Genomic DNA, 57,671 nt, shown 5'->3' with positions numbered 1-57,671 from the left:
CGGGTCCGGGGAAAATAACGTCGGGCATGGCACCTGTTATGGTTCTGGGCGGCCCAACCCGAAACCGGGCGAGCCGCGAATGGAGAGGGCGCAGCAGCCAGTGCTGGCGCTACGCGACAGACCGCCTATATAGAAGTCGCCACCATTTCCGCAATCAATGAGTCTTCCCAAATCCGTGGCTTCCGACCGTCTCTATCTGGATCACGCCGCCACCACGCCGATCCTGCCCCAGGCAAGGGCAGCGATGGTCGAGGCGATGGAGAACTGGTCCAACCCGTCCAGCCCCCATGGCGACGGCCGCGCCGCCCGCGCCCTGCTGGAGGATGCCCGGCGGCGCATCGGCGCGGCGCTGGGATGGGGCGGGCAGATCATCTTCACCTCCGGCGCGAGCGAAGCCATCGCCATCGCACTGGGCCGCGCCAGCTTTGACCGCATCCTGACCTCTCCCGTCGAACATGATTCGGTCCTGCGCGTCACGCCCCAGGCCGAGCGGCTTCAGGTGGACGCAAATGGCCTTCTCCCTGGTCCTTCCCGCCGTTGCGAGGATGAGGGGCATGAGACCATCCTTGCCATCCAGCATGTCAACAACGAAACCGGGGTCATCCAGCCTCTCGATGCGATAGACCGCAAGGGCGCCGTCCTTTTCGCGGACTGCGCCCAGAGTGCAGGCAAACTCCCCCTCCCGGATGCCGACATGATCGCGATCAGCGCGCATAAATTCGGCGGTCCTCCGGGCACGGGCGCGCTTCTGATCAAGGATCTTGCGCTGATCCGCCCGAGCGGCGGTCAGGAGCAGGGCTATCGCCCCGGCACCGAAAACCTGCCCGCCATCCTCGCCATGGCGGCGGCGCTCGACGCGCGCACGGACTGGCTTTCCAAAGCCGCGATCCTTCGCGCGCGGCTCGACGCCGCCATCGAAGCGGCCGGCGGAGAGATCGTCGCCCGCAATGCCCCGCGCATCCCGACCATCGCCAGCTATCGCATGCCCGGCCTTTCCGCCCGCGCCCAGCTTATCCAGTTCGACCTCGCCGGCATTTCCGTTTCGGCCGGCAGCGCCTGTTCTTCGGGTTCGCTCAAGACCAGCCATGTCCTCCATGCCATGGGCTGGGACGATGCGCGGGCGGGCGAAGTCGTCCGGGTCAGCTTCGGCCCGGATACGAGCGAGAAGGATCTGGATCGCTTCGCCGCGGCCTGGAACCGGATGGCGGGGCGGGCCCGGTGACGATCTATCTCGATTATCAGGCGACGACGCCTCTTGCGCCCGAAGCCTTCGATGCGATGGTCCCCCTGCTCCGCGACCAGTTCGCCAATCCGCACAGCGCCCACAGGCTGGGCCGCGCCGCCACCGCGCAGGTCGATCTTGCCCGCGCGGAAATCCTGAAGCTGCTGCCCGATGGCGGCCGCCTGATCTTCACCTCCGGCGCGACCGAGGCGCTCAACATGGCGATCCAGGGCGCTCCGTCGGGCGGCATCGTCACCATCGCCACCGAACATGCCGCCGTCCTCGACACGGTCGATGCGCTGCGCCGGGCGGGCCGGGACGTCACGATCCTGCCGGTCGGTCCCGACGGGATCGTCGACCTTGAAGAAGCCGCCTGGGCGATCCGTCCCGGCACGGCGCTCGTCGCGGCCATGCTGGTCAATAACGAGATCGGCGTCATCCAGCCTGTTGCGGAGCTGGCCGACCTTGCGCATAGGGCAGGCGCGCTGTTCCTCTGCGACGCCGTGCAGGGCTATGGCCGCGTGCCCATCGCGCCCCGCTGCGACATGATCGCGATCAGCGCCCACAAGATCCATGGGCCGAAAGGCATCGGGGCGCTCTGGCTGCGCGAGGACGTGACTCTCACGCCGATCATCCACGGCGGCGGCCAGGAGGGCGGCCTGCGTTCGGGCACCCTTTCGCCGGCCCTGTGCGCGGGTTTCGGGGCCGCCGCCCGGCTGATGCGCGAACGCGCGGAAAGCGACCGCCTGCATGTGGAAGCGCTCTGGAGCGCCGCCCGTGGCCTCTTCTCCCAATGGACGGTCAACGGCAGCGAGGATTTGCGCTATCATGGCAATCTGAACCTCCGAAGGGCAGGAGTCGACGGCGCGCGGTTGTTGTCGGAATGCCGCGATGTCGCTTTTTCGCTCGGCAGCGCTTGCGCAAGTGGGTCCGGGCGGCCTAGCCATGTGCTGCGCGCACTCGGCCTTTCAGACGCGGAGGCGCGCGGATCGGTGCGGATCGGCTTCGGCCGGTACACGACACTGGCCGAATTGGGGGATGCGGCGGAGGCAATGAACAGGGCAGCCCAAATATGGGCGCCATGAAGCGTCGTGCGAAAGAGCGGAAAACCGTTTTTCGCATCATGCGGCAACAGAGAGCGGGGAACGCATATCATGACCAGGGTCGTCTTCATCAGCGCCGATGGAGAGCATAAGCAGGAGGTCGAAGCGCCGACAGGCGCCGTGTTGCTGGAGGTCGCGCAGGCAGCGGGCCAGCCGCTCGAGGGAACCTGCGAGGGGCAGATGGCCTGCTCCACCTGCCATGTCATCGTCGATGCCGCCGACTTCCCGAAGCTGAAGCGGGCGAGCGAGGATGAGGAGGACATGCTGGACCTTGCCGCCGCCGCGACCCGAACCAGCCGCCTGTCCTGCCAGATCGTGCTGGACGAAAAGCTGGACAGCCTGACGGTCCGCATTCCGGGCGAATCCTATAATATGCAGGGGATGTAGGCTTGTCGAAGCGCCTGATCCTTGCGGCCCTGCTGCTCGCCGCGCCGGCTTTCGCGCAGCAGGAGGCGCCGCGACCTTCGCTCCTGCCGCCAGCGCCCCGCTACATGGTGAGCGAATCCGCTTTGGCATCCGTGCGCAATCCCAAGGAGATAGAGAGCGCGACTGGCGGCCGGCTGGGCGTCGCGCTGGTCGACAGCAAGGGCGCTTTGATGCTGGGCTTCAACCGGGACGAGCGCTTCGCCATGTGTTCGACCTTCAAGGCCCCGCTCGCCGCCGCCGTGCTGACCGGTGCGGAAGGCGGCAAGTTCGGGTTGGAAGGGCAGATCAGCTTCACCAGGTCCGATCTCCTGGACTATGCTCCGGTCGTCAGGAAGAATGTGAAGCGCGGCCGCATGTCGATGGAGGAACTGGCGGCGGCAGCCGTGGAGGTCAGCGACAACAGCGCCGCCAACCTGCTGCTGCCGATGGTCGGCGGGCCGGAGGGCCTGACCCGCTTCATCCGCGCCCATGGCGACATGGTGACGCGGCTCGACCGCAATGAGCCCTCGCTCAACGAAAATGTCGAGGGCGACGAGCGCGACACCACCAGCCCCGCCGCCATGGCCGGCCTGATGGGCCGCCTGATCTTCCGCGACCTCGCGCCGGAAAGCGCCGAAAAGCTGCGCGGCTGGCTCAATGCCAGCACAACCGGCGCCAACCGGATCAAGGCGGGCCTGCCCAAGGGCTGGACATCGGGCAGCAAGACCGGAAGCTGCGGCACCGCCTATAATGACGTGGCGCTGGTAAAGGCCCCGTCGGGCGAGGAATATATCCTCGCCATCTATCTCGACCGCCCGACCATCGACGCCAGGGCCGCCGAAGCCGCCATAGCCGAAACCGCCCGCGCGGCGCTGGATTTCGTCGGGAAGGCGCAGAAGACGGGGCTGGAATAAAGCCGCGACCTTGCTGGGAATACGGCGCTCTTCTGGCGATCCCTCTCCTTGGCCCCTTGCCATAACCGCCACCTTTCGCCATATGCCGCGCCGGGAGTCGGGCGGACGTAGTCGTCGCGAACCTGGTCAGGTCCTGACGGAAGCAGCCACAGTGATTTCGCTGCGGGTCGTTCCGGCTCCCACCTCCAAACAGCATCCGTTCGGACCGGGCCTGACGGCGTCCACTTCTTCTTTCGATGTTGGAACGATGAAGGCTGCCCTTCGGGTCGCCAAGCCCCGTACGAACGGCTAGAAGATTCGCATGTCCGATTCCCCCCAGCCCTATCGCGTGCTCGCGCGCAAATATCGCCCGCGCAATTTCCGGGAACTGATCGGGCAGGACGCGATGGTCCAGACGCTGGGCAATGCGATCCGCCGGGGACGCCTGGCCCATGCCTTCCTGATGACCGGCGTGCGCGGCGTGGGAAAAACCTCCACCGCGCGCCTCATCGCCAAGGGGCTGAACTGCATCGGCCCGGACGGGCAGGGCGGTCCCACCATCGATCCCTGCGGCGTCTGCGAACCCTGCATGGCCATTGCCGAGGGACGCCATATCGACGTGGTCGAAATGGACGCCGCCAGCCATACCGGCGTCGACGATGTGCGGGAAATCATAGAGGCGGTGCGCTACGCCGCCGTTTCGGCCCGCTACAAGATCTATATCATCGACGAAGTTCACATGCTGTCCAAGAACGCCTTCAACGCGCTTCTGAAGACGCTGGAGGAGCCGCCGGCGCATGTGAAATTCCTCTTCGCCACGACGGAAGTGAACAAGGTGCCGGTGACGGTGCTGTCGCGCTGCCAGCGCTTCGACCTGCGCCGCATCCCCGCCGAACTGCTCGCCGCCCATTTCGCCCATGTGGTGGAGGCGGAATCGGTCGCGGCCGAACCCGATGCGCTGGCGCTGATCGCCCAGGCGGCCGAGGGTTCGGCCCGCGACGGCCTGTCCATCCTGGACCAGGCCATAGCGCATGCGGAAATGGGCGAAGGCGCCCCGCTCGTCACCGCCGTGCAGGTTCGCGACATGCTGGGCCTCTCCGACAGGGGCGCCACACGCCGCCTGCTGGGCCTGCTGCTCGAAGGCGACACCGGCGCGCTGCTTGGCGCGGTGCGCGATCAATATGCGCTTGGCGTGGAGCCGCTCTCGCTGATGCGTGGCCTGCTGGAACTGGTCCATGCGGTGACGCTGGTGAAGGCGGGCCGCGACATCGCCAATCCCGGCCAGTCGGCGGAGGAGCGCGAGGCTCTGGCGGATTGGGCCTCGCAACTCGGCTTCGCGCCGCTGCACCGGCTATGGCAATTGCTGCTGAAGGGCCATGAAGAGGTTGCCAGCGCGGCATTGCCGATCGAAAGCTGCGAAATGGCGCTGCTGCGCGTGATGCACGCCGCGACCATGCCCGACCCCGGCGAGATCGCCCGCCTGCTGCGCGAAGGCGCGCCCGCCGCCGCCGCTCCGGGGCAGGCGCCCGCCGCCATACCCTCCGGATCACCTGCCGCGAAACTTCCGGCCAGCTTCGAAGAGCTGATCGAAGCCTTCTGGCAGCGCGGCAAGGGGCAACTTGCGCAGGAAATGCATGATTGCATCGGCCTTGTCCGCTATGCCGCGCCGGAGCTGGACTATGCCCCGACGTCTTCCCTGTCGTCCGATTTCCTTGCCCGCCTGAACCCGGCGCTGCGCGAGGTGACCGGCACGGCCTGGCGCGTCAGCGCCGTCGACGGTCCTGCTGCGCCGACCCTGCTGGAACAGGAAATGCGCAAGGCGGCGGATGCCCGTGCGGAAATCATGGAAACCCCGGTGGTCAAGGCGGCGTTGGCTGCTTTCCCCGATGCCGAGCTTGGCGACGAGCTCGAACAATGGAGTGCAGAGCGATGAAGGATCTGAACGAAATATTGGGCATGGCGAGCCGCGTGCAGGAGGAACTGCAACGCGCCCAGGAAAATCTCGACAAGCTGGAGGTGGAGGGCAGCGCAGGCGGCGGACTGGTCAAGGTCCGCGCCTCGGCCAAGGGGCGCATATTGGGCGTCGCCATCGACGACAGCCTGCTCGCCGTGTCGGAAAAGCAGATGCTGGAGGACCTTATCACCGCCGCGTTCAACGATGCGCGCAAGAAGGCGGATGAAGTGTCCAGCGCCGAAATGGGCAAGATGACCGCCGGCCTGCCGCTGCCGCCCGGCTTCAAACTGCCTTTCTGATCGTGAGCGTGCCGGGGATCAGCCTTTATTCATCATTGCGATCCCATAACGCATGATTGAACCATGCGGCGACCATCCCCATAAAGGCGATGAACCGCATGACTGGGTGGAATGTCACCCCGGAGAGTGAATGACTACGCAATATCCCCTGCTTCCTCTGCGCGACATCGTCGTCTTCCCGCAGATGATCGTGCCGCTGTTCGTGGGCCGCGACAAGAGCGTGGCCGCGCTCGAATCGGCGATGGAAGGCGACAAGGAAATCTTCCTCGTGTCGCAGCTCGACCCGGCGGAGGATGATCCGGGCCAGGATTCGCTCTACGACACCGGCGTCATCGCCGTGGTGCTGCAATTGCTGAAGCTGCCCGACGGCACCGTTCGCGTGCTGGTGGAGGGCAAGCAGCGCGCCCGGCTGGACGGCATCGGACAGGCCGACGGCCATATGGTCGCGGATGTGACGGCGGTCGAGGAAATCGACGCCGAAGGGCCGGAAGCCGCCGCGCTGATGCGTTCGGTGGCGGAGCAGTTCGAAAATTACGCCAAGCTCAACAAGAAGCTGCCGGCGGAAACCCCCGTGCAGTTGCGCGAGATCGAGGATGCGGGACGTCTGGCCGATGCCGTCGCCGCCAACATCAATGTCAAGGTCGCCGACAAGCAGTCGCTGCTGGTCGAAGCCGACCCGGTCAAGCGCCTCGAAATGGTCTTCGCCTTCATGGAGGGCGAACTGGGCGTGCTCCAGGTGGAGAAGAAGATTCGCGGCCGCGTGAAGCGGCAGATGGAGAAAACCCAGCGCGAATATTATCTCAATGAGCAGTTGAAGGCGATCCAGCGCGAACTGGGCAATGGCGATGGCGAAGAAGGCGACGAACTCGCTGAACTCACCGAGAAGATCGCCAAGGCCAAGCTGAGCAAGGAAGCCCGCGCCAAGGCGACGGCGGAGCTGAAGAAGCTCAAGGGCATGCAGCCCATGTCCGCCGAAGCCACGGTGGTGCGCAACTATCTCGACGTGCTGCTGGGCCTGCCCTGGGGCAAGAAGGGCAAGGTCAAGACCGACCTCAAAAAGGCGCAGGCGATCCTCGATGAGGATCATTTCGCGCTGGAGAAGGTCAAGGACCGGATCATCGAATATCTCGCGGTGCAGGCGCGCACCAACAAGCTGAAGGGCCCCATCCTGTGCCTCGTCGGGCCTCCGGGCGTCGGCAAGACCTCGCTCGGCCGTTCGATCGCCAAGGCGACCGGGCGGGAGTTCGTGCGCCAGTCGCTGGGCGGCGTGCGCGACGAAGCGGAAATCCGGGGGCACCGCCGCACCTATATCGGTTCATTGCCGGGCAAGATCGTGACCAACCTCAAGAAGGCCGGGACGATGAACCCGCTCTTCCTGCTGGACGAAATCGACAAGCTGGGACAGGATTTTCGCGGCGACCCCGCCTCCGCGCTGCTGGAGGTGCTGGACCCCGAACAGAACAGCAAGTTCCAGGATCATTATCTGGAGATCGACGTCGACCTTTCAGACGTCATGTTCGTGACCACCGCCAACTCCCTGAATCTGCCGCAACCTTTGCTCGACCGCATGGAGATCATCCGGCTCGAAGGCTATACGCAGGATGAAAAGGTCGAGATCGCCCAGCGGCATCTGTTGCCCAAGCAGATCGACGCCCACGGCCTGAAGGAAGGCGAACTCGACGTTACCGAGGAGGCGGTTCGCGATCTGATCCGCTACTACACCCGCGAAGCCGGCGTCCGCACGCTGGAGCGCGAAGTGGCGCGCCTCGCCCGCAAGGCGCTGCGCAAGATCCTCGAAGGCGCCTATGACAAGGTGACGATCACGCCGGACAATCTGGCCGACTATGCCGGCGTGCGTAAATTCCGCCACGGCGTGGGTGAGGAAGAGCATCAGATCGGCGCGGTGACGGGCTTGGCGTGGACCGAGGTGGGCGGCGAACTGCTGACCATCGAAGCGGTGACCGTGCCCGGCAAGGGCGCGATCAAGACCACCGGCAAGCTGGGCGAGGTCATGAACGAGTCGGTCCAGGCCGCCTTCTCTTATGTGAAGGCGCGCTCGCCCGGCTATGGGATCAAGCCCAGCATTTTCACCCGCAAGGACATCCACATCCACCTTCCCGAAGGCGCGGTGCCCAAGGATGGCCCCTCGGCAGGCATCGGCATGGTGACGACCATCGTGTCGACCCTGACCGGCATTCCGGTGCACAAGGATGTGGCGATGACCGGTGAAGTCACGCTGCGGGGCCGCGTCCTTCCTATCGGCGGCCTCAAGGAAAAGCTGCTTGCGGCGCTGCGCGGCGGCATCAAGACGGTGTTGATCCCCGCGGAAAACGAGAAGGATCTGGCGGAGATTCCGGCCAATATCAAGGAAGGGCTGGAGATCGTTCCCGTGTCCCATGTCGATGAGGTGCTGGCCCGCGCACTGATGAGCAAGCCGGAAGCGATCGCGTGGACCGAGGAGGATGACCTTGCCGCCCAGCCGAACCCGGCGCAGGGGCGGGACGGGGAAGCGTCCATTCGGCACTGAGCTGGGTAATGAAAGCGGCGTCGCACGGCTATTCAGCAAGCTTTTACCATAAAATCTTGCTTGACCGGCCGCCGACGCTGCTTTCCCTTTGACAAGGCCCGAAAGCTGGGCCTTATTGCGCCGCCTACGCCGCGATTCCTAAACTATCCAAACAGCTAGAAGGGGGTTCCCAAGGCATGAACAAGCAGGATCTTATCAGCGCAGTCGCTGAAAGCAGCGGCCTTTCCAAGAGCGACGCCAGCAAGGCCGTCGAGGGTGTTTTCGACGCCATCACCGGAGCCCTGAAGAAGGGGGATGAAGTTCGTCTGGTCGGTTTCGGCACTTTCTCCGTTTCGCAGCGCAAGGCCTCGACCGGCCGCAACCCGCGCACGGGCGAGACGATGACGATCAAGGCTTCGGCCCAGCCCCAGTTCAAGGCCGGCAAGGGCCTGAAGGACTCGGTCAACTAAGGATTTTCAAGGGGCGCTCCCCGGTGGAGCGCCTCGGTCCGTTTTCGAGCCGGCATCGCGGTTGGCGGAATTTTTATCGGAGAGAGACTGCCGGATTTGAGCGCGGCAGCAGGGAGCGGGGCTCTCATGCGCGCTGATCTTCCAGGGCATGAAAGGGGTGGGGGCATCACGCTTCTCACCCCTTTTCTTTTTATTTCGGCATTGCGGCTTTTTCCGCATCAGGCCGCTTGACGGCGCGGGAAGGGCCGCATATGTGGCCCTTCTCTCAAGGGGCACAGCCCCTGTGGCGATCGTAGCTCAGTTGGTTAGAGCGCCGGTTTGTGGTACCGGAGGTCGCGGGTTCGGATCCCGTCGATCGCCCCATTTTCCTTCGATGGATGAATTTGCGTGAGGGGCGCCGGATCGCCTTCGAACCTGGTTTGCGCTCAGCCAGTCGACATGCTCTCCTTCTTTCCCGCGACGGCTCTTCATCATTCAGGGCTTCGCATGAGCGCCACCGCCCTCTATAGCCGCCTTCATGGACGAAGCACGTGACCGGGGCCTGACCCTCAATCCCAAATATGACAAGGACGGCCTAATCACAGCCGTCGTGACCGATGTGGACAGCGGGGAACTGCTGATGGTCGCGCATATGAATGCGGAGGCGCTTCAGCTTACCCGCGATACCGGCCTTGCGCATTTCTGGTCGCGCAGCCGCCAGTCGCTCTGGAAGAAGGGCGAGACGTCCGGCCATATGTTGCAGGTGCGGGATCTTCGCATCGACTGCGACCAGGACGCTGTCTGGGTGAAGGCTCTACCCGCCGGTCCCACCTGTCACACCGGCGCGCGCTCCTGCTTCTTCCGCCGCATCGGCCCGGAAGGCCTGACAGCTGTCGATGCGGCCGACTAGCCTTGCCGCATTGCTGTTGCTCGCGGCGTGCCAGCGTGAGGCTGCGCCCGCACAGGGGCCGCGCGAAACCGGCATGCAGACCAGTTCCGGCCTCGAACGTGCAGCGATCGAAACCGGCGTGATCGCTGATGCGGCCAAGGTGCCTGCCATCGGCCTCTACCAGCGCAATCATGAAGCCGGTCGCGATGCGCTTTGCGTAGTCCCGGCCAAAAATGGCGACTATCGCTTCGGCCTGGAGGCGACCTTCGGGGAGGATCAGAGCTGTGCAGGCAGGGGCTCCGCGCGGCCAGCGGGCGACAAGCTGATCCTCAGCTTCTCTCATAGCGATCATTGCATCGTGGTGGCTCAATATGACGGCGATCAACTATCGCTGCCGGGCGTTGTCGACATGAACTGCGCGACTGTCTGCAAGGGAAGGGGCTCCCTCGAAGGCGTCAGCTTCCCCCGCGTGGCGAGCGACGCCGCGTCGGCTTTCCAGGCCCGCGACAGTGGTGGCGGGCTGCTATGCGAGTCGGACTAGACGCTTCGGACCCTGTCATGCTCCGGCGAACGGCGGAGTGCGGGATGTGTTGGAGGACTTACTCGCAGGCTACCGTCGCCAAGCGCAAGGACCTTTGGCGCAGGTTCAAGGCCAGCAGGAAGACCGCCAAGCCCCCCAAGGCCAATCCCGCGCCGATCCACCCGGTCGATGTCAGGCCGTAGCCGGCCGAGATCGCGAGCCCGCCAAGCCATGGTCCCAGCGCATTGGCGACATTGAAGGCGCCGTTATGCGCCGCCGCCGCCAACGTCTGCGCATCGCCCGCCACGTCCATCAGCCGGGTCTGCAACACGCTACCCAGGCCCCCGCCGCAGCCGATCAGGAAGATCACCAGCGACAGGCTCCAGATATTGCCGGCCATCAGCGGGAACAACGCCAGCGACGCCGCGCTCCACAGCAGCACGCCGATAGCGGTCCGATTCGGCGCCCGATCTGCCGCTGAGGCCGCAACAAGATTGCCGATCGTCAGGCCTATGCCGAAGATCGCCAGCACCACCGGCACCAACTCCTCGGACACATGGGTCACGGAAATCATCGTCGAGGCGACATAGGTGTAAACCGCGAACAGCCCGCCGAAGCCGATAGCGCCGGTCAGCAGCGTCAGCAGCACCTGCGGTTCGCGCAACGCGCCCAGTTCGCGCATCGGGCTGGCTTCCGGATCGCCGGCGTCGCGCGGCGCATAGATCGCCACCAGCGTCACCGTGATCACCGCCAGCAACGCCACGATGCCAAAGCCCCAGCGCCACCCCAGCGCCTGCCCCGTCCAGTTCGCCACCGGCACGCCGACCACGGTGGCGACCGTCAGGCCCGTCATCACCTGCGCCACCGCCAGCGCGCGCCGGTCATTCGGCACCAGGGACGCCGCCACCAGCGCCGCGACGCCGAAATAGGCACCATGGGGCACACCGCTCAGGAAGCGGAACAACAGCATGGTCGTATAGTCGGGCGACAGGGCGCTGAGCGCATTGCCTATCGCGAACCATGCCATCAGCCCGATCAGCAGCTTCCGCCGGGGCAGCCGCGCGCCCAGCACGGCGATCAGCGGTGCGCCCACCACCACGCCCAGCGCATAGGCGCTGATGGCATGGCCCGCCATGGGTTCGCTGATACGCAGATCGCCCGCGAAAAAGGGCAGCAGGCTCATCGCCGCGAATTCAGTCGTGCCGATGGCGAAGGCGCCCATGGAGAGCGCGAGAATGACGAGAGCGGGGTGAACCGCGCGGCTGGCCTGCGCCATCGGTTGCTCCATGTTGCGATGCGATAGGAATGCCGTCCGCACATGATAGAGTTGCGGATTGAAATCAAGTTATGTTCACATGACTTTATTGCAATTACGCCAATAAGTTGCGCAACTCACATGGCCTGTCGGGCTTGGCTGGTGTCCAGCATCCTGCCATTGGTGATGACGACCAGGTCGCCCACCTTGGTCACGCCGAACAGCTTTCTCGCGAACGGCTTTGGCACGCCGATGCAGCCATGGGTGGCATTGCCCCACTGGACGTCGCTGCCGTGGATCGCCACGCCGTCGCTGGTCAGGCGCAGCGTGTATGGCATGGGCGCGTTGTTGTAGGTCCGCGAATAATGATCGGCGTCCTTTTCCGTGATCGGGAACGCGCCAAGCGGACTGGGCTTGTCGTCCGCGCCATAGAGGATGACCGCCGATCCGATCTCATAACCGGCGCGGAATACCGACAATGTCTGCGCCTTGAGGTCAACCGTGATGATGACCCTTCCCGTCGCCGGCGCGCCGCTTTCGTCCCAGACATAATCGCCATGGCGGAAAGGGCCTTCGATGGGGAGCACCCGCCTGACCATCAGGGCGTGCGGATCGACCGCGAGGGGCTGGGCGCGGGTGCGCTCGACGGGTGGGGATGACCTGGCCGGCTTCGGCGCTTCACTCCTTTGAGCGCTTGTCCTGCCCTGCGGAGGGAGATCGCGCCCGCGGCCGAACGACAGGCCCAGCAACAGCATCACCGCCGCCGCACCGCCGCCGATCGCCAGCTTCACCCGCGTCGAAACCCGTCCCGCCATGAACCGTCCGTTATCCCAGATCGTCGTCATCCGCGCGGGGGCGGGGATGACGACCCGTAGCAGCCCAAGCCATTGCAGAAAAAGGTTAAGGCTTCAGCCTTCCCGTTCCACCTCCGCCGCGGCTATGGCGGTAAGGTTCAGGATGCCGCGCGCCGTCACGCCGGGCGTCAGCACATGGATCGGCTGCGCCAGACCGACCAGCATCGGCCCGACCGTGGGCGAACTGGAGGAAGCCGACAGCGCCGTCAGCGTGATGTTCGCAGCGTCGAGATTGGGCATGACCAGCAGGTTGGCCGGCCCCTCGAACCGCGAATCCGGGATCAGCCGCTCGCGCAATCCCTGGCTGAGCGCTGCATCGGCGTGCATCTCGCCATCGACCATCAGTTCCGGCGCGGCCTTCTTCACCAGCTTGAGCGCCTCCCGCATCTTGCGGGCGCTGGGGGAATGGGACGCACCGAAATTGGAATGCGACAGCAGCGCCACGCGCGGCGTCAGCCCGAAATGCTTGAGTTCAGTCGCGCCGAGCAGCGCCATTTCCGCAATCTGGTCGGGCGTGGGATCGGGCACCATATGGGTGTCGGTGATGAACAGCGCGCCCGCGTCCAGGATAAGGCCGGAAAGCGCATAGACCCGGCTGTTGCCCGGGGTGCGGTCGATGATGCGCAGCACATGCTCGACCTCGCCCCAATATTCGCTGTTGCCGCCCACCAGCGCCGCATCGACCCGCCCGGTGCGCAGCAGCATGGCCGCGGTGACGCTGGGCCGGCGATAGACATGGCGCACGACTTCCGCCGAGGAAACGCCGCGCCGCGCGGCGACGGCGCGATACGCCTCGACCAGTTCGCCCATCAGCAGATGGTCCGTTTCGGGATCGACCACCTCGACATCGCGATCCAGCGCGAAGCTGAGGCCGAGGTCGGGCAGTTTCTGGTTCAATATGCGCCGGCGCGCCACGATGATCGGGCGGACGATGCCTTCGTCCAGCGCATCCTGAATGGCGCGCAGCACGCGCTCATCCTCGCCCTCGCCATAGGCGATGCGCCGTTGCGTTCCCCGCGCTGCCTCGAACACCGGCAGCATCAACTGGGCGGAGCGCGTATTCTGCTGCGTGAGCTGTCGCTTATAGGCTTCCAGGTCGAGCTGCCGCTTGGCGACGCCGCTGTCCATGGCCGCCTTTGCCACGGCGCAGGCGATCTCCGCGATCAGGCGCGGGTCGAAGGGGGTGGGGATGATATAGTCCGGCCCGAACACCAGCTTGCGCCCGCCATAGGCCTGGGCGACGCTGTCATGGGCGGGCATGCGGGCGAGATTGGCGATGGCGTCGGCGGCGGCGACCTTCATCGCCTCGTTGATCTCGGTCGCCCGCGCATCCAGCGCGCCCCGGAAGATATAGGGGAAGCACAGGACGTTGTTGACCTGATTGGGATAGTCCGACCGCCCAGTGGCGATGATCGCGTCGGGGCGCGCTTCCCGCGCCACTTCGGGGCGGATTTCCGGCTCCGGATTGGCGAGCGCGAAGATCAGTGGATTGGGGGCCATCAGCGGCAGCCATTCGGGCTTCAGCACACCGGGCGCGGAAAGGCCCAGGAACAGGTTCGCCCCCGGCAGCACGTCGGGCAGGGTCCGCGCATTGGTGGTGCGGGCATAGCGGGCCATGTTCGGCAACATGCCCTCGCGTTCCGAATGGATGACGCCGTCCTTGTCGGTTAGCGTGACATTCTCTTGTCGAAGGCCCATCGACACCAGCAGGTCGACGCAGGCCAGCGCCGCCGCGCCCGCGCCGGAGGTGACGAGCTTGGCATCCGCCAGCGTCTTGCCCTGCAACACCAGTGCATTGCGCACCGCCGCCGCTACCACGATGGCGGTGCCATGCTGGTCGTCGTGGAAGACCGGAATGTTCATCCGCTTCTTCAACTCCGCCTCTATGGCGAAGCATTCCGGCGCCTTGATGTCCTCCAGATTGATGCCGCCGAAGGTCGGTTCCAGCAGGGCGACGGCGTCTACGAATTTCTCGGGATCGGTGGTGTCGACTTCGATGTCGAATACGTCGATGTCTGCGAATTTCTTGAAGAGGACGGCCTTGCCCTCCATCACCGGCTTGGAGGCCAGCGCGCCGATGGAGCCCAGGCCCAGCACTGCCGTTCCGTTGGAGATCACCGCGACCAGATTGCCCCGCGCGGTATAGTCCATCGCCTTTTCGGGATCTGCGGCAATGTCGACGCAGGGCGCGGCGACGCCGGGCGAATAGGCCAGCGCCAGGTCGCGCTGGTTGACCATGCGCTTGGTCGGTTCGATCCTCAGCTTTCCGGGTTGCGGATAGCGGTGATAGTCTAGGGCGGCGCGCCGGGTGTTTTCGTCCATGAAATGGCCCTTAAAGCCGCTTTTCCGCGCGGGCAATGCCCGACCGCTCCCATGGCGGGCTGGGGGCATATAGTCCGACAAGAAAATCAATGAAGGCGGTGATGGCGAGTGGCGGATTATTTTGTGGCAGATGAACGGCATAGAGGCCGACATCCGCCGATCCCTCATGATCCGGCATGATCTGCCGAATATCGCCCCGCTCCAGGGCGTCGCTCACGTCCCAGAGCGAACGCAGGGCGACGCCCACCCCGGAAAGCGCCAGTTCCCGGACCATTTCGCTGCTGTTGGTGCGGACATGGCTGTCGCCTTCGATCAGGACCGGGCCCCTGGGTCCGAGCAGGCGCCAGGGCAATTGTCCCTCCGCCGCCAGCAGGCGGTGCTTGCGAAGATCGGCGGCGGTCTGCGGCATGCCGAAGCGCGTCAGATAATCGGGGGCAGCGCATAGCACGCGCCGGTTGGTCGCCAGCCGATGAGCGGCAAGGCCCTGGCCTGGATCGGCCGTGATGCGGATGGCCAGGTCCGCGCGGGTCGCCAGCAGGTCGGCATAGTCGTCCGACAAATCTATCTGCATCCGGACCTTGGGGTGCGCCTCCAGAAACCGGCCCAGATAGGGTGCGACGTGCATGCGCCCGAAGGATGTCGGCGCGGATACCCGCAGCGTCCCTGTCGCCTCCGCCGAAGCGCCGGAGACGCGCCGCTCCGCCGCGTCCAGCGCGGCCATGATCGCGCGCAGGTCTTCATGCAGCCGTTCGCCGGCCGGAGTCAGCGCCAGCCGCCGCGTGGTCCGGTGGATCAGCCGGGTGCCCAGCCGATCCTCCAGCCGGACCAGCCGCTTCGACACCATGGCGGGCGAGACATGCAATCTTCGTCCCGCCGCCGCCATGCCGCCTTCGTCGACGATCGTCGCGAAAAGATCATAATCCGGGTCCATCATTTGTTTCACCAGAGGAAAATCTGAATTCGAATAATATCATCTACCGCGCATAATGCACCCCGTCTATGGTCCCGTTCAAAGGAGACCATCCATGACCAGCATGACCGATCGCGCGGGCCTCAAGGTCGCGCAGCAACTCGCCACCTTCATCGAGGAGCGCGCGCTTCCCGGCACGGGCATCGATACCGGTGCTTTCTGGCGTGGCGCCGCCGCGATCTTCGCGCAATTCGCGCCGGAAAATGCGGCGCTGCTGGCCAAGCGCGACGCGATTCAGGCACAGATCGACGGCTGGCATCGGGAAAGGGCGGGCCAGCCTGTTGACGCTGCCGCCTATCAGGGCTTCCTGCGCGATATCGGCTATCTCGTCCCCGAACCTGCGCCGTTTCAGATCGGCAGCGAAAATGTCGATGAGGAAATAGGGCGCCTCGCCGGACCGCAACTGGTCGTTCCCATCCTCAACGCCCGTTTCCTGCTGAACGCCGCCAATGCGCGCTGGGGCAGCCTCTACGACGCGCTCTACGGCACCGACGCGATTCCCGGCGCGGCGGCCGGCAAGGGCTATGACGCGCAGCGCGGCGCGCAGGTCATCGCCTGGGCGAAGGCCTTCCTGGACGAAGCGATACCGCTCGCCAACGGCTCCTGGGCCAAGCTTGCCAGCGACGACATCCAGCTTGCCGATCCCGGCCAATATCTCGGACGGAGCGAGAAGGGCCGACTCTTCCGCCATAATGGCCTGCACATCGAAGTCGTCTTCGATCGCGCGCACCCCATCGGCAAGGACGATCCGGCGGGCATAGCCGACGTCATCCTCGAATCCGCGCTCACCACCATCTGCGATCTCGAGGACTCCGTCGCCGCCGTCGATGCGGAGGACAAGGTCGCCGCCTATTCCAACTGGCTCGGCCTGATGCAGGGCGACCTCACCGACACGTTCGAGAAGAACGGCGCCATGATGACCCGCGCCCTCAACCCCGACCGCGGCTATACCGCGCCCGACGGCAGCACCTTCACCCTGCCGGGCCGCAGCCTGCTGTTCGTCCGCAATGTCGGCCATCTGATGACCACGCCCGCCGTCCTGCTCGCCAACGGGCAGGAAGCGCCCGAAGGCATTCTCGACGGCATCGTCACCACGCTGATCGCCCTGCATGACCTGAAGCGTGAAGGCGGCAACAGCCGCACCGGCAGCGCCTATATCGTCAAGCCGAAGATGCACGGCCCCGAAGAAGTCGGCTTCACCAACCGCCTGTTCGACGCCATCGAAGACCTGCTGGGCCTCAACCGCCACACCCTGAAGGTCGGCGTCATGGATGAGGAGCGCCGCACCTCCGCCAATCTGGCCACCTGCATCGAGGCGGTGAGGAATCGCATCGTCTTCATCAACACCGGCTTCCTGGACCGCACCGGGGACGAGATGCACACATCGATGCGCGCCGGCCCGATGATCCGCAAGGGCGAGATGAAGACCAGCGACTGGATCACGGCTTACGAGGACCGCAACGTCCAGATCGGCCTCGCCTGCGGCCTGTCGGGCCGCGCCCAGATCGGCAAGGGCATGTGGGCCGCGCCGGATCGCATGGCCGACATGCTGGACCAGAAGGTCGGCCATCCCAGGAGCGGCGCCAACACGGCCTGGGTTCCGTCCCCCACGGCGGCGACGCTGCACGCGACTCACTATCACCGCATCGACGTCTTCGCCCGCCAGGCGGAACGCAAGGTCGAGGCCATCGCACCCCTCGACAAGCTGCTGGCCATTCCGGTCGCGCAGCCGGGCCGCAACTGGTCGGAAGAGGAAATCGCCCAGGAACTGGACAATAACGCGCAAGGCATCCTTGGCTATGTCGTCCGCTGGATCGATCAGGGCGTCGGCTGCTCCAAGGTTCCCGACATCCATGACATCGGCCTGATGGAGGACCGCGCCACGCTGCGCATCTCCTCGCAGCATATGGCGAACTGGCTGCTTCACGGCGTCTGCACGACGGAGCAGGTCGACGCCGCCTTCACCCGCATGGCCGCTAAGGTCGACGCCCAGAATGCGGGCGACCCGCTCTACCGGCCGATGAGCGGCAACCCGGACAGCCTTGCCTGGCAGGCGGCCCGCGCCCTGGTCTTCGAGGGCGTGGCGCAGCCCAATGGCTACACCGAACCGCTGCTCCACAAATATCGGGCATTGGCCAAGGCGACGGCTTGAGGCTGTGGGATTGAGGCGGATGGCTCATCGCGCCGCCCGTCCTGCCAGCAGCACATAGCCCTTTTCAGAATTTCCTGCCCAGCTATGTTGGGCAGGAGCCGGCGGCGTTCTATCAAGTCATTTCATCCAACCCTGCCTGGTGGGACGCCGATCTGCTCATGGACTTGCCCGCGATCATTGCCGACATCGTCGCTCATGCTGCGAGCCGGGAAGATCGCGGCACGGTCGCCAGCTATATTCCGGAACTGGCCAAGGTCGATCCCGGCCAGTTCGGCATCGCTGTCGCGACCGCCGATGGCCGGTTGATTGAGGGAGGCGACTGCGCCACCGGCTTTTCGATCCAGTCCATCTCCAAGGTGTTCGCCCTGACGCTCGCGCTCGGCAAGATAGGCGATCAGCTTTGGCAGCGGGTAGGGCGGGAACCGTCCGGCAACGCCTTCAATTCCATCGTTCAGCTGGAGCAGGAACAGGGCATACCGCGAAATCCCTTCATCAACGCGGGCGCCGTCGTCGTCGCGGACGTCAATCTGGGCGGTCATCAACCCCGCGTCGCGATTGGAGAAATGCTGCGCTTCGTCCGCTATCTGGCAGGCGACGACGGCATCGCCATCAATGAAACCGTCGCGGCGTCGGAAACGGCGACCGGCTTTCGCAATATGGCGCTGGCCAATTACATGCGCGCCTTCGGCAATATCCGTCATCCGGTCGATCTGGTGCTTGGCACCTATTTTCACCAATGCGCGATCGAGATGAGTTGCCGTCAACTCGCACTTGCGGGCCGCTATCTGATGCTCGACGGCCGGCATCCCGAGGGGGGACGGGTCGTTTCATCCAGCCGGGCCAAGCGGATCAATGAGACCTGTGCGCGGGTGGGCGTAGCACTCTAAAATCTTATGGATATTCGACGAGCGTTCGATCCGGCCTATGCTTTGCAGGCGGAGGCATATCACGCTGGCACGGAGAGAATATTCATCGTGCGCTTGAGGTTGTAGGCGATGGCGGTGAGATGGACTTGGACGGCGGCTTTGGCGAGGCCTCGCCATCGCATTCGGCGCAGGCCGTAACATCGCTTCCATGTCCCGAAGATCTTCTCGATCCGACCGCGCACGCGATGGATCGGTCGATTCCATTCATGGAGCTTGCGCAGCGTTTCGGCTTCATCGCGGCCCCACATCCCGGTGGCGACGATCCGGGGAATGCCGCCCTTTGCGCGCACGGCATCGCGAAAGTGATTGCCGCGGTACGCGCTGTCGGCAAACACCTCGCCAGGGTTCTCGGGCAGCGCGTCGGGACCTGCCTTCCCATCATTGATATTCGCCGATGTGATCGACACTTCCTCGACCAGCGCCGTATCAGCATCGGCGCCGACATGGGCTTTGAACCCATGAACAGCCCGCTTTCCCTTATGCTTTACCCAGCGCGCCTCATCATCATCCTCAGTTGCGGAAGCGATGATGGTGGCGTCGACCAGTGTCCCGGTCTTGACCGTTACCGCCTTTGATTTGAGCTGCATGGTCACGGCTTCAAACAGCGTTCGGTCAAGCTTATGGGCAACCAGCAGCCTGCGAAATCTGACGAACGCGGTACGTTCAGGCGTCGCTTCATTCGCGGAAAATCCGCAGAACCGGCGAAAGGAGGCTCGATCGTCGAGCGCCTCGGCCAGCTTTACATCGGACAGATCGTACCAGATCGACAGCAGCAGCGCCTTGAACATCGCCAGCGGCGGCCAGGCGGGTTCGCCCTTAGCGGCCGGGTAGAGCGGATCAAGGAGCACCGCGATCGGGTTCCAATCGATCAGGGAGGCAAGCGCGTCGAGCGACGAAGTCGTCCGCTCGCGTCCAACAAAACCAAACCGCTCCTGACCAATCGAACGATGCGCCATCCGCTGCTCTCCTTCTTGGAAAGCCCATAGAATCAGCTATCAACGCTTCTGTCTACGCCCACCCGCGCACAGGTCTCGAGATGGTGAGATAGAGCGCTGCAAGATACGGCGTCCGTCGCCCACCTGCCTCCAATCCCGAAGGAAGAGCGTTTAAGAGCACCCTCCCCCATGCCTCAATAATTCCATTGCACCTGTGTACGGATAAGATTGCCTTCCGCACGACCTATACGGCGTTCGTCGGCTTCGGCGCGCTTCATTCGGGCGAAGGCAAGGGTGAATTCCAGCGCTTTCCACGGCTGCCATTCGACGCCCAGTTCCAATTCGTCGGTTTCCAGACGCGGCGCATTCGTGCCCGCCTTCCACCCGCCGCGATAATATTGCCAGCGGCCATAGGGCATCAGCGTACCGATCGAGTCCGTGGGCATGCGGTACATCATCTGGACATAACCGCCGTTCAGCTTCCTGGTCAGGATGGATTGGCTGGCGCGATCATATTCCGGCCCCTTGCCCCAATTCCATTCTGCCTGGATACCGAAGGGCTGCGGGTAGAGCATGGCGTGGATGCCAAGGCGATCGTCATCATAGGCCACGGAACTGACCGAGCCGCTGCGCAGTTCGGGCTGCACGTCATTCATCATTGCAGAGCCGCCGATTTCGAACACCTGCCCGGCCAAGGCTTCACCCAGGCCATCCAGTTCGAAAGGCCAGGTAGCGAAGGCGACCTTCATCAGACCGCGATTCTGTTCCGTCCTGTTGGTGCCTTGCCCATTAAAGGCGCCTATGCCGAATGCGCCGTAATTGCCGAATAGCTTCTGGCCGTCATGCGACAGCCGATCCCAGATCTTCTGCACCGAAGATGGAGTATAATAGCCGACAATGCCAAGGTCTCGCTCGCTCGGCACCGCGCTGTTAATTGCATCGCTGCGATCAAGCGTCAGGCGGTTGGACGAGGACTGCATATTTTCCCAGCCAAAAGGCACCTTCGACTGGCCGAAACGCAGCCGGAAACTCTTCCCCTTGTCAAGGAAGACGTCGGCATAGGCGTCCCGCAATTGAGCGAAGCCCTCCCGCCGCTCGCTCCCCGCCTGGTTGTTCACCGCGGTGGCGAAATCGGATTGAAGATAGAGCGACACGCGATCGGAAATGTCGCCCTGAAGCACCAGCCGCGCACGGCGCAGCGAAAAGCTGCCCCGGTCCGAGATCGAACTGTCATGGACCGATCGAAGGCGGGAAACGCCGGCAGGCGCGCTATCGTCGCCCGACAGGAAGGCATTGTAGCGCATCTGGGTATAGCCCCGAAGCGAGAGCCGTTCGTACCACGCCTTCGACCTGGACTCCGGGGCCGATGCGGGCGCGGCGGCCGGCGGCTGCACGGGTGCACTGGCCAGCGCGGCCGATGGCGTAGCGGCAGAGACAGCAACGGCCGCAGCGGGCTCCGCGGCGGCGGGCGCGGACCTGCTGGCGGCGAGCGCGGATGTCAGCGCCTGCACCTGCGCCTTCAGTTCATCGATCTGGCGTTGCAGTTCCGCATTGCTCTGGGCGTGCGCCACCTCCGGCATCAGCGCCAGCAGGCTTACCATCATAACCCTGCTTTTGAACATCTTCACCCGCACCGACTGACTCCCCCTGTGTCCACTGGGTGCGGCGGCTATGGCATTTCAGCGACAATGGGATGACAGTAATATTTCATTTTGATGACAGGTGGCCGCACCATTGCCGCGCAGGTCCAGGCAGGCTGCTCCCCGCTTCTCGATAGCAGGGCCAGATGACGGGAAAGTGCATGTGCCGCCGTTTTTTGGAGGACCTTTTTCCGACCCTATCTCTCGCGCATGGCTTCCTTGGCCTTGTTGATCGGCTTCATCAGATAATCGAGCACGGTCTTGCGGCCGGTGCGGATTTCGACCGTCGCGACCATGCCGGGCATGATGGCGTGGTCCTTGCCGTCTTTGGTCCGCAGGCTGGAATGCCGGGTGCGGACATAGACGCGGTAGAAGACCTGATCGCGATTGACCTCATCCTGCAGGGTGTCGGGGGAGATGCGGTCGACCGTGCCGTCCAGCGTACCGTAGATGGACGGATCATAGGCGGTGATCTTGACCGTCGCGGGCAACCCCGGACGAATGAAGGCGATGTCGCGCGGGCTGATGCGCGCTTCGATGAGCAGCTTGTCCTCCAGCGGCACGATCTCCATCAGCGAACCGCCGGGCTGGAGCACGCCGCCAATGGTCGTCACCTCCAGATTCTTGACGATCCCCCGCACCGGAGAGGTCAAGATGGTGCGGTTCAACTGATCGCGCCGGCCGCTCATCACCTGATCGACCACTTCCAGTTCGGCCTTCGTCTTCGCATAATCGTCATTGGCCTCGATGATGAACTGGTTGCGCAGGGAATCGAGCTTGGCCTGCAGTTCATTTTCCTGCCGCTGGAGCTGGATGACCTCGACCTTGTTGGCCGCGCCCAGTTCGACCAGTGGCGTGGTCATCTGAAGCTGGCGGCGGACGAGCGCGAGCGATTCCCGCAGGCTGGCCGTGGCGACCTGAAGATTCTGGCGCCGGGAACGGAGCAGTTCCATCTCCCGCTCGACCAGTCCCGGAGTCTGGCGGACCTCCGCGCTGAACCGGGGCTCTCCGCCAGTGATCTCCGCCTCCAGCCGGGCTGCCGCGGCCTCCAGCGAGCGCGCCTTGGCGACGGACTCGCCCAGGGTGGAACTGAACCGCGCGCGGTCGAGCGTCGCCAGCTTCTGGCGCGGCTGGACGATGTCCCCTTCATGGACGAAGATGCCGTCGACGATGCCGCCTTCCAGGCTCTGGATGACCTGGGAACGCGACGGAGGCGTCACCTTGCCGGGACCGACCGCGACTTCGTCCAGCGTGCCGAACCACGCCCAGACCAGAAAGGCCGTCACGCCCAGGGAAATGATGGGAATGACCCTCAGCTTCTCCGCGAAGGCCAGCCAGTCGCTCTCCTTCCCGGCCGCATCGCGCAGCAGGGGGGACGCCGTCTTCGTTTGCGTCGTCATGCCTGTGCCCCTCCCGTGACGCGGGCGCCGGCCCTGGGCCCGGCCAGCGTGGCGATCACCTTGTCCCTGGGGCCGTCCATGACCACCGCACCGCGCTCTATCACGATGATGCGATCGACCAGTCCGAGCAGTCCCGACCGGTTGGTCGTGACGATCAGCGTGCGGTCCCCCAGCCATTGGCTGAGTTCGCGCACCAGATGCCGCTCGCTATTCTCGTCCAGCGGCGCGGATGGCTCGTCCAGCAGCAGGATATTGCCCTTGCGCAGCAAGGTGCGGGCAAGCAGCAGCGTCTGGCGCTGGCCGCCCGAAAGGCCTGCGCCGCCCTCCTGCAACAGGAGGTCGAGACCCTGAGACTGGTTCTGGACGAGCGGCAGGCCACCCGTGACGGCCAGCGCCGCCACTATATCCTCGTCGCTGGCATGGGGAGCGCCGACCAGCAGGTTCTCGCGTATGGTGCCCAGGAACAGTTGCGCGCCCTGCCCCAGATAGCCCGTTTCCCTGCGAATGTCGGCCGGGTTGATCAGCGCCATGCTCGTGCCGTCGAGCAACAGCTTGCCGGAGGTCGGTCGCGCCAGCCCCGAAAGCTGGCGAAGCAATGTCGACTTGCCCGCGCCGATCTTGCCCAGCAGGGCGATCCGTTCCCCCTGCCGGATCGAGAGCCGGTCGATCCTCAATACCGCCGGCGATTCCGCGTCATAGGCATAGAGGAGATTTTCGATCTCATAATTGCCGCGCAACAGGGTGCGGCGGAGGAGCCCCGCTTCGGGATCGTGATCCACGGGCTTTTCCATGATGTCGTTGAGCGCGCCAATGGCGACCTTCGCGCTCTGCCAGCGGGTGAAGACCTGCCCCAGCGGCACGAACAGCACCAGCGCGCGGCTGGTGAGGATGGAACAGGCGATGAGCGCGCCCATGGTCATATCGCCGTCCATCACCCGATAGGCCCCGGCGACGACCACCGCCGTATAGGCAAGCTGCTGCAGGGTCTGGGACCAGTTGGAAAACAGGGCGGCGAAGAAGCGCTGCTCCGCCCCGACGCGGGCGCCGGTCACGGTGAACCGTTCCCATAGGGACTGGAAGCGCGGCTCAGCCTGCGCGGTCTTGATCTCGTCGATGCGCTCTATGGATTCCACGAGCATGGCGTTGCGCAGCGCGGCTTCCCGCATGCCCTCCTTCGCCAGCCGCCCAAGGGGAATTTGCAGGAGAAGCCCCGGCACGACGATGAGGATGAGCGCCGCCACCAGCACGAAGGTCAGCGGCCCCGCCAGCATGGTGAACAGCGCCAGGAAGAGGATGATGAAGGGCAGGTCGACCAGCGCGGACACGGTGGTGGAGGTCAGCAGTTCCCGTATCTGCTCTATGTCGCGCAACTGGGCGATGAAGGCGCCGGTCGACTTGGGCCGCGCATCGTTGCGGATGTCGAGCGCGCGGGCGAATATCCTGGAGGAGATCGCAAGGTCGGCCCGCCGTCCGATCCGGTCCACCACCACCACCCGGGAGGTGCGCAGCAGCAGTTCGAGCAGCAGCGCCATCAGCGTCCCCAGCGCAAGCACCCAAAGCGTGGGGATCGACCGGGCGGGAATGACGCGGTCCCATACCTGCATGGCGAAGAGCGACGTGCCGAAGGTCAGCAGATTGCCGAAAAGCGAGGCGAGCACGATCTCCCCATAGCCGCGCCGGTCGCTGAGCACCGTGTCCCAGAACCAGGACCGCCTGCTTTTGCGGAGGAAGGCGTCGATACGGGCATCACGCGCCCTGGTCGAAAGCGCCTCCACCAAACCGGCGCGGCCCGTCGCCTTCTCCGCAAATTCGGCGCGCGGGATTTCGAGCATGGTCTGGCCCGACAATCCGGGTACCGAAAACAGGACGCTGTCGGCGCCGCGCCGGTGGAGGACGGCAACCACCCCTTCGCGCATTTCGAACAGGGCCGGCAGCATCATGTCCGGCACCTCGTCGGGCCGGACATCGATCAGGTCGAGCTGGATTCCGGACAGCCGGGCCGCCTGCCGCAATTCGTCGCGCGGGTCGCCCTCATGGCCGGACCATGCCAGCCGGCCGGTCAGTTCCGCCTCCGTCAACCCTATCCCTTTCAGGCCGGCAAGCGCGACGATGGCCGCGATCCAATTGCGTCCTGAGCCGATTTCCCGATCAGCCATCGCCATCGTCCTGTGTCATGCTGGAGGGCAGGCCAAGCGATTGCCGAAGCTGGCCGAAGACATTCTCATATTGGACCCGCGCACCCAATATGTCGTATTCCGCCGCGATCCTGGCGCTCGCCGCGCGGTAGATTTCCAGTTCGGCATTCAGCAGTTCAGTGAGGCTGCGCTTGCCGAGCTTATATTCCTCCAGGAAGATCGCGCTGGCATCGACGGCCTGCTGTTCCTGGCGGCGATAGGCCCGGATGCGCAGATAACCGCCCCTGATCTGCTCCCGCGCGGCGAGCGCCCGGCCGCGGATGTCGAGGATCGTCGACTCCTTCGTCGCCTGCGCGGCGCGACGGTCCTCCTCGGCCGCCTTCACGGCATAACGGTTGGACCGGCGAACCAGGTCGCCGGTCACCGTCACCATGGCGGAAAAGGCGTCGTCCCTGTTGTTGTAGGTATAATTGTTACGGCTGTAGCCAAGCTGGATGCCAAGGCGCGGGAAGCGCTCGGCCCGCGCCTGCCCTACCCGCGCCGATGCCGCCTGTTCGGCCTGTTCGACGGCGGCCACGGCAGGCAATGTGGCGAAATCAGGCTCCCCGTCATGGGACGCGAACCGTTCGATCGCCTGCGCCGGATCGTCATAGGCCTCCGGCATGACGCCGATGAGATTGGCCAACGTCACCTTGGCCGCCGTCAGCGACGATCCGGCCTGGATCTGGTCGCCGCGGGCGCTTTCCACCCGCACATCGGCCAGCAACAGGTCGGAACGATCGGAAAGCCCGGCATCCACCCGCAACTGGATCAGCATCTGGAGATGCTCCAGCGACTGGACATGCTTTGCGGTTTCGAGTTCCAGCAGCTCGAACCGCTTCACGTCGAGATAGGCTAGCGCGCCTGTCTCCGCCAACTGGTCGGCCGCCGATTCCAGTTCGAACCGGCGCTGCTTCTCGGTCGAGCGGGCATAGCCGATCTCTCCCTTCGTCCGGCCGAAATCCCAGGCAAGCTGGTTGAGCGTCAGGCTGGGCCCCGCCATATTGTCGTTGAGGCCGGAGCCGCTTTTGCCCGATAGCATATTGGGCCCCAGATTGGCCTGATAGGAAAGCTGCGGCGTCCACAGGCTGCGCGCCGCCCCCAGATCGGCCCGCCCCCGGGCCAATGTGGCGCGGGCGCGGGCGAGATCGGGATGGCGGGCAAGCGTCAGCCCGACCGCATCGGCAAGGCCGATCCTGCTGCCATGGGCTGGAGGGGGATCGGCGACGGGATCGGCGGGCGCGGCGGAACCGGCACCGGCATGGAGCGCTTCCGCCAGGGCAAAGCCAAGGAGCATGAGAATCTTCCCGGCCAAGGGCGGGAAAATCCCTTTCCGCTTCCGCATCAGTGGCCCCTCTCCCACCCCTGCCCTCTGGCAGGTGACGGCATCAAACCACCACCAGCACGGGATCTTCGATGAGCACGGTCGTGGTTCCCAGACTATATTGCTCATAGGCGTGGTTATCGACCAGCGCCTGGCCGACATGGACCGCGCCGGTCATGGTCACGCTGTCGTTATTCTCGCCCGTGATGATGAGTTGCCGGTTCGCATCCGTCGCCTGGATGATGCCGGCCTCCGTCAAGGTGAGGCTGTGTCCGGTATCGCCCACGCCCAGGTCGATCCGTTCCATATTGCGGATATTGGTCGCCGCATCGAGGTTCAGCGACACGCTGCTGTCGCCGCGGACGAGCAGCGCATCAGCGCCCGCCCCGCCGTCGATCAGCGTATCGGCCGCGTCGAACAGCAATATGTCGTTCCCGGTGCCGCCGTCCAATGTGTCGGCGCCGGCCCCACCGCGCAATATGTCGTTGCCGCCGCCGCCCTGGAGAATATCGGCGCCGCCATAGCCGTAGAGATGCTCATTGGCGGCGGTGCCGGTCAATATGTTGACGCCGGCCGTGCCCTCCAAAATGGTCGGATCGCTGCTGCCGCCAAGCAGGGTGTTGAGCAGATTGGCGTCGAGCAGACTGGCCGCATTGTCCGTCCGCGACGCGCCGGCCGTATCGGTCGCCGTGATGCTGATGCCTGACAGCAGGTTCACGTTGAGACCAAGCGGTGAATTGAAATGCACCGCCCTCAGCAATTCGTTGATGGCCATATTGTCGATCGGCCCGCCATCCAGCGCCGTTATCGTCATGGTCGAGGAGATGGTGGAGACGGGCGTCCCCAGCACGGTCACGAACTGGTTGTTGACGTTGACCGCAAGGCCGAGTTCGGTCGCCAGATCCTGCGACACGGTGAAGACCTGCGTGCCGACGGTCAGCAGGGGCGTAAAGTCCAGCACGACGCTTTGCAGGCTGTTCTCCGGATCGATCGCCACGAAGGCCTGGCTGCCGATGTCGAGCAGGCCCAGGGCTTCTGCACTGACAAGCCCCAGCAGGCTGCTGTCCGATGCCAGGACGATGGGCGCGTCGTTGACGTTCGTGATGGTGATCGGCTGGGCGGCCGTGGAGCCCACATTGCCGACCGCATCCACTACGCGCACGTCCACCACATGGCCGCCGGCGCCGAGCGTGCCGGGACCGTAGGACCAGCTGGTGCCGCTGGTCGCCGCCTGCGTCCAGGTAGCGCCGCCATCCAGGCTGACCTCGACCCGCTCCCCGCCGGCCAGCGGTGCGCTCAGCGTGCCTGTGATGGTCGGGGACGTATCGTCGGTGGCCCAGTCGCCCACCACCTGCGTGTCGTCGCGCAGGGCCGTGATCGCGACCGTGGCGGCCGGGGCGACCGTATCGATGGCTATGGCATAGGGCGCCGACGCCAGGCCCGCATTGCCCACGGCATCCGTCACGACAGCGGTGAAGCTGTGCGGTCCATTGCCCAAGGGCGTTGTCGGCGTGAAATTCCAGTTGCCCGATCCATCCGCCGTTGCGGTGCCCAGCAGCGTGCCGCCATCATAGACGGAAACGTTGGCGTTCGCCTCCGCGCCTGTTCCCGAAATGGTCGGCGTCGTGTCGTCCGTCGCCCCTCCCAGAGCCACCGCCCCCAGCACCGAGCCCACATTGTCGCTGACGCCGGTAATCGTCGGCGCGGCCGGGACGGTGAGGTCTATCGTCAGCGCATAAGGCGCCGAGGCAATGCTGGCATTGCCTGCTGCGTCGACGCCAACGGCGGTGAAGCTGTGCGGCCCCTCGCCCAGCGGAGCGGTGGGCGTGAAATCCCAGTTGCCCGAAGCGTCCGCCGTCGCCGTGCCCAGCAGGGTGCTGCCGTCATAGATCGAAACGGTCCCGTTCGCTTCCGCACCGGTTCCGGAAAGGGTCGGCGTCGTGTCGTCGGTCGACCCTCCCGAAATCACGCCGCCTAGGATCGAACCGGCATTGTCGCTGGCCCCGGTGATCGTCGGCACGGGCGGCACGGTCAGGTCTATCGTGACCGCATAGGCCGCCGAAGCGAGGCTGACATTGCCCGCCGCATCGGTCGCCGTGGCGGTGAAGCTGTGCAAGCCCTCGCCCAGCGGCGTGGTCGGCGTGAAGCTCCAATTGCCCGAAGCATCCGCCGTCGCCGTACCCAGCAGGATATTGCCGTCGTAGATCGAGATGCTTGCGTTCGCCTCCGCGCCAGTTCCGGAGAGAGTGGGCGTGGTGTCGTCAGTCGTTCCGCCCGAGATCACGCCGCCAAGGACCGAACCCGCATTGTCGGTCATGCCGGTGATCGTCGGAATGGAGGCGACGGTATCGACGGTCAAGACATAGGCCGCTGAAGCCGCGCTCTCATTCCCCGCCGCATCCGTGGCCGTGACGGTGAAGCTGTGCGAACCCGCACCCAGCGGCGTGGTCGGCGTGAAGCTCCAATTGCCCAAAGCGTCCGCCATCGCCGTGCCGAGCAGGGTGCTGCCGTCATAGACCGAAATAATGGCATTCGCCTCGACCCCGAGTCCCGACAGGGTAGGCGTCGCATCGTCCGTGATCCCGCCATTGGCGACAGGGCCGAGGATCGACCCGGCATCGTCGGCCACCGCCGCTATCGACGGCACCGCAGGCGGCGTGGTGTCGAGGCCGGTATTGACGGTCACTGCACCGGCAAGCGAGCTATTGCCCGCGGCATCGGTCGCAATCGCGTTGACGACCGTTCCATTCGCCAGCGGGGAAGCCAGGGTGATGCTCCAATCGCCCGAGGCGTCCGCGGTCGTGGTCTCATCGAACACGCCATCGCCATCGGTGTCGAGGTCGATGATCGCGCCGGCTTCCGCGATACCCGATAGCGTGGTTCCGTCGGAGGGGGCCAGAATCGGCGCGGCCGGAGCGCTGGTGTCGACGGTCAGCACATAGGCGGCAGACGCCGCGCTGACATTGCCTGCCGCGTCGGTCGCCGTGACGGTGAAGCTGTGCGCCCCCTCGCCCAGCGGCGCGGTGGGCGCGAAGCTCCAGTTGCCCGAACCGTCCGCGCTCGTCGTACCCAGCAAGGTGCTGCCGTCGTAGACGGAGACAATGGCATTCGCCTCCACGCCCGTTCCCGAGAGGGTCGGAACCGTGTCATCCGTGCTGCCGCCATTGGCGATGGGGCCCAGGATCGCGCCGACATCATCGGCTACGCCGCCAATTCCGGGAATGGCTGGAGGAGTCGTATCCAGACCTGTATCGACGGTCACCGTATCGGGGGTGGAGCTGTTGCCTGCCGCATCGGTAGCGATGGCGGTCACCACCGTTCCATTTGCGAGCGGCGATGCCAGCGTAATGCTCCAATCGCCCGATGCGTCCACCGTCGTCGTCTCGTCGGATATGCCGTCACCGTCGGTATCCAGAGCGATGGTCGCTCCAGCCTCCGCAGTGCCCGATATTGTCGTGCCGTCGGTCGGGGCAAGCACAGGCGTTGCCGGAGCACTGGTATCGACGGTCAGGACATAGGCAGCCGATGCCGCGCTGACATTGCCCGCCGCGTCGGTTGCCGTGACGGTCAGGCTATGCGTTCCCTCACCCAGCGGCGCGGTGGGGGTGAAGTTCCAGTTGCCCGAACCGTCCACCGCGGCCGTGCCCAGCAGCGTGCCGCCGTCGTAAACGGAGACGATGGCATTCGCTTCGACGCCGGTTCCGGACAGCGTTGGCGTCATGTCATCCGTGCTGCCGCCATTGGCGACAGCGCCAAGGATCGCGCCGACATCGTCGGCTACGGCGCCAATGGTCGGAATGGCGGGGGGCGTAGTGTCGAGTCCGGTATCGACAGTCACCGTATCGGGCGTGGAGCTGTTGCCCGCCGCATCCGTGGCGATGGCGCTGATCACCGTACCGTTCGCCAGCGGCGAAGCCAAGGTGATGCTCCAGTCGCCCGATGCATCCGCGACCGTCGTCGCATCGGACAGGCCGTCGCCATCCGTGTCGAGATCGATGGTCGCCCCGGCCTCCGCCGAGCCCGAAACCGTCGTCCCGTCGGTAGGCGCGAGCAGCGGCGCAGCCGGGGCGCTGGTGTCGACGGTCAGGACATAGGCGGCGGACGCCGCGCTGACATTGCCCGTCCCATCCGTCGCCGTGACGGTGAAGCTGTGCGTCCCTTCCAACAGTGGCGTGGTGGGCGTGAAGTTCCAGTTGCCGGAGGTGTCTGCAACGACTGTCCCAAGCAAGGCGCCGCCGTCATAGACAGAGACGATGGCGTTCGCCTCTACTCCGCTTCCCGACAGCGTCGGCGTCGTATCATCCGTGCTGCCCCCATTGGCGACAGGGCCGGTCGTCGTGCCGGCATCGTCGACTACAGTGCCCACCACGGGGATCGCAGGCGCAGTGGCGTCGACCACGACCGTCGCAGGGGACGATGTGTTGCCGGACGGATCGGTCGCAACGACCTCCACCGTCGTGCCGTCGGCAATGGGTGTCGCCGGCACATGGCTCCAATTGCCTTGGTCATCGACAGGAACCGTCGTGTCGATAGTGCCGTCGCCATCGCTATCGATGCCGGCAGTCGCGCCGGGCTCCGCCGTTCCGGTCAATTCGGTCCCGTTGCTCGGATCGACGAGCGGAGCGGCGGGGGGCACGGCGTCAATGTCGATGCTGGCAGGCGCGGAGCTGTTTCCCACCGCATCGGTCGCAACGGCCGTCACCGTCGTCCCATCTGGAATCGGCGTCGAAGGCGTATAGTTCCAGTTACCGGACGCATCGGCCGTGGTCGTCGCATCGACGTCGCCGTCGCCATCCAGATCCAGCCCGATCGTGGCCCCTGCCTCAGCCGTACCGCCGAGCGCCGTGCCGTTGCTGGAATTGATCACCGGCGCCGGCGGAGCGGCCGCGTCCACCGTCACGCTGGTCGATGGCGACGCATTGCCCGCAGCATCCACTGCCGTTACCCGCACCGTCACGCCATCGCCGATGGGCGTGGCCGGCGTATAGCTCCACCGGCCGGCATTGTCAGCGGTGGCCGTCGCATCGACCGAGCCGTCGCCATTGACGTCGATGCGCACCGTCGAACCCGCTTCCGCAGAGCCCGACAAGCTACGGCCATTTGTCGGCGCCACGGTCGGCGCTGCGGGGGGGTGCTATCCACAGCCGCCCCGCCATCCGACCCGCCGCCACCACCGCCGCCGCCAGCGGCAGCCGCGACGCCGATGCCGGCTGCCACCGCCCCCAATCCCGCCAGCAGGCCGCCGCTCAGGCCCCCCGCAGCGCCTGCGGGGGCGAAGGAATAGCTCAGGGCTTCGGTGGTCGTGTCGGTGGGCAGATAGCAGGCTTCGCTGCCCAGATCGGTCAGCCACTGCTGCCCATTGCCTGGTTCGAGGAAAATAAGGTCGGCAATGTCTCCCGGCGGACAATTGAAAGAACCCTCCAGCCGGACCGCCGTACCGTCGGCAAAATGCAGGATCAGATCATCCCCTTCACGCAGCATCGCCGTCACCTCGCTGCGCGCAGCCGTCACCTTAATCGCTGAGCCGCCCTGGGCCTGGATCACGGCATTTTGTTGCTGAACGACGTGGGTTTGGGTTGCACCCGTCTGACGAACGGTGATGTCGATGCGCTTGTCCATGGACTACCTCCCTTGCAGAAAAGGTCGAATTCCAAAGACAATAGAAAGTTCCATAACAGTTTAGCAAAAACTTTTAATGTTACTTAATGTTACTTACTGTTATTAATTATTTACAATATCGATCATATGTTTATTTTTTTGCGTTATATTCAAGATATTACATTATATATGTTCATTCTTTATTTATATAAAATCGATATTGAAATATTATAACAATTTTTCCAGTTTATTTACTATAGGTTTTGCAAGATGCTCAGGTAATGGTGATTTTATCTTGGATTTACAGCAATTCGGATTGTAGCCGTCGGCAATGTTGCACTTGAAAACCCGCATGCCCGCCAGCGCAAGGACCGGGCAAAAATGTGGCGGAGCCAAAATCGCACATCTCGCAACAGCTCTGCCAAGGCGGAATGATTGGCGGTTTTTCCCGTAGGCGAAAGACAAAACTTGCTGTAAAACAACGCAAAATCACAAATCGGGCAGCATGGCGGTTTTCCCGTCATGATGCCCAAAAGGAGTTTGGAGGGAGTTTCGCGTGAACAAGCGCTTCGACCATCGCGCGTTCACTCTAGCCGGGGCGGAGACATGCAGCACTCCATCCAGAGAAACGCTCATGAGCGTGGCCAGCTTCACCCAGGACACGACTTTGGCCGAACTGCTCGGCGAGGAATTGGAAGCGCATTCGATCGCGCTGTCGCATCACATGACCGGCGACTGCATCTTGCCGCAGATGGCGGCGGCCTCCGTGGACGTGGCGATCGTCGACGATCATGACGGCTGGAGCCGGACGCTCTCGCTCATACAATCTCTCCGCGCCGCGACGCCGGTGGGCATCATCCTTCTTTCCGAGCGGACGGCCAGGGACGATCGTCTTCTCGCCCTGTCACTGGGAGCCGATCACGTCCTGGCCAAACCGCTCGACATGGCCGAACTGCTGGCCATCCTCCGCAACATGTCGCGTTTTGCGGCAGCCGGACGGCATTCGCCCCGTGTGGATGAGGAAAATGACAGTTGGACGCTCGACCATGTGCACTGGCGCCTCATCGCGCCCAGTGACGAAGGCATAAACCTGTCGACGTCCGAATTCGCCGTGCTCAGCCGGCTGATGGACAATCCCGGCATCGAGCAGCCCCGCGAACAGCTCGCGCAACATCTTCATGCCCGCAGAAGCGCCGGAAACATGCGGGCGCTGGACGTCCTGATCTCCAAGCTGCGCGCCAAGGTCGAGCGCGAAACCGGACGGTCCCTGCCGCTGCGTTCGGCCCGCGGCATCGGATATGTCTTCGTCGGCGCCGTGACGGCATCCAGGGCAGCCCAGCTTCAAGCCCCTGCCGACAGGACAGCAAACGGCTATGTCCTCCGGACCGACGACAGGTGATCGCAATCTTGCGATCCATCTCTGCGCCGGCATGATCGATGCACGACAGGGGCGGCCGTCAGAGCCGCCCCTGTTGCGGCAATGCCTTAGAGCCAATCGACATTCAGCCCTGACGGCCTGCAAATGACGCTTTTCCGTGCTTCCGGTGCTCACCTACTTTGAGTAGGCTGCGCTCCGGGTCACGGAAAACCACCATTTTACCTTCGGTGGCCTTCGGCTCGGCTCGTCATCTTCTGAATGTCCATTGGCTCTAGGGCGCCTTGGCTGCTTCGGCCGCGGCGAGCACCCTCAGGACATTTCCGGACCAGATCTTCTGGACGTCCGCCTCGCTATAGCCCGCCTTGAGCAGGGCGGCGGTGATCCGGGGCAGGTCGACCACATCCTCCAGCCCGACGACGCCGCCGCCGCCATCCCAGTCCAACCCGATGCCGACATGGTCCGGCCCCACCACCTTCAACGCATGGAGCATGTGCGCCATGAAATCGTCGAAGGTCGCCCGGTCCGTCTCCGGATAGAGCCGGTCGATCTCCTGCCGCTTCGCCAGCAGTTCGGCGCGCTTTTCGGGCGACAGCTTGGCATCCTCGCGCAACTGGCCGAACAGCGCCTTCAGCGCTTCCTGCCGCTGCGGGTTGGGCTTGGATGCGCGCAGATAGGCGCCATAGGCGTTCATCTGGATCACCCCGCCCTTTGCGGCCAGCGCCTTCAGATGTTCATCGTCGATGTTGCGCGGATGGTCGTAAATCGCCTTGCACCCGGAATGGGTCAGCAGCACCGGCGACGTGGAAAGCGCCAGCAGATCGTCCAGCACCTGATCGCTGCTGTGCGACGCATCCGGGACGATGCCGAGGCGGTTCATCTCCTTCAGCAGTTCCTTGCCCAGCGGGCTGAGGCCGCCATAGCGCGGCTTCTTCGACGGATCGGTCGAACTGTCCGCGAACTGGTTATGCGCGAAATGAGCGAAGCCCGACACGCGAACGCCCATGTCGTAGAAGGTCTTGAGCAGTGACACGTCCTCGCCCAGCGGGTAGGCGTTTTCGATGGACATGAAGACGACCCGCTTGCCGGACGCCGCAATGGGCGCGGCATCCTTGGCCTCCAGCGCCAGCGTGAAATTCGCCGGGTCCGCCGCGACCATCTCGCGGATCGAGACCCCGCGCAGCAGCGCGAAGTCGCGCGATTTGCGGAACCCTTCCTCCGTCAACGGCCCCTGCGGCGTGTAGATCGCCCAGAAACCGCCGTCGAGGCCGCCCTTCTTCATGCGCGGCAGGTCGACCTGGGTATAGTCGCTATGAACCCCATGCTCCTCCTCGATCGACCAGCCCGGCAGGTCGAGCGAGGCAGGCGTATCGAGATGACTGTCGAGCGTCAGCATTTTCTGGTGAAGCTGATAGACCTTCTTCGGCACCTCCTGCGCCTGCACTGCAATGGGGAGCAGCGCCACCAGCGCCGCCCCCGCCATCATCCTTTTCCGCATCAAATCTCGCCCGAAATGGTGAACTGGAAAGTGCGTGGGGACAATGGCCGGAAGTTGCCATCACCCTGCACCGACGGCGAGATATAGGATAGTGTATCCTTGTCGAAAATATTGTCGACGTTGAAACGCGCCTTGACGCTTTTGAGCGGTCCAACGCTGAATCCGTCGCCAATATCGACATAGGCGCTGAACACGGTGTAGCCCGGCACGCTCGATCCCGGAGTATTAACGAATGTCGACCAGCGCTTGCTGGTATATTTGCCTGAGAAATTAGCCACCAACCAGCTTGCCGGCTCCACTGTCAAGCCGCCGCTGACGATCCATTTGGCGCTGTCGGGCAGAAACTTGCCCGCAATTGGGATGACAGTGGAACCGATGATGTCATCCTTGAACTTGGCATTATTATAGGTGACGTTCAGATTGCCATAGGCCAACCCGTCTAGGAAGGCCGGTTTGTAAGTGCCGGCAAATTCCACACCATAGGAACGTACCCGACCAACATTCTGGAAGAAGGTCTCAGTCGATTGGCCGCCGCCGGGCACGAAGCTGGTGATCGACTGAATACGGTTGTCGAACTTTGTGTAGAAGGCCGCCAACGACGCATAAACCTGTCCCTGGTTGGTACGTATACCCAGTTCCATATTCTTCGATCGTTCGGGCTCGGGTTGCGGCACCAAGGCTGATGTATTGGGGCGGGTCACCGAATAGATGTCGTCCATGCCTTTGGGCAGCGCCATATTTTCGGCATAGGAGGCGAAGACCTGCGTCCGGCCGTCAATTTTGTAGAGCAAGCCCACCATGGGCAAGAACAGATCCTTGTAATGAGCGGTGTTGGCCTGTGGTCCCCATCCCGCAATGCCCCGGGTGTTGAGACCCGTTCCGGTGGTGCGATAATAATCGTCAAAGTCCCTATAGCCGCGCTGGACATAGTCCATCACCAGCCCCTTAAAGCCGAGATCGATGATCAGTCGTTCGTCGGCGACCTTCAGTGTGTCCTTTAGGAATACTTGCAAGATGTCGCGCTTGGATCGGTAGTTCCGGCGCAGATAAACCAGCTCGTTCAGATTGGGTGCACTGTCAGGAGCGCCATCGACCGTGTTATAGCGGGCCTGGGTACGGTGATATTTATCCGTTTCAGCCCAGATTCCCGCTTCCACCGCATTGCTGCCGATTTCCCAATGCAGCTTGCTGGTGATGCCATAGCGATCCCCGCCCACGCCCGAGAGCCCATATTGAACGCCCTTCGGTGCGGTGACGGGCAGGCCAGCGTCGGCCTGATAGCGATAGCGCAAATAGCTGTTGAGCAGGGCTCCGGTTGTCCCTCGAGTCGTGCTGCCATAGGCATCCGGCGATACACCGTAGCCGTCCTTGTCTTCCCAATAGAGAGTCGATTCGGCCCAGACGCCATCAGCTATACCGGCGTGGAATGTCGCACCATAAAGCTTGTCCTTACGAACGTTGATGGCAAGATTATACACGGCGGTATATGCGCTATTAGAATAATAGATGCCGGACGCCGTCGGCCCGAAACCTGTGGTCGTATTCGGCACATTTTCGATATAGGCGTAATCCCTTCCGCACTGCCCCAGCGCGTTGCGCGTTACGCAATTATATTGGCCCCGCGAAATGGTAGGCGAGTCATAGTCGAAGAAGTCGTTCGACACGAATTTGAACCGCGCCCAGCTATCGCCGCCGAGGTCGGCATGGACCTGCGCCTCCCAATGTTCACGGTCGACCGATCCGGGGCCGCGCCACAGGTCGCTGTCCAGCTTCGTGCGGCTGACATAGGCCTTGAACGGTCCCACCCGCCCAGTGCTCGCGCGGATGAAGGTGCGCTTCATGTCGAAGTCGCCGAAGCTTTGGGAAACGAACAGGCCCATCTCGTCCTGCGGCGCGATGCTGTTATATTGGACGACAGGGCCCAATGTCGAATAGCTGGGCAAGCCGACGTCGCCTGCGCCGATGGCGGCTTCCACAACGCCCAGATTCTCATTGTCGACATAGCGGAAAACCGGGCTGCCGCCGAAGGCGTCGCTGCGTCCCGTGGGAATGCCGTCCACCACGAAACCGATCTGATCGAGGTTGAAGGCACGGGTCTGGACGCTGTTGCCGAACTCGTAGAGGCCGAGAGCGCCGTCGGTCTGCACGTTGAAGCCGGGCAGTTGCTCAAGCATCTTCAGGCCCGAAATACCGGAGGGCGCCGACAGCAAGGCCTCGCGCGTGACCGCCACCACATTGCTCACCTTATCCTCACCGATCGCTTCCGATGACTGGGAAATGCGGCGGCCGGTAACGGTGATTGTGCCGGCATCGTCTTCCGCATCGGGCTCCTGCGCCCAGGCATGGGGTGAGACAAGACCGACACAACAGGAAAGCAGCAATGCGGCACGACGGACGGACAAGAACTTTTGCATAAATGGCTCCCTTTCGGCCCTTTTCGGGCAATTATGGGCCGATCAGGCATGCACCGCGCCACGGGGCGCAGTGCGACATCTCTCCACATGACGGACAGGCCGGACGCATCGCTGCGCCCAGCCGATTTCTCAGTTTTCTTGTGAAACGAAATGATGGTGAAAATCCGCCAGGGACAAATGAGTAATTCTCATTCCGCAACGAATTTTCATGCACCGCTGTCCGCCGCATCCCGCCTTGCGCGGGAAAATGCGTCCAGCCCCTTCTAAAGCCTCACCCTGTTCAGGCGCAGCGCATTGCCGACGACGCTGACCGACGACAGAGCCATAGCCGCAGCCGCGATCACAGGGGACAGCAGGATGCCGAACAGAGGATAGAGCAGACCTGCGGCGATCGGCACGCCAGCGGCGTTGTAGATGAAGGCGAAGAACAGGTTCTGGCGGATGTTCGACATGGTCGCCTGACTGAGCGCCCGTGCACGGACTATGCCGGTAAGGTCGCCCTGAAGCAGCGTCACTCCGGCGCTTTCGATCGCCACATCGGTGCCCGACCCCATGGCGATCCCGACATCGGCGGCCGCCAGTGCCGGAGCATCGTTCACGCCGTCCCCCGCCATCGCGACGACATGGCCCTCGCTCCTGAGCCGGGCGACCACGGCGCTTTTCTGGTCCGGCAGAACCTCTGCCTCCACCTGATCGATCCCCAGCCGCCGGGCGACCGCCTGCGCCGTGGTGCGATTGTCGCCGGTCAGCATCACGACGGCGACGCCCTTCCCCCGCAGCGCAGCCAGCGCCTCCGCCGTCGTCCGCTTCACCGCATCGGCAATCGCGAAGATGCCCGCGACGGTCCCGTCGACACCGATGAAAATGGCGGTCGCGCCGTCATGGCGCAGGGCATCGGCCTGCCCGGCCAATGCTTCCGCCGAAACGCCATATTCCTCGAGGAAGCGGGCATTGCCGAGCAATATCCGCTTGCCCTCGACCATGCCGACCGCTCCCTTGCCCGTGGGGGAATCGAACTGTTCCACCTGCGGCGGCGCCAATCCCCGCGCCTCCGCGGCAATGACGATCGCCTGCGCCAGGGGGTGCTCGGACGCCCGCTCCACCCCGGCGGCGAGCCGAAGCAGCGCATCCTCTTCAAAGCCTGGAGCCGCGACGATGCCGGTGAGCGACGGCTTGCCCTCCGTAAGTGTGCCGGTCTTGTCGACGACCAGCATGTCGACCTTTTCCATCCGTTCCAACGCCTCGGCATTCTTGATCAGCACGCCAAGCCCCGCGCCGCGACCGATGCCCACCATGATCGACATGGGCGTGGCCAGTCCAAGGGCGCAGGGGCAGGCGATGATCAGCACGGCCACCGCGACGATCAGGCCATGGGCGAAGCGCGGCTCCGGCCCCCAGATCGCCCAGGCGACAAAGGCGACCGCAGCGATCAACAGCACGGCAGGGACGAACCATCCTGCCACCTGGTCCGCCAGGCGCTGGATCGGCGCGCGGGATCGCTGTGCATCCGCGACCATCCGCACGATGCGGGCGAGCATGGTGTCCCGACCGACCTTCTCCGCCCGGACGACAAGCTGGCCGCTGCGGTTGAGCGTGCCGCCGATCACATGATCACCGGCAGTCTTGGTGACGGGCATGGATTCGCCGGTCACCATGGATTCATCGATGGCGGAACTGCCTTGCTTGACCAGGGCGTCGACCGGCACCTTCTCACCAGGGCGGATGCGCAGCCGGTCGCCGGGCGTGACCCGATCCACCGCCATCTCCTCGTCGCTGCCATCCTCGCGCAGGCGCCTGGCTGTCTTCGGCGCCAGGTCGAGCAGCGCCCTGATCGCACCGGAAGTACGCTCCCGCGCCCGCAATTCCAGGCATTGGCCAAGCAGCACCAGCACGGTGATCACCGCTGCCGCTTCGAAATAGACCGGAACGGTCCCGTTTTCCCGGAAGGCCTCGGGAAACAGGCCGGGCGCCAGCGCCCCCACCATGCTATAGGCCCATGCCACGCCAGTGCCCATCGCGATCAGCGTGAACATGTTGAGCTTGCGCGTCCGCAGCGACTGCCATCCCTTTTCGAAAAAGGGCCGGCCGCCCCACAGCACCACCGGCGTGGCAAGCAGGAGCTGCAACCAGATGGAAAGGCGGTCGGACACAAGGTGATGGAGCGGCGGAAAGAGGTGCCCGCCCATTTCAAGCACGAACACCGGAATGGCCAGCAGCAGGCTGATGCGGAAACGGCGGGTCATGTCGGTCAGTTCGGCACCGTCGCCCGCCTGGGCAACGGGAACCTCAGGCTCCAGCGCCATGCCGCAGAGCGGGCAGGCGCCGGGATGGTCCCGCCGCACTTCCGGATGCATGGGACAGGTCCAGACGATGGCCGGCGCGTCCGTTTGCGGCACGATGTTCTTCCGATCCGGTTCGACAGCAGACATCAGATCCCGTTCCCTTGACCTTGCGCGACGATGCCGCGGCCCACGACTGTAGACGCCATGGCTGGATCGGCAGAAATCTCGACGGGCGGCGTCTGCGCGTCCATCAGGATAACTACGGACTCCTTCGGTCATGATATGATCTATGGGTGACGAAGAAGGCGCAAGGGAGGCTTTCCATGCAACAGATGGTCGCGATGCAGATCGATGCCCCAGGCCGACCGCTGCGTAAAATCACCCGCGCCGTGCCCGAACCGGATATTGGGGAACTGCTGGTCGAAGTTACCGCCTGCGGCGTGTGTCGGACCGACCTGCATGTGCTGGACGGCGAGATCCCGGCCCATTATCCGATCATAGCGGGACATGAGATCGTCGGCCGCATCGCCGTCGTCGGGCCGCAGGTGGACGGCTTCGCCCCTGGCCAGCGGGTGGGCATTCCCTGGCTGGGGCATACATGCGGCCAATGCGCCTATTGCCGAACGGACCGGGAAAATCTCTGCGACGCGCCCCTGTTCACCGGGGCGACCCGGGATGGCGGCTATGCCACCCATGCGATCGCGGATGCCCGCTACTGCTTCGTCCTGCCGGACCGCTTTTCCGATGTGGAGGCCGCCCCACTGCTCTGCGCCGGCCTGATCGGCTGGCGCGCGTTGCGGCTTACGGGCGATGCGCCGACCATCGGGCTCTATGGCTTCGGCGCGGCGGCGCATATCCTGGCGCAGGTCGCGCAGGCGCAAGGACGCACCGTCCACGCCTTCACCCGGGATGGCGATGAGGAAGGACAGGCTTTCGCGCGATCGCTTGGCTGCGCCTGGGCAGGCGGCTCGTCGCAGGTTCCGCCGACGCCCCTTGACGCCGCCCTGATCTTCGCACCCGTGGGCGATTTGGTGCCCCTCGCACTGCGGGCCGTTCGCAAGGGCGGCAGGGTCGTGTGCGCGGGCATCCATATGAGCGACATCCCCGCCTTCCCCTATGCGGATTTGTGGGAAGAGAGGATGCTGCTCTCCGTCGCCAATCTGACGCGGGAGGACGGCATCTCGTTCTTCGAAATGGCAGGCCGGACCGACCTGCGCATCATGACGGAAAGCTTTCCGCTGGACGATGCGGGCGAAGCGCTCCGCCGCCTGCGGACCGGCAGGGTGAAAGGCGCGGCGGTGATCGTTCCACCCCGGATCGCCTGACGCATGCCCGACATCGGCCAGCCCTATCTGGCGATGATCGCCTCCATCGCCATCGGATTGCTGGTGGGGCTTGAGCGCGGCTGGACCCAGCGGGAACTCGGCAAGGGCCGCCGGGTGGCGGGATTTCGGACCTTCGGCCTGATCGGCCTGCTGGGCGGGATGGGAGGATTGGCGCCCGACATCGTCGCGGCCACGCTGGGCATGGGAGTCGCGGCCATATTGACCATCGGCTATTCGCGCAGCGCCGATCAGGAGCATCTGTCTGCCACCACAACGCTCGCCGGGCTGCTGACCTTTGGCGCAAGTTTCTGCGCCACCCGGATCGCGCCTGCGCTGGGTTTGGCCATCGGCGCGGCGACCTTCGCGATATTGAGCGCTAGGCAATCGATGCACGCCATGCTGCGGGGCATGGACGAGAGCGAGATAGAAAGCGTCTCGCGCTTCCTGCTGGTCGCGCTGATCATCCTGCCGCTGCTGCCCGATGCCGCCTATGGCCCCTATGACGCCTGGAACCCCCGGAACATCTGGATGGTCGTCGTGTTCGTGATGGGCCTGTCCTTCGCGGGCTATGCGGTGTCGCGCCGCTTCGGCCAAGACCGGGGCATATTGCTGGTGGCGCTGACGGGAGCCATCGTCTCCTCCACGGCGGTGACCGCCGACTATGCTCGCCGGCTGCGCGATGAGCCGGGCGCGCGGTCCCTGTTGTCGGCCGGCATAGCGGTGGCGTCCATCGTCATGTTCGTGCGCGTCCAACTGGTGGCACTCGTCCTCATTCCGCGCGCGCTGCCCACGCTGGCCCTGACCATGGCGCCCGCAACGCTTGTCGCCGTGGCTTTCGCACTGGTGGCCTGGCGTCGGCATGGCGGAGCGGGAAACGGCATGGGGCTTTCCAACCCGCTCGGCTTCGGGCCGGCGCTCATGCTGGCGGCGCTGGTGGCGGGATTGTCGCTCGCAGCCCGGTGGGCGCTCGTGCGTTTCGGACAGCAGGGCATGGCCGTCGTGCTGACGCTGACCGGCATATCGGACGTGGACGCGGCGGTCATGACCATGGCCGGGCTGCCACCCGACCTGCTCGACGATCATGTCGCAGGGCTGATCCTGGGCAGTGCCGTCCTTGCCAACACCCTTGCCAAGGCAATGATGACCATGGTCATTGGCTGGGGCCATGGCGGCGTCAGGGCGGCCCTGCCACTCTTCGCCGCGCTGGTGGCGGCCGCCATCAGCCTGGCGGGACGGGCAATCCTTTAAAAGATGCAACCAGTCCGCGGGAATGGAGGCAAAGCATGCTTCAGCACATGCTGCCAAAAGCCGGAGCCTAAAAACTCGCGGTCAGGTTGAAGGAGGTATAGCGCGTCCACTTCCCTGCCGTCGCATTGGGCGCGTCCCGCAGGAACCGCCCCTTGGCCAGCAGCAGCCCGTCGAATTCGAACCGCAGCCGCGACGGAACGATCCAGTAGCGGACCCGCCCTTCCACCTGATGGCCCGCGAAGCTGCCCGACCGACCGCTGGCGTCCCGCACCCCCGTGGAGGAAAAGGCATCCGTCCGCGACGCCAGCCACAAGGCGCGATAGGTCGCGAACCAGTCCCACCGCTTGTCGGGTGTCGCCTCCAGCCTGATGCCGGGCGTCATGATATTGGTGCGCGCCAGGGCATTGTACAGTCCCGCCGGGGCAAGGTCCGCCCGGCGCATGCCGAACAGCGTGTCGAAGCGGCCCTGGCGCTCTCCCCGCCCGTCTCCGCTCGCCCGGTCGAATTCCAGCGACAGGCGGGGCTTCCAGGGTCCGCTGAAGCTGTAACCGGCATCGACGTGCAGGAAGCTGGCGGCGACGGACTGGCGTGCCGCGCCGGGCGCGAGAGACGCGCTGACGCTGCCCGTCTGGTAAAAGGCCTCGACCTCATAGTCGAACCGTCCCGTTTCCGGTTCGCTGATGATGCGTCCACCGAATGTGTCGAGCGACCTGTCCCGCGTCGGCCGCCCCGGTTCGTCCCGTTCGCCCAGGTGGAAATAGGTGAGTTCCGCCATGGCCGGGCCGATCGCCTTGGCCTTGCTGACGATGCCGCCCCACAGCACCAGATCGAAGCCCTCATGATCGAACCTCACCCGCTTGTTGCGGACACCCTCCGCATCGTCCGGCCGCCGCTGCTGCGGCAGGGTATAGATGAAGACCGCCTTCACCCCGCGCGGCGCGGTCAGGTCGGCCCGCAGGCCGGTATAGCCATTGGTGGTGTTGCGATAATCGTCCGCAGCGACGAGCCGGCGGGAACCCAGGTTCAACATGAATCGCCCGGCCATCAGGCCAAGCTTGCTGCCCTTGCCCAGCGGTTCATCGATGTCCCCCGCGACATAGGCCTGAACGAGCTCCATCGCATTGATTTCATTGGTGGAGATTGGCGTGCCCGCGTCGGCGCCATAGGCCCTGCTGTCAAACAGCTCCGCCCCGGCCCTGAACGCGCCCGAACGGTATTCGGCCATGAGCTGCGTGCGGATGTTGAACAGGCTGTCCTTGCGGTCGAACCCTGCGCGGGCCTGCCCCTCAATCTCCTCGACCCGCAGGCGCACGCTGCCGCTTAAGGCAAGACCGTCATCCTGCGCATGAGCAGGCCGCGCTCCGACGAAGGCGATTGCCGCCGCGCTTGCCATCGCCAAGGGAGAAATCCGGATCATTGATATTCCTGTTTCTTCGAATCATCTTCATTGATACATATGCATCATGACCATGACCGACGCCACCCCATGGCTCGCATTGCTGCATCAACTTCCCGCCAAGCCGCCTTATCTGCGGGTGAAGATCTGGCGCCGCCTGCAAGCCATCGGCGCGGTGCCGCTCAAAAATGCAGTCCATGTGCTTCCTTGTTCGGGGGAAAGCGCCGCCGCCTTCAACAGCCTTATGGCGGAGATCGTCGACAATGGCGGCGAAGCGACGCTGATCGAAGCGCGATTACTGGCCGGCCTGTCAGACGGCGACGTCCGAGCCCTGTTCGATGCAGCGCGGCGCACGGATTATGAGGAGATCGCCCAGGCCGCCCGCCGCCTGCTGGAAACAGGGCCCGCCAGCGGAACGGACATCGCCCGGCTGCAGAAGCGGCTGGAGGATGTCGGGCGGCTCGACTTCTTCGGCGCGCCAGGGCGGCAGCAGGCCGAAGCTGCGCTCGCGGAACTGGATCGGCAACGCTACCAGCATCCGGACGTCAGCCGCACCGATCCGGCCGCCGCAACCGAAGCGACCGATCTTACCAACCGGACCTGGGTGACGCGCAGCGGCGTCCATGTCGATCGCATCGCCTGCGCATGGCTGATCCGCCGCTTCATCGACCCGGAGGCCCGCTTCAAATTCGTCGACAGCCGCCGTTACGATCCGGCGGAGGGTGAATTGCGCTTCGACATGGCCGACGCCGAATTCACCCATGAAGGCGACCGGTGCAGCTTCGAAACCTTGCTGCTGCGCGCCGGCCTTCTGGACGACCCGGCCCTGGTCGCAATCGGTGAGATCATCCATGACCTCGACATCGCGGACGGCAGGTTCGCACGCCCGGAAACCCCGGGCCTGGGCGCCATATTGTCCGGCGTCTGCGCCTCGACCGACGACGACCTCCAGCGCATCGTCATGGCGAGCGATGCGCTCAACCAGTTCCATGCCTTTTTCAGCAACAGAAGGACGGATCGATGACGGCAAGCGCATCCTCCACCCCTGCGGTCCCGTCTTACGACGGGCATCACGGCATTTCCTTGGGCGAAGCGACGCGCCTGTGGGCGCGGATCGCGGCGCTCAGCTTCGGCGGACCGGCCGGACAGATCGCCGTGATGCACCGGCTATTGGTCGAGGAAAAGCGCTGGATCGGGGAAGAGCGGTTCCTCCATGCGCTCAACTATTGCATGTTGCTGCCGGGGCCGGAGGCGCAGCAGCTCGCCATCTATATCGGCTGGCTCCTGCACAAGACGAAGGGCGGGAAGATCGCGGGCATATTGTTCGTGCTGCCGGGTTTTCTCGCCATATTGGGCCTTAGTTACATCTATGTGTTGCTGGGCCATGTGCCGATCATCGAAGGGCTGTTCTTCGGCCTGAAGGCGGCGGTGCTGGCCATCGTGATGCAGGCGGTGGTCCGGGTCGGATCGCGGGCATTGAAGAACGATGCGATGCGCGGGATCGCCGCTGCGGCGTTCGTGGCGATCTTCTTCCTGGGCGCGCCGTTCCCGCTGATCGTGCTGGCGGCGGGCCTCATCGGCTTCATCGGAGGACGCAGCGGTCTGGCGGTGTTTCAGGGTGGGGGCGGTCATGGCCCGGCGGGCGGCCATGTCATCCATGATCGCGACACGGCGCTGGGCGAGCAGTTGCCCGACCACGCCCGCCCCCATCTCGGCTGGTCGCTGCGTATCTCGGCGCTGTTTCTGCTGCTGTGGCTGGGGCCGGTGCTGGCCCTGTTCCTGACGCTGGGGCCGGATAATATATTCACCCATATCGCCAGTTTCTTCAGCCAGATGGCGGTCGTCACCTTCGGCGGCGCCTATGCCGTACTCGCCTATGTCGCGCAGGAGGCGGTGGGCACCTTCGGCTGGCTCCAACCCGGCGAAATGCTGGACGGGCTGGGCATGGCGGAAACGACGCCGGGGCCGCTGATCATGGTGACGCAGTTCGTGGGTTTCCTGGCAGCGTTTCGCGACTCCGGCATGCTGCACCCGCTGGTTGCCGCAACGCTGGGCGCGATCCTCACCACCTGGGTGACGTTCGTTCCCTGCTTCCTGTGGATCTTCGCCGGCGCGCCCTTCATCGAACGTCTGCGCGGCAACCCGGCGCTGTCGGCGGCGCTGACGGCGATCACGGCGGCCGTGGTGGGCGTAATCCTGAACCTCGCCATCTGGTTCGCCATTCATACGCTCTTCCGGCAGGTCCAGCGGATTGGCGGGATCGACCTGCCCGTGCTGTCCAGCGTCAATATTCCCGCCGTGCTGCTGTCGGTGGGCGCGGTGATTGCGGTGTTCCGGTTCAAGATCGGCGTGCTGCCCGTCCTGGGCGCCTGCGCGGGCATCGGGGCCGCCTATATCCTTCTCGTCTGAGCACCGGCCATGCTGCTGCGGAGATAGCAGCATGGCCTGTTCCGCTGCGCGATTTCAACCATCCATTGAACGAGTAAGAAATAATCTCATTTAAATTCATCGTCTTATGAAAGTGGCATAGGCTTTGCTTCGGTTCCCCCGTCCGATCCGCGCAATGCGGACATGTTTCAACCAATGGGGGAATCTCCTTGTCCACAATCAGTCTTTCACCACGGTTCCGCCATGCCCTTGGCGCAAGTGCCCTGGCCTTGCTTGCAGCGGCATATGTGACCGGCGCCCATGCCGAAGAAACGCCCGCCGTCCCGGCCGAAGTGGCGGATGCGGACGCCGGAGCAGGCATCGTCGTCACCGCCCAGCGCCGCGAGGAACGGTTGCAGGACGTCCCGGTGGCCGTCACCGCCTTCGACAAGGATCTGTTCAGCGTCGGCGGCCTCGGCCGGTCGGCCAATGAGGTGCTGAACTATGTTCCCAACGCCTCCGCCGGCACGCAGCAGCATGGCCGCCCGCGCTGGTGGATTCGCGGCGTCGGCGCCGGCCAGCAGCAGCTCGACCTCGCCAATCCGGTCGGCTTCTATCTGGACGACGTCTATATCAGCAACAGCAGCGCCACCGGCCTGCCGCTGTTCGACCTGGAGCGGGTGGAAGTGCTGCGCGGTCCGCAGGGCACGCTCTGGGGCAAGAACACCACCGGAGGCGCGGTCAACATCATCTCCAAGCGTCCCTCGCTGAATGGCCAGGACGACAATTATGTGAAGCTGGAATATGGCAGCTTCGACAACAAGATCGCGGAAGGCGGCATCGGCACCACTTTGGTCGACGACAAGCTGGCGGCGCGCGTGTCCTTCCGCTTCGACGATCGCGGCGGGCGGTTCGACAATCTCTATACCGGCAACAAGTCGAACGAGATCAAGGACAATGTGATCCGCGGCCAGTTGCTGGCCAAGCCGACCGACAATCTGCAGGCGCTGCTCAGCGTCCATTATCGCGACTACGACACCAACGGCACCTATTGGACGACGGCCAGCTACCTCCCCAGCGGCGAGGTCCGCAACCGCTATGCGCCGTCGACCGACATCAACGACATCAGCACCAACGCGCCCGAATATAGCCGCAACAAGCAGTTCGGCGGGTCGCTGCATGTCGACTGGGATCTGGGCAACGCGGCGCTGACCTGGATCGCCGGCTATGAACGGTTCACCACGCGCGGCGCGGGCGACACCGACTATACGCCGCTGGAGATCTCGCGCAGCTATACGCAGGCGCGTTCCAGCCAGTGGACGCAAGAATTGCGGCTGGCGTCTTCCGGCGAGGACCGGCTGAGCTGGATCGTCGGCGCCTTCTATTTCAACGAGAAGATCCGGTCGAACGCCTTCTCCGCCACGCTGCCGCAGGGCGCGGTGCCGGCTCAGGCGATCACGCCCACGGGCCCTGCCCTCGCCTTCAGCGACACGGCCTATCGCCACAAGGCCGAAAGCGGCGCGGTGTTCGGCAGCACGACCTTCCGCTTCACCGACGCGCTCAAGCTGACGCTGGGCGGGCGCTGGACGCGGGAGACGAAGACGCTGGACTTCGACCGCCGGGCATCCCCAGCCGCGACGACGCCGGGCGCGGTCTTCACCTGGAGCAACTATGCGCAGTGGTGGAACAGCTATACCGGCAGCATCGGCGGCGCGGGCACCTTCAGCAATGATCTCAAGCGCACATGGGACGCCTTCACCTATGATGTGACACCGTCCTGGAACATCGACCGCGACAATCTGATCTACGCGAAATTCTCGCATGGGGTGAAGTCGGGCGGCTTCAATACCGCCGCGACCCTGCCCGTGGCCTTGACGGCGGTGCGGCCGGAGAAACTGGACGCCTATGAGATCGGTTACAAGTCGAGCTGGTTCGACGGGCTGCTGACCTTCAACGCCACCGCCTTCCATTATGACTATAAGGATGTGCAGGTGAATGTCGTCGGCCCCAATCCGGGCGCGGTCGGCGGCGCGACGTCTCCTACCTCCAGAATGCGGCGAAGGCGAAGGTCGACGGCGCGGAGTTCGAACTGGCGCTGGCGCCGGTCGAGGGGCTGAAGTTCAACGCGGCGCTGGGCCTGCTCGACACCGAATATACGCGCTTCATCGTTCAGAACAGCACGACCAGCCTGGCGGGTGCGCGCTTCGTCCGTTCGCCCAAGGTGACGCTGAATGTCGGCGGCTCCTATCGCTTCCCGCTGGCGGAGCTGGGCACGCTGGAACTGGCGGCGGATGCGCGGTACCAGTCGCGGCAATATTATTATGTGACGCCGCAGGACACGGTGAACCGCTATTATCTGGCGCAGAAGCCCTATACGCTGACCAATATCCGCGCCACCTACACGACGCCGGACGAGAAGCTAAGCGTGACGGGCTTCGTCAACAATCTGTTCGACGTCCGCTATCTGAACCACTCGCTGCCCGCCGCCAATGCGGCGCAGGGCGTGACCGGCGATACGGTTGCCTGGGCCGATCCGCGCACGGCGGGCGTGGCGGCGCTGTTCCGCTTCTGATGGGAGGGAGGCCGGGTGGTCCCCGGCCTTTCTTCAAAATAAAAGGGCGCCGGGAGGATTTCCCGGCGCCCTTTTGCTTCCCGAACTCTTGCGAAGGCAGGAGCACGGTGTCTCTATTCCATCGGCTATTCCGCGGCGGCCAGCAAGGCCTGAGCCTGACGGCCGAGCAACGGCAGCACTTCCTCGCCCACGCGATAGGCTTCCTCCAGATGCGGCGTGCCCGCCAGGATGAAGGCGTCGGTTCCCCGCGCGATCAGCTCGTCCAGACGGGCCGCGCATTGCTCATAGCTGCCGACGATCCCCAATGCGGGGCCGCCGCGCAGCAGGTTGAAGCCGCCCCAGAGATTGGGCGCGACGATCAGTTCGTCACAGCGCCGCGCATCGGTCGGGCGGAGCGCGGCCTGACGGGCGGCGCCCACGGAGTCCGTCGCCTGCCCGCGCCAGCGCTGGCGGGTTTCCTCGCTCACATTGTCGAAGCCCTTGGCGATGTCGGCCCAGGCTTCCTCTTCTGTCGCGCGGGCGACCAGATCGACGCGCACCGCGCATTTCTGCTCTCCGCCCAGTGCCGCCGTGCGTTCCTTGACGCGGGCGAACTTGTCGCCAAGCTGGTCGAACGGCTCCAGCCAGGAAAGATAATAGTCCGCATGGCGCGCCGCGGTCTGGAGCGCCGCGTCGGACGATCCGGAGAACCAGATCTCCGGAAATTCCTCGCCCTGAAGGACCGGCGCGAGCCCGCCGTCGCGCAACTGGTAGAAACGCCCGTCATAGGAGAAGTCGGAGGACTCCCAGACGCCCTTGAAGATGTCGAGAAATTCGCTGGTGCGTCCATAACGGTCGTCATGGGCGAAGCTGTCGCCCCACCAGAGCTGGGCCGGGCCGCCGCCGCCGGTAATGATGTTGAACAGCAGCCGCCCGCCGGTCGCGCGTTGCAGGCTGGCGGCCATGCGCGCCGTATGGACCGGATTGCCGAAGCCGGGCTGGAAGGCGATCATGAAGCGGAAGCTTTTCGTCTCCCGCGCCAGCAGCGAGGAGATGACCCACGGATCGTCGGTATTGGGGAAGGACGGGATCAGCCCGCCCTGAAAGCCGACGCTCTCCGCCGCCTGCGCAATGGCCGCCAGATGGTCGATATAGGTGAACGGGTCGACATCTCCCTCGCGGGTGAGGCCGGGGGCGATATTGCCGGGCTTTAGGGGCGACCAGTCACCGCGCTCATAGCCGCTGGTCTGGATGCTGTTGTGGCAGCCATGGGTCGGCAGGCGCCAGTAAAAGTCGATGGACATGGGGATGGTCTCCTCAGGCGGCCTGTTGCGCGACGCCGGTAAGGGCGCGCAGGCGAGGCAGAAGATGCTGGCCAATGCCATAGGCTTCCTCCAGCGAGGGAACTGCCTCCAGCACCAGTTGCGTGATCCCGGATGCTGCAAAGCCCGCAAGCCGCTCGGCAGCTTCGTCATAGCTGGCGATCAGCGTGCCCGGAGCGAGCGGCAGGCGTTGCGCGTCGCGCTCTGCACTCTCCCGGTCCTCGCGCACCAGGAGTGGCTGGATCAGCCCGGCCTCGACATGGCGTCCCTTCGCCAGCGCGTTCAGCCGGGCAATATCATTGGCCAGCGTCTCGGCAAAGGCAGGCTGGAACAGATGGACGTCGGCATGGCGAGCGGAAAGCGCCAGCGCTTCCTCCCCTTCGCCTTGCAGGAAAATGCGGGGGAAGGCCACGCGATTGAGCGGCGCTTCGAAACCGCCATTCTCGACCTCGAAATGAGCGCCCTTGTAGCTGAACGGGCGCTGTTCGTGCACGCCGCGCGCCACGGTCAGAAATTCCTCCAGCCTTTGCGGAAGATGGCCATCCTCGACGAAATCGGCTTCGGCCCGGCGGCTGGCCGGATCGGCATCGGGCGCGATCGCCCAGCCGAGGCGGCCATGCGTTGCGCGCTGGAAGGTCGTCGCCTGCTTGGCGGCATAGACCGCCGATCCGACCGAGGCGGGAAATTCGGGCACGACATTCAGGCGCGGCACGGCGCGGGCGACGATGGCGGCGATGATGCGGCTTTCATCGGCCGCGATGCGGTGGCGCACGAACAGCCCGTCGAACGCCGTCTGCGCTGCGGCCTGCGCGACCTGGACATAATAGTCGAAGCGATTCTGCGTACTCGTTCGGCGGTCCCGCGCCAGCGCAGGCAGGGGGCGCCATGCGCCCGGCTCCGAACGTTGCGGATCGGCGGCGGGATCGAGCCGCCAGTGGATGTTGAGCGTCATGCGACGTCCCTTTCCTTGGCAAAGGCCGGCTGTTCGAGCGTTCCGGCAAAGACGGTTTCATCGAGCGGGCGGCGGCCATTGGGGGCTTCGGCGCCATGGAATTCGGGGTCCAGCCCTGCCAGATCGCCCTTGCGGCCGAGCGCGATGACGGCTTCGATGGCGAAATCCTGCGGGATGTTCAGCCCTTGCCGCGCCGCTTCCCGGTCGAAGCCGCCAATGCCATGGGTATGCCATCCCAGCAGCAGCGCCTGATGCGCGAAATTGGCCCAGGCCGCGCCCGCGTCGAAACTGTGCGAGCCATTGGCGACCCATTCGCCGCGTCGTTCCAGTGCCCGCGCCGACAGGATCAGCACCAGCGCCGACGCCTTCGCCGCCCAGAGGCGGTTGCGCGGCATCAGGAAGGCGAGATAGGCCTCCCACCATTGATCGCCCGGTCGCGCGACGAGGAAACGCCATGGCTGCGCGTTCATCGCGGAGGGCGCCCAGCGAGCCGCTTCGAAAGCGCTGCGCAGCACGGCATCCGGCACCGCTTCTCCGGTGAAGCTGCGCGGTGACCAGCGATCGGTGAAAAGCGGATCGATGGGATGATCGGCGGCGCGGCTCATCAGCGCGCCTCCCGGCTGGGCAGATGGACGAGATTGTCCGCGCTTTCGGCGGCGTCCGCGCCTGAGGTGAGTTCGGCCAATATCTCGTCCTTCAACCGATGCAGCAGCGGGGCGCGACGGTCGCGGGGATGGGGCAGGTCGACTTCCACGATGCGGCGGATGCGGCCGGGATTGGGCGACATCACGATCACCCGGTCGCCCAGGTACAGCGCCTCTTCCACATCATGCGTCACCATCACCATGGTCGAGCGCTGCGCCATCCAGATGCGCTGCAGTTCATTCTGCACATGGACGCGGGTCAGCGCGTCGAGCGCGCCCAGAGGCTCGTCGAGCAGCAGCAGCTTGGGCTCCGTCACCAGGGCGCGGGCGATGGCGGCGCGCTGCGCCATGCCGCCGGAAAGCTGGTGGGGATAGGCTTTTTCGAAACCCTTCAGGTTCACCAGCGCGATATGATCGGCCACGATCTGCGCCCGGCGCGATTTCGGCGTATCGGTGTTGAGCAGGGCCAGTTCGACATTCTGCTCCAGCGTCATCCAAGGGAAGAGCCGGTGATCCTGGAACACGATGCCCCGGTCCAGGCTGGTGGTGGCGATCCGGTCGCCGTCCAGCCGCAGTTCGCCGCTATAATCGGTGTCGAGGCCCGCGATCAGGCGCAGCAGCGTCGACTTGCCGCAGCCCGACGCGCCGACGATGCTGACGAACTCGCCGGGGCGGACGTTCAGGTTGATGCCGTCCAATATCTTGCGCGGCTTGCCGCCGATGTCGAAGCTCTTGTCGAGACCGCTGACGGTCAGCGCGCCCCGGCCTACGGCGGCTTGGGCAAGGTCTTCGCGGGCATGGGGATGGGGGTTCATGCCGTTTCTCCGGATCATGATTGAGCAGGTTGCCAGCGCAGCAGGGACTGGCGCAGGCTGCGGAACAACTGGTTGATGAGGAAGCCGAGCGCGGCGGTGACGCCGATCACCACCAGTATGATGTCGAGCCGCTGCTGGACCTGCGCGGTCTGCATCGCGACGCCCAGCCCCGACCCCGCGCCCGTCAGCAATTCGGTGCCGATGGTGGAAATCCAGGCAAAGGCCAGCGCCTGGGTGATGCCGGTCAGCACCAGCGGCATGGCGGCGGGCAGCAGGATGAAGCGGATGCGCTGGAGCGTGGTGAAGCGGTAGATGCCGCCGACCTCCAGATAGCGGCGCTCGACCTGCGCGACCCCGGCGTGGCTGTTGAGCATGGAGGGGAAGAAAGCGGACATGGCAACGACGATCAGCTCCGTCCCCTCGCCCACCCCGAACCAGAGGCCGATCAGGGGCAGCCAACCGATCATCGGCACCTGCCGCAGCGCGTGAAGCAGCGGCCCCAGCAGCCGGTCGACCGGCTTCCATATGCCCATCGCGATCCCCGCCGCCACGCCCAGCGGCGCGCCGATGGCAAGGCCGGTGAAGGCGCGTTGCAGCGTGGCCAGCGTGTCGCGCAGCAGGTCGCCGCTGCGCAGCAGGTCGGCCAGCGCGGAGGCGACGGCAGAAGGCGGCGCGAAGGTCACCGAATGGGCGCTCGTTTGCCACTGCCACAGGAGGATGAAGAGCAATGGCGCGACAAGGCCGATAACGAGCCGGACAGGCCAGCGGGCGAGTTGATCCTTCATGCCGTCCTCCAGCGGGTGGCGCGGCTTTCGACCCAGCGGGCGCCGCGATCGAGCAGGAAGCCGATGAGACCGCTGACGACCACGCCCGCCAGCACGACGTCGATCTGGAACAATTGCCGCCCCATCTCCATCATCTGGCCGATGCCGCTGTCCGCCGCGAGCAGCTCCGCCGCCACCAGCACGACCCAGGCGCGGGTCAGGGAAATCCGCAGGCCGGTGAGCACGGCGGGCACGGTGGCGGGCAGCAGGATGCGGCGGATCAACTGGAGCAGGCTCAGGCGATAGACTTTCGCGACGTCGAACCAGTTGCGCGGCACGCCCCGGATGCCGTCGAAGGTGGCGAGCGCCATCGGGAAGAAGGCGGCGATGGCGACGACCGCGATCTTGAAGGGCTCATCGATCCCCAGGAACATGACCATCAGCGGCACGAAGGCGATGACGGGCACCTGCCAGAGCGTCAGGAAAAGCGGCGACAGGACGGCTTCGACCAGCCGCGACAGTGCCAGCGCCGCGCCGAAGACCATGCCCGCGCCCGCGCCGATGGCGAAGCCGACCAGCAGCCGATAGAGGCTGTCCCCGACATGCCGCTGCAACTCGCCGGATGCGGCCATGTCGGCCAGCGCCTGGGCGACGACGCTGGGCGGCACCAGCACTTGCGGCGGGAACAGGCCGCTGAGGCAGGCGACCTGCCAGAGCGCCAGCAGCGCGACCGGCGCGGCCCAGGCTGCTGCGACGGCCTTGCCTTGCGGGAAAGCCATCAGCCCTGCCCCCCGCCATCATGCGCCCAGAACTGCTCCAGCTTCAAATCCCTGAGCGCCTTGTCGACGAAACGTTCATCGATCAGCGCATCGGCATCCACTTTCTTGCGGATCAGGCCGCGTTCCAGCGCATAATCCGCGACCGAACGGTAATGCGCCAGCACCGCCGGATTGAAGACCGGCGAGAAACGCTCCCGCCAGGGGATGCCGCTATTGGCATAATCCTTCGCCACAATGTCTTCCGGCAGGGCGCCGCGCGCGGCCTTGCGGATGACTTCGGCCTTGTTCGCTTCGTCGGAGGACCATGCGGCGGCACGGACGAAGGCGTCCACCACCAATTGGGTCAGCTCCGGATGCGCGTCGACAAAGTCCGCCCGGCCGAACAGTTCGGCGCGCATCTTCCAGTCGGCGGGCGCATCCCTGGTCGACCAGATCACATGGCCAATGCCCTTCTGCTCGACCAGCAGCCCGTCGGACAGCAGCACGGCGGCGTCGACGCTGCCGGATTCCAGCGCGGCGGGCGTGGCCGAGGGGTTGATGTTGACGATCTTGAAGTCATCGAGCTTCAGGCCGCTGCTGTCGACCAGCTTGGAAAAGGGCAGTTCCCAGGGCCGTCCGCGATGGAGCGCGATCCGCTTGCCCTTGAGGTCGGCCAGGCTTTTCGCCGCCAGCCCCTTGCGCGCGACGATATAGACGTCCTGCCCCTGCCCCACCGGCGCCACGATCTTCAGCGGCACGCCGCCAGCGACGGCGATGGCGGCGGGGAAATCGCCATAGGAGGCGAAGTCGATCCGTTTGCCGGAAAAGCCTTCGTTGATGAGCGGCCCGCCCACGGCGGTAGAGACCGGGGTGAAGACCAGCTCGACCCCCTTCTTCGCCAGTTGCTCCTTCAGCCAGCCCTGCTGGATGACGACGCCGTTCAGGCCGTTGAACACCTGCTTGCCCTGATAGGGATAGGCGATGGACGCGATGGTCAGGGTCTTGACCACCTCGCCGTCTCCGCCGCCGGACCCGCCGCAGCCTGCAAGCAGGGCAGAGCCCAGCAGCGCCATGGCGGCGGTCAGCCATTGACGAAGGCGGGAAAGAAAAGACGCGCTATTCTGATTGGCCACTATGCAGGCTCCGTTGAAGGCTCTGCCCCCATCCGATGCACGTCATGTGCCAACCGGATAATCCGGCGGTCCCGTGCGGGCCGGCCAAGGCAGCAGCGATTGCGTGCTGGTGATTTTGCCGCAGCGGCGACCGCGCGATTGCGCGAAATGAAGCGGCGATGAGCCCCGGAACCGTTCCGCATCCGCATCGCGGCTTTTGGCACGAGCCTTGCGACGGATATATTCCTATGTCGGTGTCGGGAAGGCCGGCCTACAGGTGGAGAAACAGGAATGGCAAATAAGGTCGCGCCTCTGGACAGCGTCTGGGTGACGCGCTGCCCGGTACCGGCAGCGTCCGGCGTGGCCTGCGCCAAAGGCTGGATGGCCGAGGCGTTCGCACAGGACGGCATCAGCGTCAGACGGGTTCAGGAACTCGGCCTCAATCTGGTCGCGAGCGATCCGGAAAACCAGGCGCGCCATCTGTTTCGCGAGGGTGGCAATATACAGGCGCTGGCGGCGCGGGCGTTGGGTGCGCCGACGCGAGTGATCGGGCTGACCTGGATCGATGAGCGGCAGGCGATCATGGTCAGGCCCGATGTCGGCGTCATGGACCCTGCCGATCTCGAAGGGCTTCGCTTCGCCCTGCCCGGCTATGGCCGTACCCATGGCGAGAGCATCGCCCGCGGCATGGCGCTGCACGGCATCAAGAGCGCTCTCGCTTTGGGCGGCCTTGCGCTGGAAGACGTGCAGTTGATCGAAATCCCCGCCCCGCCCGTCGAACAGGCCAGCGTCGAAGGGATGCGCCGCCTCTGGCTGGGCCTGGAGTGGCTGGCGGCGGGCCGGGTCGACGCCGTATATGTGAAGGGCGCGGCCGGCGCCGAAGCCGCGCAGCGCCTGGGGCTGGAGATAGGCATCGATCTCGATGCCTATCCCAGTCGCCTCGCCCGGGTGAACAACGGGACGCCGCGCCCCATCGTCGTCCACCAACATATGATCGATCATCATCCGGCGCTGGTCGAGCGCTTCCTGGAACAGAGCTTGCGTGCCGCCGATTGGGCGGCTGCCCATCCATCCGACCTCAACGCCATCCTTGCCCAGGAAACCTTATCCGGCATGGAGGGCGTAGAGGCGGCCTATCGCAACAATTTCCATCGCGCCCTGCATCCCGACCTGTCGGATGAACGCGTGGAGATGTTGAAGATTCAGGCGCATTTCCTGTGGCTGCATGGATTTCTGGAAGCGCCTGTGGATGTCGATGGCTGGATCTGCGCGGAACCCTTGCGCAGCGTCATGAAGCGGCGCGCGGAACTGGCCACCCCTCTCCGGCCGTCTCACTGAAAGCTCAGCTAGGCTCCAAACTTTATTTTCTACTAATTCAGAAGACAATTACCTGCTATCCTGATGTCTGCCAGGGATGGAGACGCTATGAGGAACAGTTCGCACAGCCGCGCCGCAGACCGGGCCGAAGTGGGTCTGGTATCGGCCAAGAACGACGATGGCCGTCCGCTGCTGGCCTATGATTGCGCTCGACATCATGCCGTGGGACCTCGCGCCCGGGCGCTGATCTTCAACGATCCACGATCCCGCGCCCTGCTGCCGCTGATCGAGCGGGTCGCCCCGAGCGACGCCAATGTCCTCATCATGGGGGAGACCGGCACCGGCAAGGAGCTGGTCGCGCGCTATGTGCACAGCCTCAGCGACCGGGCGCATACGCCTTTCGTTGCGGTCAATTGCGGCGCCTTTTCCGAATCGCTGATCGAAGGCGAATTGTTCGGTTATGAAAAGGGCGCGTTCACCGGCGCCAATGTCGCGCGGGCGGGATGGTTCGAGGCGGCCAATGGCGGAACGTTGTTCCTGGACGAACTGGGCGACCTTTCCCTGCCCTTGCAGGTGAAGCTCTTGCGGGTATTGCAGGAACGGGAAGTCGTTCGGCTGGGCTCGCGCAAGGCCGTGCCGCTCAATGTCCGCGTCATCGCAGCGACCAATGTCGAATTGCAGCAGGCGGTCAACGAGGGTCGTTTCCGTTCAGATCTTTTCTATCGCCTGCAGGTCGTATCCATCCCCCTTCTGCCACTGCGGGAGCGCAGAGCCGATATTCTTCCCCTGGCGCGCCATTTCCTTGAAATCTATGGTGCAAAGGCAGGCGTGAACCGGCTGGAACTGAGCGCGGCGGCCGAGGAGGCGTTGTTCCGCCATGGTTGGCCCGGCAATATTCGCGAGTTGGAAAATGCGATCCATCGTGCCGCTCTGATCTGCGAGGGCGGGCGCATCCAGCCGGCCGACCTCGGTCTTGGCAACCTCAGCGAATTGACTGTTCCGACCGCCGACCCCGCGGCGCTGGAAGAGGCGGCAAGGCCCTTCGTCGCTCGGCTGCTGAATGGCGGGCACGATCATCTGCTCGACCGGCTGGTGGCCTTCACGATAACGGAGGCCTTTCATCAATGCCATGGAAATCAGATCAAGACCGCCGAAGCATTGGGCATCACTCGCAATGTGGTGCGCACATATCTGAAGAATCTGAATTTGCTCTAGGCAGTAGTGACGATTTAATCATTTGAGCCATAGCATGATGCTGGCGAGTTTGACGAAGCCGAGGAAGTTTGCGGCGAGTTTGTCATAGCGTGTTGCGATGCGGCGCCACTGCTTGAGCTTGGCGAAGAAGCCCTCGATGCCCCAACGCTGTTTGTAGGCGATGCGATCATAGTGGTGCTGATATTTGCGATGGCGGCGAGGTGGGATGACCGGCTCGCCGCCTTGCTCGTAGATGAGATCGTGCAAACTGTCGGCGTCATAGGCCCGATCAGCCAGAACCTTGCCAGCCGGGATGCCGCGGATCAGATCGCAGGCGGGCGCCATGTCGTTTTGCTGTCCGGGGCCGAGGATGAAGCGGATCGGCAAGCCCAAGGCATCGACTACGGCATGGATCTTGGTGCCGAACCCGCCTCGCGAGCGCCCGAGAGCCTGGGCTTGAGCGCCCCCCTTTATGGATGGCTCGCCCCTTAACTGAGCGTTGTTGCCTTACGGCAGCAGGCCGTTTGCGAAAGGAGCAAGGGTCATG

42 protein-coding genes, 1 tRNA gene, 1 other RNA gene and 3 pseudogenes (1 of these 47 running past the window's edge) are annotated in these 57,671 nt (G+C 64.7%); 22 read left to right on the top strand and 25 right to left on the bottom strand.

Going from position 1 to position 57,671, the window contains the following annotated elements; translation table 11 throughout:
• Nucleotides 1-28 carry the 5' end (the start) of an alpha/beta hydrolase gene (locus tag K7W03_RS09095; protein ID WP_013040443.1) on the bottom strand. Its footprint begins 629 nt before the window's first position, so 28 of the gene's 657 nt are visible here — the first part of the coding sequence; the start codon lies at nt 26-28; its stop codon lies off the left edge, out of view.
• 147 nt (nt 29-175) lie between these two features.
• Between K7W03_RS09095 and K7W03_RS09090 the strand changes: the two genes are divergently transcribed.
• The 12 genes from K7W03_RS09090 (at nt 176) to K7W03_RS09035 (ending at nt 10,261) form a co-directional block, all read left to right on the top strand.
• Nucleotides 176-1,222 carry a cysteine desulfurase family protein gene (locus K7W03_RS09090; RefSeq protein ID WP_222886115.1) on the top strand — a complete coding sequence of 349 codons (1,047 nt, stop codon included), beginning with the start codon at nt 176-178 and terminating at the stop codon, nt 1,220-1,222.
• Nucleotides 1,219-2,307: a cysteine desulfurase family protein gene (locus tag K7W03_RS09085; protein WP_319024303.1), complete on the top strand. Its 1,089-nt coding sequence runs from the start codon at nt 1,219-1,221 to the stop codon at nt 2,305-2,307. The genes K7W03_RS09090 and K7W03_RS09085 overlap by 4 nt, the downstream gene beginning before the upstream one ends.
• A gap of 69 nt (nt 2,308-2,376) precedes the next feature.
• Complete coding sequence (locus K7W03_RS09080) at nt 2,377-2,712, top strand: 2Fe-2S iron-sulfur cluster-binding protein (protein ID WP_025549833.1); 336 nt, start codon at nt 2,377-2,379, stop codon at nt 2,710-2,712.
• A gap of 14 nt (nt 2,713-2,726) precedes the next feature.
• The gene (gene blaSGM, locus K7W03_RS09075; protein ID WP_410483111.1) at nt 2,727-3,644 is read left to right on the top strand and encodes an SGM family class A beta-lactamase; all 918 of its coding nucleotides are present in this window, start codon (nt 2,727-2,729) and stop codon (nt 3,642-3,644) included.
• Between the two features lie 89 nt (nt 3,645-3,733).
• Nucleotides 3,734-3,831, top strand: an RNA gene (ffs, locus tag K7W03_RS09070) — signal recognition particle sRNA small type.
• A 114-nt stretch (nt 3,832-3,945) separates the two neighbouring features.
• Nucleotides 3,946-5,556 (top strand): DNA polymerase III subunit gamma/tau, encoded by a 1,611-nt coding sequence (locus K7W03_RS09065; protein WP_222886114.1) that lies wholly within the window; start codon nt 3,946-3,948, stop codon nt 5,554-5,556.
• Nucleotides 5,553-5,876, top strand: coding sequence for a YbaB/EbfC family nucleoid-associated protein (locus tag K7W03_RS09060; RefSeq protein WP_025549830.1), 324 nt, complete (start codon nt 5,553-5,555; stop codon nt 5,874-5,876). Before K7W03_RS09065 ends, K7W03_RS09060 begins: the two co-directional genes overlap by 4 nt.
• A gap of 130 nt (nt 5,877-6,006) precedes the next feature.
• Nucleotides 6,007-8,403, top strand: a complete 2,397-nt coding sequence (gene lon / locus K7W03_RS09055) for an endopeptidase La (RefSeq protein ID WP_222886113.1) — start codon at nt 6,007-6,009, stop codon at nt 8,401-8,403.
• 176 nt (nt 8,404-8,579) lie between these two features.
• Complete coding sequence (locus K7W03_RS09050; protein WP_222886112.1) at nt 8,580-8,852, top strand: HU family DNA-binding protein; 273 nt, start codon at nt 8,580-8,582, stop codon at nt 8,850-8,852.
• 286 nt (nt 8,853-9,138) lie between these two features.
• Nucleotides 9,139-9,215 (top strand) — tRNA-His (locus K7W03_RS09045).
• A 154-nt stretch (nt 9,216-9,369) separates the two neighbouring features.
• Entirely contained in the window at nt 9,370-9,741 is a 372-nt protein-coding gene (gene hisI, locus K7W03_RS09040; RefSeq protein ID WP_044662087.1) for a phosphoribosyl-AMP cyclohydrolase, read from the top strand.
• Nucleotides 9,728-10,261: a hypothetical protein gene (locus K7W03_RS09035; protein ID WP_222886111.1), complete on the top strand. Its 534-nt coding sequence runs from the start codon at nt 9,728-9,730 to the stop codon at nt 10,259-10,261. The genes hisI and K7W03_RS09035 overlap by 14 nt, the downstream gene beginning before the upstream one ends.
• A gap of 58 nt (nt 10,262-10,319) precedes the next feature.
• Here K7W03_RS09035 and K7W03_RS09030 read toward each other — a convergent pair whose 3' ends face one another.
• The 4 genes from K7W03_RS09030 to K7W03_RS09015 all read right to left on the bottom strand — a co-directional run bounded on the left by K7W03_RS09030 (nt 10,320) and on the right by K7W03_RS09015 (nt 15,605).
• The gene (locus K7W03_RS09030; RefSeq protein WP_222886110.1) at nt 10,320-11,516 is read right to left on the bottom strand and encodes an MFS transporter; all 1,197 of its coding nucleotides are present in this window, start codon (nt 11,514-11,516) and stop codon (nt 10,320-10,322) included.
• A gap of 116 nt (nt 11,517-11,632) precedes the next feature.
• Nucleotides 11,633-12,310 (bottom strand): L,D-transpeptidase family protein, encoded by a 678-nt coding sequence (locus K7W03_RS09025; RefSeq protein WP_222886109.1) that lies wholly within the window; start codon nt 12,308-12,310, stop codon nt 11,633-11,635.
• A gap of 93 nt (nt 12,311-12,403) precedes the next feature.
• A complete protein-coding gene (locus K7W03_RS09020; RefSeq protein ID WP_025549824.1) occupies nt 12,404-14,671 on the bottom strand; it encodes an NADP-dependent malic enzyme in 2,268 nt (755 codons plus the stop codon).
• Nucleotides 14,672-14,681: 10 nt separating this feature from the next.
• Nucleotides 14,682-15,605 (bottom strand): LysR family transcriptional regulator, encoded by a 924-nt coding sequence (locus K7W03_RS09015; RefSeq protein ID WP_025549823.1) that lies wholly within the window; start codon nt 15,603-15,605, stop codon nt 14,682-14,684.
• Between the two features lie 91 nt (nt 15,606-15,696).
• On the opposite strand from K7W03_RS09015, the gene K7W03_RS09010 reads away from it, so the two are divergent.
• Nucleotides 15,697-17,793 (top strand): malate synthase G, encoded by a 2,097-nt coding sequence (locus K7W03_RS09010; protein ID WP_222886108.1) that lies wholly within the window; start codon nt 15,697-15,699, stop codon nt 17,791-17,793.
• A gap of 158 nt (nt 17,794-17,951) precedes the next feature.
• On the top strand, nt 17,952-18,680 hold the full coding sequence (gene glsA, locus K7W03_RS09005; RefSeq protein WP_264319051.1) for a glutaminase A: 729 nt from the start codon (nt 17,952-17,954) through the stop codon (nt 18,678-18,680).
• Between the two features lie 59 nt (nt 18,681-18,739).
• Here the strand turns inward: glsA and K7W03_RS09000 are convergent, their stop codons facing one another.
• The 8 genes and pseudogenes from K7W03_RS09000 to K7W03_RS27755 form a co-directional block, all read right to left on the bottom strand.
• Nucleotides 18,740-19,675 (bottom strand): IS5 family transposase, encoded by a 936-nt coding sequence (locus K7W03_RS09000; RefSeq protein ID WP_222886107.1) that lies wholly within the window; start codon nt 19,673-19,675, stop codon nt 18,740-18,742.
• A 173-nt stretch (nt 19,676-19,848) separates the two neighbouring features.
• Nucleotides 19,849-21,258 carry a porin gene (locus tag K7W03_RS08995; RefSeq protein ID WP_222886106.1) on the bottom strand — a complete coding sequence of 470 codons (1,410 nt, stop codon included), beginning with the start codon at nt 21,256-21,258 and terminating at the stop codon, nt 19,849-19,851.
• 233 nt (nt 21,259-21,491) lie between these two features.
• Nucleotides 21,492-22,694: an HlyD family type I secretion periplasmic adaptor subunit gene (locus K7W03_RS08990; RefSeq protein ID WP_082166337.1), complete on the bottom strand. Its 1,203-nt coding sequence runs from the start codon at nt 22,692-22,694 to the stop codon at nt 21,492-21,494.
• On the bottom strand, nt 22,691-24,850 hold the full coding sequence (locus K7W03_RS08985) for a type I secretion system permease/ATPase (protein WP_222886105.1): 2,160 nt from the start codon (nt 24,848-24,850) through the stop codon (nt 22,691-22,693). Before K7W03_RS08985 ends, K7W03_RS08990 begins: the two co-directional genes overlap by 4 nt.
• Nucleotides 24,843-26,165, bottom strand: coding sequence for a TolC family protein (locus K7W03_RS08980; protein ID WP_222886104.1), 1,323 nt, complete (start codon nt 26,163-26,165; stop codon nt 24,843-24,845). Before K7W03_RS08980 ends, K7W03_RS08985 begins: the two co-directional genes overlap by 8 nt.
• Nucleotides 26,166-26,256: 91 nt before the next feature.
• On the bottom strand, nt 26,257-26,967 hold the full coding sequence (locus K7W03_RS27760) for a calcium-binding protein (RefSeq protein WP_226869951.1): 711 nt from the start codon (nt 26,965-26,967) through the stop codon (nt 26,257-26,259).
• A 339-nt stretch (nt 26,968-27,306) separates the two neighbouring features.
• Nucleotides 27,307-31,260 (bottom strand): annotated as a pseudogene (locus K7W03_RS08975) (Ig-like domain-containing protein); the annotation flags it as partial.
• Nucleotides 31,146-31,811, bottom strand: coding sequence for a BapA prefix-like domain-containing protein (locus tag K7W03_RS27755; RefSeq protein WP_226869947.1), 666 nt, complete (start codon nt 31,809-31,811; stop codon nt 31,146-31,148). The gene K7W03_RS27755 and the pseudogene K7W03_RS08975, both read right to left, overlap by 115 nt.
• Before the next feature lie 613 nt (nt 31,812-32,424).
• Between K7W03_RS27755 and K7W03_RS08970 the strand changes: the two genes are divergently transcribed.
• Nucleotides 32,425-33,189 carry a response regulator transcription factor gene (locus K7W03_RS08970; RefSeq protein ID WP_222886103.1) on the top strand — a complete coding sequence of 255 codons (765 nt, stop codon included), beginning with the start codon at nt 32,425-32,427 and terminating at the stop codon, nt 33,187-33,189.
• A 250-nt stretch (nt 33,190-33,439) separates the two neighbouring features.
• Here the strand turns inward: K7W03_RS08970 and K7W03_RS08965 are convergent, their stop codons facing one another.
• The 3 genes from K7W03_RS08965 to K7W03_RS08955 all read right to left on the bottom strand — a co-directional run bounded on the left by K7W03_RS08965 (nt 33,440) and on the right by K7W03_RS08955 (nt 39,638).
• Nucleotides 33,440-34,663 carry a dipeptidase gene (locus tag K7W03_RS08965; protein WP_044661932.1) on the bottom strand — a complete coding sequence of 408 codons (1,224 nt, stop codon included), beginning with the start codon at nt 34,661-34,663 and terminating at the stop codon, nt 33,440-33,442.
• Nucleotides 34,663-37,077: a TonB-dependent receptor gene (locus tag K7W03_RS08960; RefSeq protein WP_222886102.1), complete on the bottom strand. Its 2,415-nt coding sequence runs from the start codon at nt 37,075-37,077 to the stop codon at nt 34,663-34,665. The genes K7W03_RS08965 and K7W03_RS08960 overlap by 1 nt, the downstream gene beginning before the upstream one ends.
• Before the next feature lie 263 nt (nt 37,078-37,340).
• Nucleotides 37,341-39,638: a copper-transporting P-type ATPase gene (locus K7W03_RS08955; protein WP_413469323.1), complete on the bottom strand. Its 2,298-nt coding sequence runs from the start codon at nt 39,636-39,638 to the stop codon at nt 37,341-37,343.
• Nucleotides 39,639-39,682: 44 nt separating this feature from the next.
• On the opposite strand from K7W03_RS08955, the gene K7W03_RS08950 reads away from it, so the two are divergent.
• Both K7W03_RS08950 and K7W03_RS08945 read left to right on the top strand, forming a co-directional pair.
• Nucleotides 39,683-40,684 carry a zinc-dependent alcohol dehydrogenase family protein gene (locus tag K7W03_RS08950; protein WP_413469322.1) on the top strand — a complete coding sequence of 334 codons (1,002 nt, stop codon included), beginning with the start codon at nt 39,683-39,685 and terminating at the stop codon, nt 40,682-40,684.
• 3 nt (nt 40,685-40,687) lie between these two features.
• Nucleotides 40,688-41,932, top strand: coding sequence for an MgtC/SapB family protein (locus tag K7W03_RS08945; protein WP_222886100.1), 1,245 nt, complete (start codon nt 40,688-40,690; stop codon nt 41,930-41,932).
• 67 nt (nt 41,933-41,999) lie between these two features.
• Here the strand turns inward: K7W03_RS08945 and K7W03_RS08940 are convergent, their stop codons facing one another.
• Complete coding sequence (locus tag K7W03_RS08940; RefSeq protein WP_222886099.1) at nt 42,000-43,349, bottom strand: alginate export family protein; 1,350 nt, start codon at nt 43,347-43,349, stop codon at nt 42,000-42,002.
• 46 nt (nt 43,350-43,395) lie between these two features.
• On the opposite strand from K7W03_RS08940, the gene K7W03_RS08935 reads away from it, so the two are divergent.
• From K7W03_RS08935 to K7W03_RS08925, 3 genes and pseudogenes are all read left to right on the top strand, one after another.
• Nucleotides 43,396-44,352, top strand: a complete 957-nt coding sequence (locus tag K7W03_RS08935) for a chromate resistance protein ChrB domain-containing protein (RefSeq protein WP_140041553.1) — start codon at nt 43,396-43,398, stop codon at nt 44,350-44,352.
• Nucleotides 44,349-45,737: a chromate efflux transporter gene (gene chrA, locus K7W03_RS08930; protein ID WP_222886098.1), complete on the top strand. Its 1,389-nt coding sequence runs from the start codon at nt 44,349-44,351 to the stop codon at nt 45,735-45,737. Before K7W03_RS08935 ends, chrA begins: the two co-directional genes overlap by 4 nt.
• A gap of 266 nt (nt 45,738-46,003) precedes the next feature.
• Nucleotides 46,004-48,267: pseudogene (locus K7W03_RS08925) on the top strand (TonB-dependent receptor).
• Nucleotides 48,268-48,392: 125 nt separating this feature from the next.
• Here the strand turns inward: K7W03_RS08925 and K7W03_RS08915 are convergent.
• Genes K7W03_RS08915 through K7W03_RS08885 form a run of 7 tightly spaced genes read right to left on the bottom strand, consistent with a single transcriptional unit; the run spans nt 48,393 to nt 54,634 of the window.
• Nucleotides 48,393-49,550, bottom strand: coding sequence for an LLM class flavin-dependent oxidoreductase (locus K7W03_RS08915; RefSeq protein WP_222886096.1), 1,158 nt, complete (start codon nt 49,548-49,550; stop codon nt 48,393-48,395).
• Between the two features lie 13 nt (nt 49,551-49,563).
• Nucleotides 49,564-50,520, bottom strand: a complete 957-nt coding sequence (locus tag K7W03_RS08910) for an LLM class flavin-dependent oxidoreductase (RefSeq protein ID WP_222886095.1) — start codon at nt 50,518-50,520, stop codon at nt 49,564-49,566.
• Nucleotides 50,517-51,125 carry a nitroreductase family protein gene (locus K7W03_RS08905; protein WP_222886094.1) on the bottom strand — a complete coding sequence of 203 codons (609 nt, stop codon included), beginning with the start codon at nt 51,123-51,125 and terminating at the stop codon, nt 50,517-50,519. Before K7W03_RS08905 ends, K7W03_RS08910 begins: the two co-directional genes overlap by 4 nt.
• Nucleotides 51,125-51,979 carry an ABC transporter ATP-binding protein gene (locus tag K7W03_RS08900; protein WP_222886093.1) on the bottom strand — a complete coding sequence of 285 codons (855 nt, stop codon included), beginning with the start codon at nt 51,977-51,979 and terminating at the stop codon, nt 51,125-51,127. The genes K7W03_RS08905 and K7W03_RS08900 overlap by 1 nt, the downstream gene beginning before the upstream one ends.
• 14 nt (nt 51,980-51,993) lie before the next feature.
• Nucleotides 51,994-52,764 (bottom strand): ABC transporter permease, encoded by a 771-nt coding sequence (locus K7W03_RS08895; protein ID WP_226869945.1) that lies wholly within the window; start codon nt 52,762-52,764, stop codon nt 51,994-51,996.
• Nucleotides 52,761-53,522 carry an ABC transporter permease gene (locus tag K7W03_RS08890; protein ID WP_044661920.1) on the bottom strand — a complete coding sequence of 254 codons (762 nt, stop codon included), beginning with the start codon at nt 53,520-53,522 and terminating at the stop codon, nt 52,761-52,763. Before K7W03_RS08890 ends, K7W03_RS08895 begins: the two co-directional genes overlap by 4 nt.
• Nucleotides 53,522-54,634 carry an ABC transporter substrate-binding protein gene (locus K7W03_RS08885; RefSeq protein WP_319024302.1) on the bottom strand — a complete coding sequence of 371 codons (1,113 nt, stop codon included), beginning with the start codon at nt 54,632-54,634 and terminating at the stop codon, nt 53,522-53,524. Before K7W03_RS08885 ends, K7W03_RS08890 begins: the two co-directional genes overlap by 1 nt.
• Before the next feature lie 270 nt (nt 54,635-54,904).
• Here K7W03_RS08885 and K7W03_RS08880 point away from each other — a divergent pair, with 270 nt between their 5' ends.
• Nucleotides 54,905-55,951 (top strand): ABC transporter substrate-binding protein, encoded by a 1,047-nt coding sequence (locus tag K7W03_RS08880; RefSeq protein WP_044661918.1) that lies wholly within the window; start codon nt 54,905-54,907, stop codon nt 55,949-55,951.
• A gap of 87 nt (nt 55,952-56,038) precedes the next feature.
• Nucleotides 56,039-57,145: a sigma-54 interaction domain-containing protein gene (locus K7W03_RS08875; protein ID WP_226869943.1), complete on the top strand. Its 1,107-nt coding sequence runs from the start codon at nt 56,039-56,041 to the stop codon at nt 57,143-57,145.
• An 18-nt stretch (nt 57,146-57,163) separates the two neighbouring features.
• On the opposite strand, the pseudogene K7W03_RS08870 reads toward K7W03_RS08875, so the two are convergent.
• Nucleotides 57,164-57,601: pseudogene (locus K7W03_RS08870) on the bottom strand (IS5 family transposase); the annotation flags it as partial.
• Nucleotides 57,602-57,671: the final 70 nt, after the last annotated feature.

This window comes from Sphingobium sp. PNB, assembly GCF_019873065.1.
In the GTDB taxonomy this organism is placed as follows: Bacteria; Pseudomonadota; Alphaproteobacteria; order Sphingomonadales; family Sphingomonadaceae; genus Sphingobium; species Sphingobium fuliginis.
The sequence above is the reverse complement of the archived record's forward strand: the minus strand, read 5'-3'. Positions and strand labels throughout refer to the sequence as shown.

Bases quoted from the DNA above. Each gene is read 5' to 3' on its own strand.
- K7W03_RS09080 (WP_025549833.1), top strand. From the start codon at position 2,377: ATGACCAGGGTCGTCTTCATCAGCGCCGATGGAGAGCATAAGCAGGAG.
- K7W03_RS09065 (WP_222886114.1), top strand. From the start codon at position 3,946: ATGTCCGATTCCCCCCAGCCCTATCGCGTGCTCGCGCGCAAATATCGC.
- K7W03_RS09060 (WP_025549830.1), top strand. From the start codon at position 5,553: ATGAAGGATCTGAACGAAATATTGGGCATGGCGAGCCGCGTGCAGGAG.
- lon (WP_222886113.1), top strand. From the start codon at position 6,007: ATGACTACGCAATATCCCCTGCTTCCTCTGCGCGACATCGTCGTCTTC.
- K7W03_RS09050 (WP_222886112.1), top strand. From the start codon at position 8,580: ATGAACAAGCAGGATCTTATCAGCGCAGTCGCTGAAAGCAGCGGCCTT.
- hisI (WP_044662087.1), top strand. From the start codon at position 9,370: ATGGACGAAGCACGTGACCGGGGCCTGACCCTCAATCCCAAATATGAC.
- K7W03_RS09035 (WP_222886111.1), top strand. From the start codon at position 9,728: ATGCGGCCGACTAGCCTTGCCGCATTGCTGTTGCTCGCGGCGTGCCAG.
- K7W03_RS09030 (WP_222886110.1), bottom strand. From the start codon at position 11,516: ATGGCGCAGGCCAGCCGCGCGGTTCACCCCGCTCTCGTCATTCTCGCG.
- K7W03_RS09025 (WP_222886109.1), bottom strand. From the start codon at position 12,310: ATGGCGGGACGGGTTTCGACGCGGGTGAAGCTGGCGATCGGCGGCGGT.
- K7W03_RS09020 (WP_025549824.1), bottom strand. From the start codon at position 14,671: ATGGACGAAAACACCCGGCGCGCCGCCCTAGACTATCACCGCTATCCG.
- K7W03_RS09015 (WP_025549823.1), bottom strand. From the start codon at position 15,605: ATGATGGACCCGGATTATGATCTTTTCGCGACGATCGTCGACGAAGGC.
- K7W03_RS09010 (WP_222886108.1), top strand. From the start codon at position 15,697: ATGACCAGCATGACCGATCGCGCGGGCCTCAAGGTCGCGCAGCAACTC.
- glsA (WP_264319051.1), top strand. From the start codon at position 17,952: ATGGACTTGCCCGCGATCATTGCCGACATCGTCGCTCATGCTGCGAGC.
- K7W03_RS09000 (WP_222886107.1), bottom strand. From the start codon at position 19,675: ATGGCGCATCGTTCGATTGGTCAGGAGCGGTTTGGTTTTGTTGGACGC.
- K7W03_RS08995 (WP_222886106.1), bottom strand. From the start codon at position 21,258: ATGATGGTAAGCCTGCTGGCGCTGATGCCGGAGGTGGCGCACGCCCAG.
- K7W03_RS08990 (WP_082166337.1), bottom strand. From the start codon at position 22,694: ATGACGACGCAAACGAAGACGGCGTCCCCCCTGCTGCGCGATGCGGCC.
- K7W03_RS08985 (WP_222886105.1), bottom strand. From the start codon at position 24,850: ATGGCTGATCGGGAAATCGGCTCAGGACGCAATTGGATCGCGGCCATC.
- K7W03_RS08980 (WP_222886104.1), bottom strand. From the start codon at position 26,165: ATGCTCCTTGGCTTTGCCCTGGCGGAAGCGCTCCATGCCGGTGCCGGT.
- K7W03_RS27760 (WP_226869951.1), bottom strand. From the start codon at position 26,967: ATGGCCATCAACGAATTGCTGAGGGCGGTGCATTTCAATTCACCGCTT.
- K7W03_RS27755 (WP_226869947.1), bottom strand. From the start codon at position 31,811: ATGGACAAGCGCATCGACATCACCGTTCGTCAGACGGGTGCAACCCAA.
- K7W03_RS08970 (WP_222886103.1), top strand. From the start codon at position 32,425: ATGAGCGTGGCCAGCTTCACCCAGGACACGACTTTGGCCGAACTGCTC.
- K7W03_RS08965 (WP_044661932.1), bottom strand. From the start codon at position 34,663: ATGCGGAAAAGGATGATGGCGGGGGCGGCGCTGGTGGCGCTGCTCCCC.
- K7W03_RS08960 (WP_222886102.1), bottom strand. From the start codon at position 37,077: ATGCAAAAGTTCTTGTCCGTCCGTCGTGCCGCATTGCTGCTTTCCTGT.
- K7W03_RS08955 (WP_413469323.1), bottom strand. From the start codon at position 39,638: ATGACCGAAGGAGTCCGTAGTTATCCTGATGGACGCGCAGACGCCGCC.
- K7W03_RS08950 (WP_413469322.1), top strand. From the start codon at position 39,683: ATGCAACAGATGGTCGCGATGCAGATCGATGCCCCAGGCCGACCGCTG.
- K7W03_RS08945 (WP_222886100.1), top strand. From the start codon at position 40,688: ATGCCCGACATCGGCCAGCCCTATCTGGCGATGATCGCCTCCATCGCC.
- K7W03_RS08940 (WP_222886099.1), bottom strand. From the start codon at position 43,349: ATGATCCGGATTTCTCCCTTGGCGATGGCAAGCGCGGCGGCAATCGCC.
- K7W03_RS08935 (WP_140041553.1), top strand. From the start codon at position 43,396: ATGACCATGACCGACGCCACCCCATGGCTCGCATTGCTGCATCAACTT.
- chrA (WP_222886098.1), top strand. From the start codon at position 44,349: ATGACGGCAAGCGCATCCTCCACCCCTGCGGTCCCGTCTTACGACGGG.
- K7W03_RS08915 (WP_222886096.1), bottom strand. From the start codon at position 49,550: ATGTCCATCGACTTTTACTGGCGCCTGCCGACCCATGGCTGCCACAAC.
- K7W03_RS08910 (WP_222886095.1), bottom strand. From the start codon at position 50,520: ATGACGCTCAACATCCACTGGCGGCTCGATCCCGCCGCCGATCCGCAA.
- K7W03_RS08905 (WP_222886094.1), bottom strand. From the start codon at position 51,125: ATGAGCCGCGCCGCCGATCATCCCATCGATCCGCTTTTCACCGATCGC.
- K7W03_RS08900 (WP_222886093.1), bottom strand. From the start codon at position 51,979: ATGAACCCCCATCCCCATGCCCGCGAAGACCTTGCCCAAGCCGCCGTA.
- K7W03_RS08895 (WP_226869945.1), bottom strand. From the start codon at position 52,764: ATGAAGGATCAACTCGCCCGCTGGCCTGTCCGGCTCGTTATCGGCCTT.
- K7W03_RS08890 (WP_044661920.1), bottom strand. From the start codon at position 53,522: ATGGCTTTCCCGCAAGGCAAGGCCGTCGCAGCAGCCTGGGCCGCGCCG.
- K7W03_RS08880 (WP_044661918.1), top strand. From the start codon at position 54,905: ATGGCAAATAAGGTCGCGCCTCTGGACAGCGTCTGGGTGACGCGCTGC.
- K7W03_RS08875 (WP_226869943.1), top strand. From the start codon at position 56,039: ATGAGGAACAGTTCGCACAGCCGCGCCGCAGACCGGGCCGAAGTGGGT.